Annotated in this window: 55 protein-coding genes, 1 riboswitch and 1 other annotated feature (1 of these 57 running past the window's edge); of the genes, 3 read left to right on the top strand and 52 right to left on the bottom strand. The window is 32.6% G+C overall.

Annotated features, from left to right (window positions below):
- The 5 genes from ABMA45_RS02540 to ABMA45_RS02520 form a co-directional block, all read right to left on the bottom strand.
- Nucleotides 1–623 carry the beginning of a valine--tRNA ligase gene (locus tag ABMA45_RS02540; protein ID WP_022088314.1) on the bottom strand. Its footprint begins 2,017 nt before the window's first position, so only the first 623 of its 2,640 coding nucleotides appear in the window; the start codon lies at nt 621–623; the stop codon falls past the left edge of the window.
- 117 nt (nt 624–740) lie between these two features.
- Nucleotides 741–948: a binding site (T-box leader), on the bottom strand.
- Nucleotides 949–1,018: 70 nt separating this feature from the next.
- Nucleotides 1,019–1,798 (bottom strand): tetratricopeptide repeat protein, encoded by a 780-nt coding sequence (locus tag ABMA45_RS02535; RefSeq protein WP_022088313.1) that lies wholly within the window; start codon nt 1,796–1,798, stop codon nt 1,019–1,021.
- Nucleotides 1,795–3,030, bottom strand: a complete 1,236-nt coding sequence (locus tag ABMA45_RS02530) for a DUF5716 family protein (protein WP_022088312.1) — start codon at nt 3,028–3,030, stop codon at nt 1,795–1,797. Before ABMA45_RS02530 ends, ABMA45_RS02535 begins: the two co-directional genes overlap by 4 nt.
- 15 nt (nt 3,031–3,045) lie before the next feature.
- On the bottom strand, nt 3,046–6,588 hold the full coding sequence (locus ABMA45_RS02525; protein WP_022088311.1) for a DUF5717 family protein: 3,543 nt from the start codon (nt 6,586–6,588) through the stop codon (nt 3,046–3,048).
- A 27-nt stretch (nt 6,589–6,615) separates the two neighbouring features.
- Entirely contained in the window at nt 6,616–7,932 is a 1,317-nt protein-coding gene (locus ABMA45_RS02520) for a replication-associated recombination protein A (RefSeq protein WP_022088310.1), read from the bottom strand.
- A gap of 494 nt (nt 7,933–8,426) precedes the next feature.
- Between ABMA45_RS02520 and ABMA45_RS02515 the strand changes: the two genes are divergently transcribed.
- Nucleotides 8,427–9,815: a citrate/2-methylcitrate synthase gene (locus tag ABMA45_RS02515; protein WP_022088309.1), complete on the top strand. Its 1,389-nt coding sequence runs from the start codon at nt 8,427–8,429 to the stop codon at nt 9,813–9,815.
- 55 nt (nt 9,816–9,870) lie between these two features.
- Here the strand turns inward: ABMA45_RS02515 and ABMA45_RS02510 are convergent, their stop codons facing one another.
- From ABMA45_RS02510 to ABMA45_RS02420, 19 genes are all read right to left on the bottom strand, one after another.
- Entirely contained in the window at nt 9,871–9,993 is a 123-nt protein-coding gene (locus ABMA45_RS02510; RefSeq protein WP_022088308.1) for a hypothetical protein, read from the bottom strand.
- A gap of 173 nt (nt 9,994–10,166) precedes the next feature.
- Nucleotides 10,167–10,565 carry an arsenate reductase/protein-tyrosine-phosphatase family protein gene (locus ABMA45_RS02505; RefSeq protein ID WP_022088307.1) on the bottom strand — a complete coding sequence of 133 codons (399 nt, stop codon included), beginning with the start codon at nt 10,563–10,565 and terminating at the stop codon, nt 10,167–10,169.
- 129 nt (nt 10,566–10,694) lie between these two features.
- Nucleotides 10,695–11,789, bottom strand: coding sequence for an endonuclease/exonuclease/phosphatase family protein (locus tag ABMA45_RS02500; protein ID WP_022088306.1), 1,095 nt, complete (start codon nt 11,787–11,789; stop codon nt 10,695–10,697).
- Nucleotides 11,790–11,857: 68 nt separating this feature from the next.
- On the bottom strand, nt 11,858–12,037 hold the full coding sequence (locus tag ABMA45_RS02495) for a DUF4250 domain-containing protein (RefSeq protein WP_022088305.1): 180 nt from the start codon (nt 12,035–12,037) through the stop codon (nt 11,858–11,860).
- Nucleotides 12,038–12,051: 14 nt separating this feature from the next.
- Entirely contained in the window at nt 12,052–12,411 is a 360-nt protein-coding gene (locus tag ABMA45_RS02490; protein ID WP_022088304.1) for a hypothetical protein, read from the bottom strand.
- Between the two features lie 17 nt (nt 12,412–12,428).
- A complete protein-coding gene (locus tag ABMA45_RS02485) occupies nt 12,429–12,902 on the bottom strand; it encodes a COG2426 family protein (RefSeq protein ID WP_022088303.1) in 474 nt (157 codons plus the stop codon).
- Between the two features lie 151 nt (nt 12,903–13,053).
- Entirely contained in the window at nt 13,054–13,764 is a 711-nt protein-coding gene (locus tag ABMA45_RS02480; protein WP_022088302.1) for a polysaccharide deacetylase family protein, read from the bottom strand.
- Between the two features lie 268 nt (nt 13,765–14,032).
- Nucleotides 14,033–16,609 (bottom strand): ATP-dependent chaperone ClpB, encoded by a 2,577-nt coding sequence (clpB, locus tag ABMA45_RS02475; RefSeq protein WP_022088301.1) that lies wholly within the window; start codon nt 16,607–16,609, stop codon nt 14,033–14,035.
- A 307-nt stretch (nt 16,610–16,916) separates the two neighbouring features.
- Entirely contained in the window at nt 16,917–18,227 is a 1,311-nt protein-coding gene (gene thiC, locus ABMA45_RS02470; protein ID WP_022088300.1) for a phosphomethylpyrimidine synthase ThiC, read from the bottom strand.
- A gap of 15 nt (nt 18,228–18,242) precedes the next feature.
- The gene (thiD, locus tag ABMA45_RS02465; RefSeq protein ID WP_022088299.1) at nt 18,243–19,046 is read right to left on the bottom strand and encodes a bifunctional hydroxymethylpyrimidine kinase/phosphomethylpyrimidine kinase; all 804 of its coding nucleotides are present in this window, start codon (nt 19,044–19,046) and stop codon (nt 18,243–18,245) included.
- 94 nt (nt 19,047–19,140) lie between these two features.
- The gene (gene thiE, locus ABMA45_RS02460; protein WP_022088298.1) at nt 19,141–19,779 is read right to left on the bottom strand and encodes a thiamine phosphate synthase; all 639 of its coding nucleotides are present in this window, start codon (nt 19,777–19,779) and stop codon (nt 19,141–19,143) included.
- Nucleotides 19,766–20,587, bottom strand: a complete 822-nt coding sequence (gene thiM / locus ABMA45_RS02455) for a hydroxyethylthiazole kinase (RefSeq protein ID WP_022088297.1) — start codon at nt 20,585–20,587, stop codon at nt 19,766–19,768. Before thiM ends, thiE begins: the two co-directional genes overlap by 14 nt.
- A 77-nt stretch (nt 20,588–20,664) precedes the next feature.
- Nucleotides 20,665–20,771, bottom strand: a riboswitch (TPP riboswitch).
- A 187-nt stretch (nt 20,772–20,958) separates the two neighbouring features.
- Complete coding sequence (locus ABMA45_RS02450) at nt 20,959–21,534, bottom strand: cytidylate kinase-like family protein (RefSeq protein ID WP_022088296.1); 576 nt, start codon at nt 21,532–21,534, stop codon at nt 20,959–20,961.
- Nucleotides 21,535–21,636: 102 nt separating this feature from the next.
- A complete protein-coding gene (locus ABMA45_RS02445; RefSeq protein ID WP_022088295.1) occupies nt 21,637–22,329 on the bottom strand; it encodes an LrgB family protein in 693 nt (230 codons plus the stop codon).
- Nucleotides 22,322–22,699, bottom strand: a complete 378-nt coding sequence (locus ABMA45_RS02440) for a CidA/LrgA family protein (RefSeq protein WP_022088294.1) — start codon at nt 22,697–22,699, stop codon at nt 22,322–22,324. Before ABMA45_RS02440 ends, ABMA45_RS02445 begins: the two co-directional genes overlap by 8 nt.
- A gap of 83 nt (nt 22,700–22,782) precedes the next feature.
- On the bottom strand, nt 22,783–23,205 hold the full coding sequence (locus ABMA45_RS02435; protein WP_022088293.1) for a hypothetical protein: 423 nt from the start codon (nt 23,203–23,205) through the stop codon (nt 22,783–22,785).
- 110 nt (nt 23,206–23,315) lie between these two features.
- Nucleotides 23,316–24,845 (bottom strand): Y-family DNA polymerase, encoded by a 1,530-nt coding sequence (locus ABMA45_RS02430; protein ID WP_022088292.1) that lies wholly within the window; start codon nt 24,843–24,845, stop codon nt 23,316–23,318.
- Between the two features lie 15 nt (nt 24,846–24,860).
- Nucleotides 24,861–25,706 carry a formate/nitrite transporter family protein gene (locus tag ABMA45_RS02425; protein WP_022088291.1) on the bottom strand — a complete coding sequence of 282 codons (846 nt, stop codon included), beginning with the start codon at nt 25,704–25,706 and terminating at the stop codon, nt 24,861–24,863.
- A gap of 64 nt (nt 25,707–25,770) precedes the next feature.
- Entirely contained in the window at nt 25,771–26,433 is a 663-nt protein-coding gene (locus tag ABMA45_RS02420; protein WP_022088290.1) for a Crp/Fnr family transcriptional regulator, read from the bottom strand.
- Nucleotides 26,434–26,586: 153 nt separating this feature from the next.
- Between ABMA45_RS02420 and ABMA45_RS02415 the strand changes: the two genes are divergently transcribed.
- Nucleotides 26,587–27,282: an ATP-binding protein gene (locus ABMA45_RS02415; protein ID WP_022088289.1), complete on the top strand. Its 696-nt coding sequence runs from the start codon at nt 26,587–26,589 to the stop codon at nt 27,280–27,282.
- A gap of 278 nt (nt 27,283–27,560) precedes the next feature.
- On the opposite strand, the gene hisC is transcribed toward ABMA45_RS02415, so the two are convergent.
- The 3 genes from hisC to glmM all read right to left on the bottom strand — a co-directional run bounded on the left by hisC (nt 27,561) and on the right by glmM (nt 30,542).
- Nucleotides 27,561–28,616 (bottom strand): histidinol-phosphate transaminase, encoded by a 1,056-nt coding sequence (gene hisC, locus ABMA45_RS02410; protein ID WP_022088288.1) that lies wholly within the window; start codon nt 28,614–28,616, stop codon nt 27,561–27,563.
- Nucleotides 28,591–29,115 carry a VanZ family protein gene (locus ABMA45_RS02405; protein WP_022088287.1) on the bottom strand — a complete coding sequence of 175 codons (525 nt, stop codon included), beginning with the start codon at nt 29,113–29,115 and terminating at the stop codon, nt 28,591–28,593. Before ABMA45_RS02405 ends, hisC begins: the two co-directional genes overlap by 26 nt.
- 83 nt (nt 29,116–29,198) lie before the next feature.
- The gene (gene glmM, locus ABMA45_RS02400) at nt 29,199–30,542 is read right to left on the bottom strand and encodes a phosphoglucosamine mutase (RefSeq protein WP_147586503.1); all 1,344 of its coding nucleotides are present in this window, start codon (nt 30,540–30,542) and stop codon (nt 29,199–29,201) included.
- A 360-nt stretch (nt 30,543–30,902) separates the two neighbouring features.
- Between glmM and ABMA45_RS02395 the strand changes: the two genes are divergently transcribed.
- The gene (locus ABMA45_RS02395; RefSeq protein ID WP_022088285.1) at nt 30,903–31,079 is read left to right on the top strand and encodes a hypothetical protein; all 177 of its coding nucleotides are present in this window, start codon (nt 30,903–30,905) and stop codon (nt 31,077–31,079) included.
- 62 nt (nt 31,080–31,141) lie between these two features.
- On the opposite strand, the gene ABMA45_RS02390 is transcribed toward ABMA45_RS02395, so the two are convergent.
- The 25 genes from ABMA45_RS02390 to ABMA45_RS02270 form a co-directional block, all read right to left on the bottom strand.
- On the bottom strand, nt 31,142–32,833 hold the full coding sequence (locus ABMA45_RS02390) for an ABC transporter ATP-binding protein (RefSeq protein ID WP_022088284.1): 1,692 nt from the start codon (nt 32,831–32,833) through the stop codon (nt 31,142–31,144).
- Nucleotides 32,834–32,909: 76 nt separating this feature from the next.
- Entirely contained in the window at nt 32,910–33,173 is a 264-nt protein-coding gene (locus ABMA45_RS02385) for a PqqD family protein (protein ID WP_022088283.1), read from the bottom strand.
- 63 nt (nt 33,174–33,236) lie between these two features.
- Complete coding sequence (locus ABMA45_RS02380; RefSeq protein WP_022088282.1) at nt 33,237–33,788, bottom strand: leucine-rich repeat protein; 552 nt, start codon at nt 33,786–33,788, stop codon at nt 33,237–33,239.
- Nucleotides 33,789–34,034: 246 nt separating this feature from the next.
- Nucleotides 34,035–34,721, bottom strand: a complete 687-nt coding sequence (locus tag ABMA45_RS02375; RefSeq protein WP_022088281.1) for a CpsD/CapB family tyrosine-protein kinase — start codon at nt 34,719–34,721, stop codon at nt 34,035–34,037.
- An 18-nt stretch (nt 34,722–34,739) separates the two neighbouring features.
- Nucleotides 34,740–35,507, bottom strand: coding sequence for a YveK family protein (locus ABMA45_RS02370; RefSeq protein ID WP_022088280.1), 768 nt, complete (start codon nt 35,505–35,507; stop codon nt 34,740–34,742).
- A 12-nt stretch (nt 35,508–35,519) separates the two neighbouring features.
- Nucleotides 35,520–36,560, bottom strand: a complete 1,041-nt coding sequence (locus tag ABMA45_RS02365; RefSeq protein ID WP_022088279.1) for an LCP family protein — start codon at nt 36,558–36,560, stop codon at nt 35,520–35,522.
- Nucleotides 36,561–36,581: 21 nt separating this feature from the next.
- Complete coding sequence (locus ABMA45_RS02360) at nt 36,582–37,298, bottom strand: CpsB/CapC family capsule biosynthesis tyrosine phosphatase (RefSeq protein ID WP_022088278.1); 717 nt, start codon at nt 37,296–37,298, stop codon at nt 36,582–36,584.
- Nucleotides 37,299–37,623: 325 nt separating this feature from the next.
- Nucleotides 37,624–38,280, bottom strand: a complete 657-nt coding sequence (locus ABMA45_RS02355; protein WP_022088277.1) for a V-type ATP synthase subunit D — start codon at nt 38,278–38,280, stop codon at nt 37,624–37,626.
- 36 nt (nt 38,281–38,316) lie between these two features.
- Complete coding sequence (locus tag ABMA45_RS02350) at nt 38,317–39,690, bottom strand: V-type ATP synthase subunit B (RefSeq protein WP_022088276.1); 1,374 nt, start codon at nt 39,688–39,690, stop codon at nt 38,317–38,319.
- A 1-nt stretch (nt 39,691) separates the two neighbouring features.
- Nucleotides 39,692–41,458 (bottom strand): V-type ATP synthase subunit A, encoded by a 1,767-nt coding sequence (locus tag ABMA45_RS02345; RefSeq protein ID WP_022088275.1) that lies wholly within the window; start codon nt 41,456–41,458, stop codon nt 39,692–39,694.
- Nucleotides 41,459–41,499: 41 nt separating this feature from the next.
- On the bottom strand, nt 41,500–41,814 hold the full coding sequence (locus ABMA45_RS02340) for a V-type ATP synthase subunit F (RefSeq protein WP_022088274.1): 315 nt from the start codon (nt 41,812–41,814) through the stop codon (nt 41,500–41,502).
- Nucleotides 41,807–42,778 (bottom strand): V-type ATPase subunit, encoded by a 972-nt coding sequence (locus ABMA45_RS02335; protein WP_022088273.1) that lies wholly within the window; start codon nt 42,776–42,778, stop codon nt 41,807–41,809. The genes ABMA45_RS02340 and ABMA45_RS02335 overlap by 8 nt, the downstream gene beginning before the upstream one ends.
- 16 nt (nt 42,779–42,794) lie before the next feature.
- Entirely contained in the window at nt 42,795–43,388 is a 594-nt protein-coding gene (locus tag ABMA45_RS02330; protein WP_022088272.1) for a V-type ATP synthase subunit E, read from the bottom strand.
- A gap of 30 nt (nt 43,389–43,418) precedes the next feature.
- Complete coding sequence (locus ABMA45_RS02325) at nt 43,419–43,895, bottom strand: V-type ATP synthase subunit K (protein ID WP_336306542.1); 477 nt, start codon at nt 43,893–43,895, stop codon at nt 43,419–43,421.
- Entirely contained in the window at nt 43,895–45,913 is a 2,019-nt protein-coding gene (locus tag ABMA45_RS02320) for a V-type ATP synthase subunit I (protein ID WP_022088270.1), read from the bottom strand. The genes ABMA45_RS02325 and ABMA45_RS02320 overlap by 1 nt, the downstream gene beginning before the upstream one ends.
- 63 nt (nt 45,914–45,976) lie before the next feature.
- Nucleotides 45,977–46,291, bottom strand: coding sequence for a hypothetical protein (locus ABMA45_RS02315; RefSeq protein WP_022088269.1), 315 nt, complete (start codon nt 46,289–46,291; stop codon nt 45,977–45,979).
- A 349-nt stretch (nt 46,292–46,640) separates the two neighbouring features.
- Nucleotides 46,641–48,035, bottom strand: a complete 1,395-nt coding sequence (locus ABMA45_RS02310) for an NAD(P)/FAD-dependent oxidoreductase (protein WP_022088268.1) — start codon at nt 48,033–48,035, stop codon at nt 46,641–46,643.
- 150 nt (nt 48,036–48,185) lie between these two features.
- Nucleotides 48,186–49,007, bottom strand: a complete 822-nt coding sequence (locus tag ABMA45_RS02305) for a Cof-type HAD-IIB family hydrolase (RefSeq protein ID WP_022088267.1) — start codon at nt 49,005–49,007, stop codon at nt 48,186–48,188.
- 122 nt (nt 49,008–49,129) lie between these two features.
- A complete protein-coding gene (gene ybaK, locus ABMA45_RS02300) occupies nt 49,130–49,609 on the bottom strand; it encodes a Cys-tRNA(Pro) deacylase (protein WP_022088266.1) in 480 nt (159 codons plus the stop codon).
- Nucleotides 49,560–50,432 (bottom strand): NAD(+) diphosphatase, encoded by an 873-nt coding sequence (gene nudC / locus ABMA45_RS02295; RefSeq protein ID WP_022088265.1) that lies wholly within the window; start codon nt 50,430–50,432, stop codon nt 49,560–49,562. The genes ybaK and nudC overlap by 50 nt, the downstream gene beginning before the upstream one ends.
- A 96-nt stretch (nt 50,433–50,528) precedes the next feature.
- Nucleotides 50,529–52,016 (bottom strand): DUF1846 domain-containing protein, encoded by a 1,488-nt coding sequence (locus ABMA45_RS02290; RefSeq protein ID WP_022088264.1) that lies wholly within the window; start codon nt 52,014–52,016, stop codon nt 50,529–50,531.
- 250 nt (nt 52,017–52,266) lie between these two features.
- Nucleotides 52,267–53,862 (bottom strand): hydroxylamine reductase, encoded by a 1,596-nt coding sequence (hcp, locus tag ABMA45_RS02285; protein ID WP_022088263.1) that lies wholly within the window; start codon nt 53,860–53,862, stop codon nt 52,267–52,269.
- Nucleotides 53,863–53,957: 95 nt separating this feature from the next.
- Nucleotides 53,958–55,256, bottom strand: coding sequence for a putative ABC transporter permease (locus ABMA45_RS02280; RefSeq protein WP_022088262.1), 1,299 nt, complete (start codon nt 55,254–55,256; stop codon nt 53,958–53,960).
- A gap of 101 nt (nt 55,257–55,357) precedes the next feature.
- Nucleotides 55,358–55,834 (bottom strand): GNAT family N-acetyltransferase, encoded by a 477-nt coding sequence (locus ABMA45_RS02275; RefSeq protein WP_022088261.1) that lies wholly within the window; start codon nt 55,832–55,834, stop codon nt 55,358–55,360.
- 90 nt (nt 55,835–55,924) lie between these two features.
- Nucleotides 55,925–57,286 carry an MATE family efflux transporter gene (locus tag ABMA45_RS02270; RefSeq protein ID WP_348029902.1) on the bottom strand — a complete coding sequence of 454 codons (1,362 nt, stop codon included), beginning with the start codon at nt 57,284–57,286 and terminating at the stop codon, nt 55,925–55,927.
- Nucleotides 57,287–57,671: the final 385 nt, after the last annotated feature.

Raw genomic sequence — 57,671 nt, 5'->3', positions numbered from 1 at the left:
TCTGTTAAAGGATATCTTAAATGCCAGAATTTTCCTGCCTGATCTTCATATTCTACTTCTGCATCTGAAATAGAAGTAAGACAATGTGGACACCAGTTAATGATTCTTTCACCACGGTAAATCTGTCCCTTATTATATAAATTTACAAATACTTCTTTTACAGCCTTTGAACAGCCTTCATCCATTGTAAATCTTTCTCTGTCCCAGTCACATGATGAACCAATTTTCTTAAGCTGTGAAACAATACGTCCACCATACTGTGCTTTCCATTGCCATGCTCTGTCTAAGAATTTTTCTCTTCCTAAATCTTCCTTTGTAATTCCTTCTTCACGCATCTTTTCAACAATCTTAGCTTCTGTTGCAATTGATGCATGGTCAGTTCCAGGAAGCCATAATGCTTCATATCCCTGCATTCTCTTAAAACGTGTAAGTATATCCTGCATTGTGTTATCAAGGGCATGTCCCATATGAAGCTGCCCTGTAATATTTGGTGGTGGCATAACGATTGTAAATGGTTTCTTACTTCTGTCTACTTCTGCATGAAAGTATTTCTTTTCCTGCCATTTTTCATATAATCTGTCTTCAATATCGGCAGGATTATAGTTCTTTTCTAATTCCTTCATTGTGTACTCCTTTAAAATAATTTGTAATCCAGTCTGCAAATTATCATCCTTATGAACGGAAAAAGACAGCTTTAAAATGCTGTCTCTTTTGTATGTTTAAATCCACAGACATTTTCCTAAAAGGGCGAATATCCGCGGTACCACCTTTTGTTTTACTTATCATATCCTTAACGGGGACGAATCGTCATCAGCTACTGATAGTTTTTAAATGTTCACTGATGCTGCTCCAAAGCTACCTTCCCTCGCACTTACTTATAGGTCTTCCACCAACAACCTACTCTCTGTTAAGCAGTTACAAGATACTCCTCTTCATCATAGCATTTATTTTTTCTGTTTTTTATCATAATAATTAAAAAGTTATTTGTCAACTGCCTAAGCTAAACCTTCACAATTTCTTAACTATTTATTTCTACAATATATTCTCTCTTACGTCGGCTAATATAATCTTTCTCAATTGTGTCGTTCCAATTTACATGAATATGAGCCTTAAGCTGTATGATTTCTGTTCTAAGTCTGTTAACTACCTGATCACTTACTTTGTATTTTTCAACATCGTTTTTCAAATTAGTAGCATTACCTGACATAAGGTCACACAATATTATTGACTCTAATGATTCTGCAGCACTATTTAATCTATATGCATTTCTAAATGCCACTAAAGCCTCATCGTACTCAAACAGTCTTGTATAGGCAACTCCTAAATTATTATAAACACTTCCATAAAAAGTTTCTGATAATTCACTATTTGTTCCCTTATTTATAATGCTCTGATAAAAAGAAATTGCCATATTATATTTATGATTATCAAGTAATATGTCTGCCTTAGCCTTTATTCTTTCGGCAGATGTTTTTGAATTAAGCATTACTAAATGTCTTTCTAAATCATCTGCTTCCTTTTGTGTGTAATATCCTGAATTTTTTATTACAAATGCAATCATTTCGCCTAGATTACCATTTTTATTTAATGCCTGTCTTAGCCCTGTTGCTATTGTTGTCTGCTTTAATTCATTTTCAATATAATCAATCAGACTTTCACTAAAAAATTCTTCATCCACTAAATAAAGATAATTATAAAGATAATAATTTAATTCTTCTATCGAATATATATTTTTATTAATTTCAGTTATATAATAAGGTTTTTCTGAGTGCAATGTGCACATTGTGATGTCACTCATACTGTCACTTCCTCTCTAACTACTTTTCCTGAGCTCTCATAGAATTCTCCAAATCCGATATCTTTTATCTCTATTGCAAACTTATTTTCATTTACATATGCAAATTTTATCCGGATTCTTACTGTCTTATTTTTTCTTGCCGGGAAATCCTGTAAATCAATATAAAAGTTTTCTGATTCTTTTGTAATAGGTGACTGTATTGTGAATTTTGCTATTGTCGGTTTATCCAAAATACATTCTGCAACAGCACCTGCTTCGTACCAGTTAGTTCCTATTTTTGAAAGCACAAGCTGTTTCTCGCTTCCCTGATGGTTTACTTCCATAGAAACATTTACCTTAGTTCTTCCCTTACAGGATATGATATAATCACTAAAATTTGAAATATAAAACAATTCTTTAGCACCATAAACTGCACCTTTTACTATCAGGTTATTTCCTTTAAATACACGTCGGTTGTTACATGTTTTTTTAAGTGTATTTTTCCAGTCTCCACTATAAAAACCTTCACCTGAAAAATATACTGCTGAAATAACGTGTTCATTCAATTCTTCGTCCATAAAATCTTCAAGAATTTTGTCAGCCTCATCAATATCTGTTTTAATATTATCAAATGTTAAAACATCATCTAATTTTTTCGTTTCTACATCTGCTATATGTGCTTCTCTTGTATGTCTTATGCTAAGTCTTCTATAAACAAGCCCCTGCTGTGAAAAATCCAACATTAAAACATTATTTACCCACACATCTTTATGCTGGTTTAACACATAGTAGATAAAACTTTCTGAATGGCTTAATATTTTTGTATTTTCTTTCTTATATCCTAAAGCTTCTATAGTTTCATAAAAGCATTCCATTATTTCCACTGTCAAATTATCTACTGTCATTACAATGCTTTTAATTATCTGCCCGTTTGTGTAATTTGCCGCTAATTTTACAAAATAAGCTATATATGCTTTCATCATTGCTCTATTCTGGTCTTTTAACTCATCATAAAACAATGCTTCCGGTAGGTTTGTAACAACTTTTCCACTTTCTCTCTGGCTTCTGTTAATTGCCTCTTCGCCTACTGACCATTCTTTTAATTCATCATTAAAAAACATAACTGTAGGTACAAGAAAATGCTTATCCTGTCCAACGCTAATTGATTCAGGCTCCCCTGCATCATTCAAAAATGCCAACTGAGAAAAATCACTTGAAAAATCTATTCCAAGAATAAGTGCTTTATTATTCATTGTTATTCCTCCTGCCTATAGTAACTTAAATAACTGTTCTGATGCATCCGTATGAAGTTCATATGTTTCCATAAGTTCTCTTACATCCTTGTCTCTGTGAAGTTCTTTGCAAATCATCATGCCGTTAAGCATTCCAAATCTTCCTTCATCATTAAAAATATCTTTCTGATTTATTTTCATTGTATATTTCTTTGTCTCAATACTGTCAGTTTCAGATATTTCTTCAAAATAATATTCTATTTCTTCTCCAAAGAACATAATTACATCTTTTGTAAATATTCCTGAATAAACACTACGCATTTCTTCAGTTTTTTCCTTTGTTTCGCCTGTTATGGATTTTATCTTATAAGTAATGTATACTTTATTCTTTGGATTTGTACGATAGTCAATTATGGTTTTATCCACTATATTGTATGGGACTGCAAACCATTTATTAAACTTCTTATAAAATTCAAATACAATATTCTTTTTAGCTAACTGACTCATCAGTTTCTTTGATGTTTCAATCTGTTCCTGTGTTACATGCTCACTTTCAATCACATGTGACAAATATCCGATTTTTGAAATAACTGTCACTTCCGTTCCATCCTTAATATCCTGCTGCATTATATCCCATGTTGAATCCGGACAAGGAATATTTTTAACAAAATAATTATATGAAACATATGTGTAAAACGCTTTTCTAATTGTTGCATATGAAGGATTCTGTACATATTTATTAAATATTCCATGAATTCTTTCACTTACATCCCCTTCAAAAATGCACTGAACAAGTAGTCTTTCCGTCAATGTGTTTTCAATTATGTTCTTTTTATTAATTTCCTCATATAACATGAACATTTCTTCGTTTGTTCCAAGGAAAAATCTTCCAAGATAAGCAAGAATTACTCTTGTAACCTTATTCATCCTAAATAATTTCACACACATTTCAAGTATAAAAGCATCTTCTTCAAACTCTGTTTCTTTAATTATTCCTGTACAAAATTCTTCAACACTTTCATCGCTTAATCTTTCCGGACCATATTCTAATATATACGGATATACACTCTTATATTTCTTATTTGCAATAAGTATTGACATTATTTTATTTCTGGAGTCTTTATCTAACTCGTTCATATTCATTTCCATTACATAATCATCATACTCATCTAAATAAGAATTCTTATAATAGTAAGAAACAATTTCATTTAAAAGATATTTTCTATATGTTCCTCTTATATTTTCAACATTAAGCATATCCTTTAACATCTGTAAAATATCAACATTTGCTGATTTTTTTATGTTTTTTTCTATCTTTGCTAACTTTAAGTAGATGCTTCCATTATCTACCTCAGAAATCTTAACATTTCTTAAAATTTTCCTGCATGTATATTCTATATTTACGTATTTGTTTCTATCTTTGTCCACAAATATTATTACAGGGTTGTCTGTATATATTTCAACAAAAGCCTCTCCTCCATTAAGGTGAACCTGCTGAGGTTCGTCTAATTCTTTATGGTATATTATAACTTCTGTAATATTTGGATTATCAACAGTTATTCTCCATGCATTTAATATACTAGGTAATGATTTTGTCATTCTGTTGTTAACAAAATGTGGTGTGAGCATTTTTTTGTACAATTCAATAAGATTATTATCAATATGCTTATTAATAATCTCTTCTTCTACATATTTTTCTAATCCGGCTTTGTATTTTTTATACATCTCACTTGCCTGGTCAAAATATTTAATTATATTCTGATATAAATATGCTTTATTATAGGCTAATGTTTCCATTGTAAACGCAAAGTATTTGTATATCTGTGGATATAATTTAAACATTTTTGTTGTATCAATTGTGTACATATAATACTCGTAAAGTTTTGTTACTTTGACATCATGTTTAACTCCGGCATCATACCATTTAAAATAGAACTGTTTCTTTTTGTCTCCGCTTACAAGCATCTGGCAAATTCCTTCCAGTACTTTCACATCTTCTGTCTTTTCATATAAATCAGCCAATATTTCAAATTTTATTTTGTCAAATTGTTTTTCTTTTTCAAACAAAGTAACTATCTGCTTATTTAAATTGTCATTGTACATATCATATTTATTTATGAATCTCAAAAGTAATAATTCAAATTTATTTATAACCCTTAATAGTTCCGGTTGCTTTGAAATTATTTTTGCCGCTTCATACAACATCACAGGACTTGTACATCCTTTATTAAACTGATCTTTTACCAAAGTATATTTAAGACTTGGATTTTGGTCATATCTGTCATCCATGTACATTAACATCCACAATAATTTCCATGAATCATAACCATTTTCATAATAGTTCTTTATTTCTTTTCGAACTTCTTCTGTGTAAGTAGCATTTTGCTTATATATCGTTTTCAAATATAAATAATAGCAATATGCTTCAACACTCTTAAGTTTGTTATTTGTCTTACTTACTGATACTAATTTTGACAATTGCATAAGATATGAAGTAATCTGTTCTTCTTCACCATCTAATATTGTAAGTTGAGTTTTTATCAACAATGCCATTATATCTTCATTGTTATAATGTAATCTTTTCTCTGCAATGTCCTCTGTTGACTTTTTCCAATCTAATGAGTTTATCTTTCCGGTACGGAAATTCATATATAATCTCATCACATCAATAATATCCTTTTTATTTTCGATATATTTAGATATATCTTCTGTAGGATTGTTAACATGAATTTTATATGTTAAGGTCTGATTAACTGTCTTTAACACAATTTCTGCATAATTACTGCCCCTGTGTAATTTGAATGGATTTATCAAATATTCATATTCGCAGGTGTTTCCAATAAAATTGTCCAGATTTATTTCATTTTTGCAGTTATGAAGTATTTCACCATTAATTTCAACTTTTATGTCTACATATCCCCAACCACTCTTTGTAATTTTAAGAGAGTCTGCATAAGATTCCTTTATATCTTCGTATGTCTTTTCATTATCTACAATACTGATTGTAACAGGTTCTTTAAGGCCTTTTTTAACAAGGAATTCTTCCATTGCTATCTCTTTGTTATAATTTTTCATCAATTCATTGTACAAGGCTCTTGTATAAACATCCTGTCCGATAATGTTGTGTTTAAATTCTCTTGACATAAACAATTTAATAGCTTCCTCATGAGAATACTGAACTAATTTTGTAAAATCCTCAAGATTATTTATTGGGCCCATTGAAGATTCTATATTTTCTTCCTTCACATGAATATTAAAATTAACAGAAAACTCTCCGGCATTTGATACTATGTCTATTTTACCTGACACATCGTCTCCCGGATAAAGATGTTCAGTATTCGCCTCAAATCTGATTGTATTGTCTTTTCCTAAAAACTGATCATTTTTTAGTTTCAAATGATAATCTGAAGAATATACCACTCCTTTTATATTCATATTTGATTCAGAGCGGATGTTAAATGAGCCGTAGGCTATCTCCCCTTTTGCTAACACCATATCAAAGCTATTATGGGAAATCTGTGCCTTAGGCACTTCATAATCTACATTTCCAATTGCTAATTTTTCTATTAATGCTTTCAATTTATCACCTTTCTAATCACTCTAGTGCTATCCCTTTATCTTTTTAAAATGTTCTTTTACTTTAACTTCGTATCCTAAATCTCCCGGATTGTAAAATACTTCATTTACAAGCTCATCCGGCAAATATTGCTGATTAACATAATGATTTTCATAATCGTGTGCATATTTGTAGCCATCACCATGTCCAAGCTTTGCTGCGCCTTTATAATGTGCATCCATTAAGTGAACCGGTATTCGTGATATCTTTGTATTCTGTACTGCACTCATCGCCTTCTCTAATCCCATATAAGAAGCGTTGCTTTTCGGTGCAGTAGCCATATATACCACTGCCTCTGCCAATATTATCTTTGCTTCAGGCATTCCAATCTGGTGGACGGCATTTGCAGCAGACACGGCAACTGTTAATGCATTAGGATCTGCCATTCCCACATCTTCCGCCGCTGATATCATAATTCGTCTTGCTATAAATTCAACACTTTCACCTGCATAAAGCATTTTTGCCAAATAGTAAAGTGCCGCATCAGGATCTGAGCCTCTCATACTTTTTATAAATGCAGATACTGTATCATAATGGTTGTCTCCTGATTTATCATATCGGATGGCTCTTTTCTGAATACATTGTTCTGCAACTTCCATTGTTATGTGGATTGTTCCATCTTCACTTTTATCAGTAGTTAAAATTCCTAATTCAATAGCATTTAATGCTGTTCTTGCATCACCATTTGAAATTTCGGCTAAAAAGTCAGCCGCATCATCATCTATTCTCGCATTAAACGCTCCCATTCCTTTTTCTTTATCATTAACTGCTCTTAAAATTAGCTGTTTTATATTCTCTGTCGAAAGCGGCTTTAATTCAAACACAATAGAACGTGAAATTAAAGCCCCATTAACTTCAAAGTATGGATTTTCAGTGGTTGCCCCTATAAGAATTAACGTTCCATCTTCTACAAATGGTAAAAGGTAATCCTGCTGTCCCTTATTAAAGCGATGAATTTCATCTACAAACAATATAGTCTTTCTTCCATACATTCCCATTGTCTGTTTAGCCTTTTCCACTACTTCTTCCATATCTTTCTTGCCTGCAACAGTAGCATTTATCTGAGTAAATTCTGCACTTGTTGTATTCGCAATTACTTTTGCCAATGTTGTTTTCCCAGTCCCAGGCGGTCCATAAAAAATAATTGAACTTAACTTATCTGCTTTAATTGCTCTATATAAAAGTTTATCTTTACCTATAATATGCTCCTGTCCAACTACTTCGTCTAATGTTGTTGGTCTTAGCCTGCTTGCTAATGGAGAATCCTTCTCCATATTTTCATTTCTCATAAAATCAAATAAATCCATTGATTTCACTTCCTTATTTTACTTTTAATTACTCACTTGTGAATTATCTGACCCAATAATCAAAATTATTTTAACACAATATACCTTTAGAATAGTACTTTAAGGCATATCCGTTTTTTATTTTATCACATTTTACCTTCTTTTTGTACATTATCTACGAATTAGAACAGTATTACCAATTACTGCTTAAATATGGCATCAAAGTTGGGGCGTTTGCCCTAACATCATAATAAATGTTTATTCACATTCCACAATTTTACTTTAAGGCTTAGATTATTATGCCCTGATAGTAAGCTTATCAAATATATTTGTGCTTTTTTCGCGCATTTTGCTTAATTTAATTAAGTTTTTACTTTTCTTTTTTTGTTTTTCTTAAGTTTTATTGTTGTCTTTTCTTAATTATGTTAAAGTTCTACTTAATGGCGTCTATGCTAATGTAGCTATAGACTCTAATTACTAAACATAGATTTTTCTATGTACAATAGGAGGTCACTATGAACAACATAAATGAAAACATACCTGATCAGATTACACCACAGATATTAAAATATGCAGACAGATGCATTAATAATTCATGTATTGATGAATCTCTCTATAATTTATACGATGTTAAGAGAGGTCTTCGTGATAAAAACGGTAAAGGTGTTCTTACAGGCCTTACCGAAATCGGTGATGTTCATTCCTACGATATGATTGACGGAAAAGCTGTTCCTTGTGAAGGAAAACTTTTTTACCGTGGAATAGATATTGAAGATATTGTTAAAGGTTTTTTAGATGAAAACCGCTTTGGTTTTGAAGAAGTTACATATCTTTTATTATTTGGTGAACTTCCAACAGCAAAAAGATTAGAAAATTTCACAAATTTATTATCTGAATACAGAACTCTTCCACCTAGCTTTGTAAGAGATATTATTATGAAAGCACCAAGTAGAGATATGATGAACATGCTTGCACGTAGTGTACTTACACTTTACTCTTATGACGATAATCCTGATGATACATCAATTCCAAATGTTTTACGTCAAAGTTTAAGTCTTATTGCAAGAGTTCCACTTATCAGTGTTTATGGATACCATGCCCATAACCACTATCATCATGGACAAAGCCTTCATATAAACACACCGGACCCTAACATGTCCACGGCTGAGAATATATTAAGATTACTTAGACCTGATGGAAGTTTTACTCCGCTTGAAGCAAAAATCCTTGACTTAGCTCTTGTTCTTCATGCTGAACATGGTGGTGGTAATAACTCTACATTTACAACTCATGTTGTTTCTTCTTCAGGAACGGACACTTATTCTGCAATCGCAGCTTCTCTTGGTTCACTTAAAGGTCCAAGACATGGTGGCGCTAACATTAAAGTTAAACAGATGTTTGACCATATGAAAGAAACAGTTTCTAATTGGAACGACGATGAAGAAATTTCAAATTATTTGCATGCAATACTTGATAAGAGAATCTTTGATAAATCAGGTTTGATTTATGGAATCGGTCATGCTGTTTACTCTATTTCTGACCCTAGAGCAAAAATTCTTGAAGGCTTTGCTAAAAAGCTTGCACAGGAAAAAGGTCTTATGGATGAGTATCAGCTTTACAATAATGTTGCCCGACTTGCTCCTGAGGTTATTGCAAGTTGCAAGCCAATGCAGAAAAATGTAAGTGCAAATGTTGATTTCTACAGTGGATTTATATATTCTTCACTTGGACTTCCTGACGGATTGTTTACTCCTATGTTTGCATCTGCCAGAATTTCAGGCTGGTGTGCACATCGTATTGAAGAAATCATTAATGCCGGAAAGATTATCAGACCTGCATATATGAATGTTGCGAAAAAGACAAAGTACGTTGCACTTAACGACAGACATACAACTATTGTATAATATATATTTGATTTAGATATTAGTTTAAAATTAGATATTAATGCATAAAAAGATACTACGGATTTTCTAATATATCCGCAGTATCTTTTTTATATTTTACAGAAGCCTTATTCCCTACAATTTTAACTTTAACATTTTTAACCATTGCAGGTTTGTCTGCTTTAGCCTCTGCTTGCATTGATGGTTCCACCTGAACAGTTTTATTTAGTGCTAAAATTGTACCGTGAATTTAGGAATATAATTTTCTCCCTCTCAATCAATTAGTTTAATTATATAAAAATGTAGCTTGTAATTCAACGTAAAAAATATTTCATTATCAAATATCTCTCAAATCTAAAATATTAATTATCTTTATTTGCTCATCTTTTCTTTTAAATTTAAAATATTTTTTTCAATCTCAGATATTACCTCCATAAACGCATCGTCACTACCGCCGGTTGGATCCTGCAATCCCCAATTATAATCGAAGTTCCTGCCAATATATGGGCAGCCAACATCGCACCCCATGGAAATGGCTATGTCCGGTGTTGGAACTTTATCATAGGTCTTACTATACTGATTTTTTTCCATATCTATATTATATAACTTCTTCATAATTCTTACTGCATCCTGATTAATCTGCGGCTTTGTCTCTGTTCCTGCTGAATAACACTCTAACACATCTCCTGCAAGATGATTTCCCAATGCTTCCGCAATCTGGCTTCTACACGAATTATGTACGCATACAAATACGACTTTTTTCTTATTCATGAAATCCTCCTCTCATATGGTTAGATATTTTTACAAGTGTAAGCAACAATATGTTTATACATATATATATCAAATTTTTTCAAATTTTCTTGTTTTCTGCTTACGAATTTTACTGTAAAAAATTTGCAATTACTTAAGCATAAATTTCATTATAACCGGCTGATGATCAGAATATGCAAATCCTGTGTCAGCCACCTCATATGATGTCATTTCTACATTATCAGATATTATAAACCCATCTAATGTAACTACATATGTTTTTCCCGGAATGTATTCCATATCTGCATTTCTTGCCGATTCAGGCATTTGTTCTAACTCATCCTGTGACAGTTTATCCATTGCAAACGTCACCCCTTGTGGCATTTCGCTTCTTGGGAACGGATATGCCCAACTTTCAGTTTCGTCACTTTTTGCTTCATCTGCTTTCAAATCATGATTAAAATCTCCGCCGCAAATAACATAATTTCCGTCTTCTACTTCCTTTTCCATATCTTTAAAAAGCATATTTAATTGAGCTTCTCTTATTTCATCGCTATTTCCATATGCTGATAAATGAACCGTAAATAAAACTAATTCTTTCCCATTTTCAACATTTATTCTGCTTATTGAATAGCATCTGTCTAAATCAAGGAATTTAGAAAATCCTGTTGAAATTGGAAGACTTCTTCGCAATGAATCTGTTATTTTGAATTTAGAATATAAGACAATTCCCGAATATGATTTTCCTATAGGTTTATAAAATGGATAAAATAAATATGCTGAATTATAATTTACCGCAAAACTACTATAATAATCATCAAAAATGTCAGTTATAATATTTTCCTGATTTACTCCATAACTTCTTGTTGATTTTCTATCTACTTCTTCAAACATCATAAAATCAGGATTGTAACCATTGCTTAATGAAGCTGCTCCCTTTATTGCATCGGTACTGCTTTCCTTACTGTAACATCTGGAATATTTCCCTCCGTCCATGAAGAAACTGTAATCAGGAAGATACGCTCCAAATCCTACATTGTATGTTCCTATTGTATATTCTACATTTGTATTAACCTTATCACTTATATTTTCACTTTTAACTTTAGGTTCATTTATTTTTAATTTCTTATTATCATCTATCCTGTTATATGAAATGAAAACGTAAGCTGCATACACTAAAACTACAATTATTATAATTATAAGCACTGCTAAAATAGCTTTAATAACCTTTTTTAATATATTCATTTTATATCCTTTGTTTAACTGTGATTTATATAAATTTGTTTTCACATCTATGTGTAATTCATCTATCTCTATACAAATTTATTTAATTCTACATTATACTCATAGTTAATTGTCTTTAATTTATTTACGATATCTTCTTTCTCAACATCTCTTGTTTTGCAAAATCCATCCAAATCCTGATGCGTATCTCTAAGTGCTGTATTTACTACACTAAGTAACATAACCGGATCATTTGGTAAACCTGTCATAATAATTCTCCTTTTTATCTTACACCCCAAATTAAATATCCTATAATGATTCCTACAATTATACCTATAATCATATGCACAATTCTCATTATATCCATTTCTTTTGGTTCATTTTCTTTATTCTTTGACCTGCTTTGTATCTTTTCCTGTTTTTTCTTTTGTGAAATATTAAATCTTACAATGTCTATTGTAAGAACAATTCCACCTATAACAGCTATCGCTTCTGCTATCAAAGTTATAATAAACGCCTCCGGAAATTTAAAAGCGAAAAATACTGCAATAATTCCAATAATGGCTGATGGTGTTGCAATACCTATAGCAATTTTTCCCGGCAATGTTGGTGTATATTTTAAATAATCATATTTTTTATCCATTTAGTGCCTCTATTCTCTTAAAATAATGCAGTTAACGCTCCAAATACGCCTGCACTTCCAAGTCCCATTATAATTCCTGCCAAAAGAACTCCACCCATTACAGCGATTACACTTGATTTAAAATCCATATCAAGAAAACTTGCTGCTAAAGTTCCTGTCCATGCACCTGTTCCCGGAAGTGGAATTCCCACAAATAAAAACAATGCTACAAATAGTCCTTTTCCTGCTGTTTCCTGTAGTTTCTTTCCGCCTTTTTCACCCTTTTCTATACAAAAAGTAAAGAATTTTCCAATATGTTTTTTATCTTTTCCCCAAATCAATACTTTTCTTGCAAAAAGATAAATGATTGGAACCGGAAGCATATTTCCTATAACACAGATAATATAAGAAGCTAATAAAGGCATTCCAATTGCTTGTGAATAAATTAACGCTCCTCTAAGTTCAACAAGAGGAACCATTGAAATCAAAAATATTATGATGTAATTTAACATAAAACTCTCCTTAAATAATTTTTCTAATACTATACCAGCATTTTGAAGTATAACATTCCCTATTGTTTTTCACAAGTCCTTTTGGGGATTGCTTTGTTGCTTCTCTACGTTAATAATGCCCCAAAATCAAGCAATCTTATTTTTTTATTTACTATTTATCTCTTCTTATAATTTGCTTATTTGAATTCATTTTATCAACTGTAACAAATACATAATCCTGTTTCTTTAATTCTTTTATAACAGTTTGTGCTGCATCAACAGAGCTTTCAAATATGTCATGCATTAAAATAATATCTCCATTTTTTACGTTTTTTAAAATTTTATCAGTTACAATGTCCTTATTTTTATATTTCCAATCTAACGGGTCAACATTCCACATAACTACAGACATTGATGTTTCGCTTAAAAGTTCATCAGTAAAACTGCCAAACGGTGGACGTATGTATTCCGGGGTATATCCTGAAATATTTGTAATCCATGCATTTGTAGTATTAATCTCCTCTACCGCCTCATCAAATCCTAATTTCGTTAACTGACTATGATTAAATGTATGATTTCCAATCAGATGGCCTTCATTTTTCATTCTTATAACAATATCTTCATTTTCTTTTATATTTTTCCCAACTAAAAAAAACGTCGCCTTTACATTTTCTTCTTTCAAAATATCTAACAGTCTTGGTGTACATTCACTGCTTGGTCCGTCATCAAAAGTTAAAGCAACTCTCTTTATGTTTTTATATTTATTTATGGTTTTCAAATTATTTTCTGCTGTTTCTATAGTTTTTTTCTTCAAATTTCCCATTATAAATAAAAGCGGCAATATCATAATTAATGCAATAATCCACCATTTTTTTAACTTCATTTAAATCCTCTAAATCTTACTTTATGTTTGTTTTTTCTTCTTTAAATTATATATATTTGTAAAGTGGAATATGTTTAATAGGACGTTTTAAACAAAATAAAAAGCTGAATTACCAACATGTTAATATGATTCCTGTTATTACACAAGTCCATATTTTATGCTAATAATTCAGCTTTTATATAATACCAGAGTCAAAAAGACCTAAGCCCACATAAGTTTGCTTATAAGTGGTCGAAAGACCTTTGTCTGATATCTTTGTCTGATATCTTTATCTTATAATCAGTTTTCCATCTTTTGCATCAACCGTAATAGTATCTCCCATATTTACATCTCCTTGTAAAATAATCTTTGCTACTAAGGTTTCTACATTCTTCTGTAAATATCTCTTAAGCGGTCTTGCACCATAAACCGGATCATATCCATTATCTGCGACAAATTTCTTTGCCTCGTCTGTAAGCACTAAATGTAAATCTTTGTCTGCAAGTCTTTCATTCAAATTTGCAACTATTAAATCTACAATGCCGCCAATATTATCACGGGTAAGTGGTTTAAACATAATAATTTCGTCTAATCTGTTTAAGAATTCAGGTCTGAAATGATTTCTCAAATCATTCATAACCATCTCTTCTGCCTCAGGCTTTATATCACCATTGTCATTGATTCCTTCAAGCAAATATGAAGAACCAATATTTGACGTCATAATTAATATTGTGTTTTTAAAGTCCACTGTTCTGCCCTGAGAATCTGTAATTCTACCATCGTCTAATACCTGTAATAATACATTAAATACATCCGGATGAGCCTTTTCAATTTCATCAAAAAGTACTACCGAATATGGTTTTCTACGAACTGCTTCAGTAAGCTGACCGCCTTCATCATATCCAACATATCCCGGAGGCGCTCCGATTAATCTTGACACTGAATATTTTTCCATATATTCACTCATATCAATACGAACCATATTTGTCTCATCGTCAAATAAATTCTGTGCAAGTGCTTTAGCAAGTTCTGTTTTACCTACACCTGTAGGTCCTAAAAACAGGAACGAACCTATTGGTTTACCAGGGTCTTTTATTCCCGCCTTTGATCTGATTATTGATTCAGTAATCTTTGTAACTGCTTCATCCTGTCCAATTACACGTTTGTGTAACTGTTCATCCAAATGAAGAGTTTTATTTCTTTCTGTTTCTGTCAGTTTAGCAACAGGTATTCCTGTCCAACGTGAAATGATTTTTGCAATTTCTTCATCTGTAACACTTTCACGTACCAAAGACAAATCTTTATTTTTTACATTTGCCTCTTCACTTTCTAACTGTTTCTGTAACTGAGGTAATCTACCATATTGTAACTCAGCCATCTTTTCAAGATCATACTTGCTCTGGGCAATCTGTATTTCTTTCTTGACCTGTTCAACCTGTTCACGAAGTTCCTGTAATTTGTTTACAGAATTCTTTTCGTTTTCCCACTGAGCTTTCTTATTGTTAAATGCATCTCTAAGTTCAGCTAATTCTTTTTGAAGTTCCTCTAATCTTTCTTTGCTCAAATTATCGGTTTCCTTCTTTAAGGCTGCCTCTTCAATTTCCATCTGCATAACTTTTCTTCTAAGTTCATCAAGTTCTGTAGGCATTGAATCAAGTTCTGTTTTTATCATCGCGCAAGCTTCATCAACAAGGTCAATTGCCTTATCAGGCAAAAATCTGTCAGTTATATAACGGTCAGATAATGTTGCTGCTGAAACTAATGCACTATCTGTAATTTTAACTCCGTGGAAGACTTCATATCTTTCTTTCAATCCTCTTAAAATTGAAATTGTATCCTCCACTGTTGGTTCATTGACCATAACAGGTTGGAAACGTCTTTCCAAAGCCTTATCCTTTTCAATATATTGTCTATATTCATCAAGCGTCGTTGCACCTATACAATGAAGTTCACCTCTTGCAAGCATAGGTTTTAACATATTACCTGCATCCATTGCACCATCTGTTTTTCCTGCGCCGACAATTGTGTGTAACTCATCAATAAATAAAATTATCTCTCCGTTACTGTTCTTTACATCTTCAAGTACAGCTTTTAAACGCTCTTCAAATTCACCTCTGTATTTAGCACCTGCTACCAATGCTCCTAAATCAAGTGAAAATATCTTTTTATCCTTCAATCCATCCGGAACATCTCCACTTACAATTCTTTGAGCCAGACCTTCTACTGCTGCTGTTTTACCTACACCGGGTTCACCGATTAAAACAGGATTATTTTTTGTCTTTCTTGACAATATACGAATTACATTTCTAATTTCACTGTCTCGTCCAATAACAGGGTCTAACTTTTGATTTCTTGCTCTCTCAACCAAATCCTGTCCATATTTTCCAAGTGCATCATAAGTAGCCTCAGGATTATCATTTGTTACTCTCTGATTTCCTCTTATCTCAGCTAATACCTTTAAGAATCTTTCCCTTGTAATACCATATTCTTTGAAAAATTCTTTAACTTCTTTATTTGGCTTAGCAATCATAGCAAGGAATAAATGTTCAACTGAAACATATTCATCTCCCATTCTCTTTGCTTCATCTTCTGCTGCTAATAATGCTGAATTAAGACTCTGACTAATATACCTCTGTCCGCCTTGTACTTTAGGTTTCTTACTAACATAATCTTCAATTCTGTTTTTAAAATGTGTTGTCTGGATTTCCATCTTTTCAACTAATTTTAAAATCAGACTGTCTTCTAAATTAACAAGGCTGTATATTAAATGTTCCTGATCAATTTCCTGATTACCAAATTCCTCAGCAACCTTTTCACAGTTCTGAACTGCTTCAATTGACTTCTGTGTAAATTTACTAATGTTCATCTTCTATACCTCCTTAACTTCTGTTTTAAATATTAGTTCTTCACTCTCTTTCTTAGGATTTTCCTTTCCTACAAATACGTTATAGCACTTTTGTTAGCACTCGTCAAGAGTGAGTGCTAATTATTTTTTAAAAATTTTTTAGCTTTTCTTTTGTTTTCATAAAAAGAACTGTTACATATCAATAACGCAACAGTTCCTTTTATGTAGCACAGAGCAAGCCGTAGTCATTAAATCATAGGTTTGCTTACCCTGACATCTTATATACTATGTATTTACATACTATTATCCGCCTTAATTTCATTAAAGTTTAGAGTATATCTATATGTTCTCCATTTAAAGCTTTGTTCATACTACGGACTGCACAGAATTTACCACACATTGAACATGTATCTTCATGTTCAGGTGCTCTGTCTGCTCTAATTGCTTTTGCAGTTTCAGGATCAAGTGCGCATTCCCACTGAGCATCCCAATCTAAAACTCGTCTTGCATCTCCCATTTTATCATCTATATCTCTTGCGCCTCTTACGCCTTTTGCGATATCAGCTGCATGAGCTGCGATTTTACTTGCAATTATTCCCTGTTTTACATCATCTAAATTTGGAAGTGCCAAATGTTCTGCAGGTGTAACATAGCAAAGGAAAGCTGCTCCATTCATTGCTGCAATTGCACCACCAATAGCTGCTGTTATATGATCATATCCGGGGGCTATATCTGTAACTAAAGGTCCTAAAACATAAAATGGTGCTCCCATACAAATTGTCTGCTGAACTTTCATGTTAGCTGCTATCTGATCCATTGGTACATGTCCCGGTCCTTCAACCATAACCTGAACATCTTTTTCCCATGCTCTCTTAGTTAATTCTCCAAGACGAACAAGTTCTTCAATCTGACATACATCTGTCGCATCTGCAAGACAACCCGGTCTGCAGGCATCTCCTAATGAAACAGTAACATCATATTCTCTACATATATCAAGAATTTCATCATAGTATTCGTAGAACGGATTTTCTTCTCCTGTCATGCACATCCATGCAAAAACAAGTGAACCTCCTCTTGATACAATATTCATTTTTCTTTTATGTTTGCGAATCTGCTCTATTGTTTTTCTTGTAATTCCACAATGAAGTGTAACAAAATCAACACCATCCTGTGCATGTAAACGTACTACATCTATAAAATCTTTTGCTGTTAAAGTATCCAAGTCTCTCTGATAATGAATTACACTATCATATACAGGTACTGTTCCTATCATTGCAGGACATTCACTTGTAAGTTTTTTACGAAATGGCTGTGTGTTTCCATGACTTGATAAATCCATGATTGCTTCGCCACCCATCTTTACGGCTGACATAACTTTTTCCATTTCAACATCATAATCTTTGCAATCCTTAGAAATTCCAAGATTTACGTTAATCTTTGTTTTTAACATAGAACCTATTCCTTCAGGATCGAGACACTTATGATTCTTATTAGCAGGAATTACAACTTTACCACTTGCTACAAGAGGTAAAAGCTCCTTTACTTCCATTTTTTCTTTTTTTGCTACAATTTCTAATTCCTTTGTTACAATTCCTTTTCTTGCAGCTTCCATCTGTGTTGCATATAATCTTTCTTCCATCGTAATTCTCCTTTATTATTTTACTTTAGTATATTCATTTGTAATAGCAAATCCATGATTCATAGGTCCACTTCCCTTTCCTAAATCAAGCATAGCTGCTAATGCTCCTGAAATATACTCTTTGGCTCTAAAAACTGATTCTTCCAAATCATATCCTTTTGCCAGATTTGATGCTATTGCTGATGATAATGTACACCCTGTTCCATGGGTATTTGGATTATCTATTCTTTTTCCATGAAACCATTTGAATTCATTATCTTTATATAATAAATCGCTGGCATCATTTTGGTTATGTCCTCCTTTGCAAAGGACTGCACAGTTATATGTTTTTGCAATTTTTTCTGCTGCCTTTATCATATCTTTTGAGTTGTTTATTTTTATTTGGGCCAGTTCTTCTGCCTCCGGAATATTTGGAGTAAGAATCGTTGCCAAATGAAACAATTCTTTTTTTAATGTGTCTACAGCATCTTCATTAATAAGCCTTGCGCCACTTGTTGCCACCATTACCGGATCAATAACAATATTTTTCGCTTTATATTGTTTTAATTTATCAGAAATAACTTTTATAAGTTTTTTCTCTGAAACCATTCCTACTTTAACTGCATCCGGTTCAATATCCGTAAATATGCTGTCAATTTCCTGTGCCAGAAATTCAGGTGTTGCATTCTGTATTGCCGCCACGCCTGTAGTATTTTGAGCAGTTAGGGCTGTAATGGCACTCATAGCATACACTCCGTTTGCCATCATCGTCTTTATGTCTGCCTGAATACCTGCTCCACCACTTGAATCACTTCCTGCAATTGTAAGGGCTGTCTTCATATAATTTCTCCTACTATTTATTATTTAATTTTCTTATTTGTCACATATATAGTAATTATATATATGTTCTCTTGTCTTACTTTACCTGATAATATTATTCTACAATTTTGCTTATTTCTTCTTTTAAGCCACTAGCTGCATTTTTTATATTATTTGCACCATAAATTGCACTAATTACTGCAATTCCGTCTATTTTACTTCCTGCCAATTCTTTAATGTTGTCATGAGTTATTCCACCTATTGCTACAACAGGAATTGACACTGCTTCACATATTTCTTTCAAAGTTTCATACGTTACTTCTTTTGCATCATCTTTTGAATTTGTTGGAAATACTGCTCCTACTCCAAGATAATCTGCACCTCTTTTTTCTGCCAAAAGTGCCTGTTCTACTGTCTGTGCAGATACACCTATGATTTTATCAGGTCCTAATTTTTCTCTTACCATACCTGCTTCCATATCACTTTGTCCTACATGGACACCGTCTGCTCCTATTTCTACAGCAATATCCACATTATCATTTATAATGAAAGGTACTTTATATTCTTTGCATAACTTCTTTAGTTCTTTTGCCTCTTCAAGGAAATGCTCCTCATCTAATTTTTTCTCTCTTAACTGAAGAAAAGTAACTCCTCCGTCAAGACTTTCTTTTACTACTTCGTATAAAGTTCTTCCGTTTAACCAATATCTGTCTGTTACTGCATACAATAACAAATCTTTTTTATCTAATTTCATATTTTGCTCCTTTATCGAGAGTTTCCTTATCCATATTATAGATTGCATCAATAATTCTATTTCTATATGTAGAATTACCGTCTCCCTCTTTCATATAACTCCATCCGATTTCACCTGCAAGACCCATTGTACAAACTGCTGCTGCAGCTGCCTCTAACTGTTCGTTAGGATTTGCTACTAAAAATGCTGTCATCATTCCTGAAAGCTGACATCCTGTTCCTGTTATTTTACCCATTTCAGGACGACCATTTCTTATAACAAAACATCTTTTTCCATCGCTTACTAAATCAATTGCTCCTGTAATAGCTATTATTGTTTCACTCTTTTTTGCAAATTCTTTTATAAATTTAATTGAATTTTCCAAATTTTTTTCGGTCACTGCATCTGCTACATCAGCATCTACACCTTTTGTTGTTCCGCTGCCATAAGCTAAGGTCTTAATCTCTGATATATTTCCACGAATTACATTAAATTCAATTTTATTCATTAATTCTACTGCAATATTTGTTCTAAGTACTGAAGCTCCTGCTCCAACAGGATCAAGTAATACCGTATGTCCCAATTTATTTGCTCTCTTTCCCGCAATAAACATACTTTCTATAGTTCTCTTATTCAATGTACCAATATTAATATTTAAGCCCTGGCAAATACTTGTAATATCCTCAACATCTTCCGGTTCATCAGACATAATCGGGCTTCCTCCACATGCCAATAAAACATTTGCCACATCATTAACTGTTACATAATTTGTAATATTATGAACCAAAGGTGTATTATTTCTGACTTCTTCTATGTATTTTCCTAACATGCACAATTCCCTCCTTTTACAAAAATAATGCGGATGTGCCTATAAAACACATCCGCACAAATATTGTTATCTCACAAAATCTGCTATAATTATGTTCCTACGTTGGCATTATCCAAATCAGGTTATGGGTCAAGGTATACAACCTACTCTCAGCAAGCTTATGCAAGCTCCCCTTTTATTTTCACAAATAACAATCTTTTTAATTGTTATTACTTTAATCAGTAACTAAACTAATTATCAATTTCATTCTTTTCTTCAACTATAGACGGCTTTCGTTTCTGTGTCAATACTAGTTTTTTAGCTATATCACTATAATCTTTTTAAACTGGCGCCGTTATATTTCTTTATTTTTCATAAACCACTTATATTATTTATTTTTCACCTATGGTTCTATTAATATAACTATCTATGACTTCAACTAATTCATTTACTTCTAAATTATCAACATTTATGCACAAATCATAATTTCCGGCCATTCCCCATTCTTCACCGGTATAATATCCATGATATTTGCTTCTTCTTTCATCTGTCTGCAGCACGGTATTATGAGCTTTTCTTACTGAAATGTTATGTTTCTTAGCAATGTTTTCTTCTCTTACTTTTTTGCTACCTGACAGGAAAATTGAAATACATTTAACATCATCTCTATATACATAATTGCCACATCTTCCAATTATAATAAAATTGTCTTCATCAATTACATTTTTCAACGCTTTACCTGCTGTACTGTATAACAACGAATCTTCTTCAGAAACCGTAATCGAATGCATAAGCATATCCATAGGTGTTTCTCCGTAAAAGTCAGGGTATCTTTCAAAATACCCTTTTTCCTTTGCCATTTTAGAAATTGCTTTTTTGTCAAATAATTTTAAATTATATTTTTGTGCCAATGCTTTTCCTAATTCATCTCCATTACATCCGCACTGTCTGGCTATTGTAATAATCATAATTGTACTCCTTCTTTAAGTAATCTGCAAAATTTATAGTTATCCACTTATGAGCAAATTTACGAGAGCTTAAACGTTTTGACCATGCATCTTAATATATTTCTATAAAAAATTTGCAAATACAGATGCTAAAACTACCGTCAAAATGCCTGTAACAGCTATTGCAAGACTGCTCATTGCACCTTCGATTTCTCCCATTTCAATTGCCTTTGCAGTTCCAATTGCATGAGAAGATGCTCCTAATGCCAATCCCTTTGAAATAGGTTCCGTAATCTTAAATATCTTGCAAATAAGTTCTCCAAATATATTTCCTAAAACTCCTGTAACTACGATTACTGCTACCGTAATTGTAACATATCCGCCTAATTCCTCTGAAACGCCCATACCGATTGCTGTAGTTATTGACTTTGGAAGTAAAGTAACATACTCCCTGTGTGTCATTTTCATTAATTTTGCCAAAATCAACACTGTACACAAACTGGTAAGCACTCCGGCTGATATTCCTAAAATTACTGCTTTAAAATTTCTTTTTAACAATTGCCACTGTTCATATAATGGAATTGCAAGGCACACTGTTGCCGGAGTTAAAAACCAGCTTAAATAAACTGCACCCTTGTTATATGTTTCATAATCTACATTTGCGCAAACCAAAATAACAATTGTAAATATAATTGAAATCAATAACGGATTAAATATCCCCAGTTTAAATTTTTTCTTTAATGCAAGACCAATCATATATGATACTAGACTTATGCTTACGCCCGCAAATAAAGATGTTTCAAGCAAATTATTCATATTTTTCATTCTCCTCTTTATCAGATTTTCCTTTTCGTATAACCCATTGTGAAACCTTTCCTGTTGCAGCCATAACTGTAACTATTGTTACTACTGTTATTATACTAACAGGCAATAGCAATGGTTTTAGTGTTCCCCATGACGACATAAGTCCTACTCCTGCCGGTATAAACATAACAGGCATTATTTCTATCAAAAATTTGCCAACATCTTTAACTGCATCAAGTGCAATCAATCCTGTAAGCAATCCTACAAGTAAAATAACCATTCCGTATATACTAGCCGGAATCGGTAATGGTAACACGTATTTTAACAACTCTCCTGCATATGAAATTACAAGTATTATTAAAAATTGTTTTAAATATTTCATCTTAAAGCTCCTTTAAAAATATGTACTGCCCCGTACTTTTGTCGGCGGCTAATCGTAGAAAACATTCTAAAAACAAACTTATTTCATTTTGTTTCTTCCTCTATAGATATAATATCATCTATAAAAATTTCTTTTCCATCGGTAAATTCAACTGTTTTTTTATACTCATCTATCTTTTTTATTTTGGAGCATATATTTAAATATGCCCCGCCCTCTTTATTTTCATCTTTTTTAAAATAAGTAATCTGCACATTTGGAATAGAGTCATTTTTATTTAATATCTGTTGTAATTTATAATCAAGTTCTCTTTTAACATTTTCATCTAATTCAATTTTATTATCAGTAATCCTTGCAGTTTCTTTCAACGCCTCCTCATGACCTGTCAGTGCAGCAAATGGTGAAAATTGTGCAGCCCTGTTATAAACCGTCATCCTTGGATGCCTTTTTGATGTTGGATGCTCCATATTTATAATATCTTCATAAGTATTCTTTGCCTCTTTACTCATTTTGCCATCTGCCTTTCCATACCTTATTAACATCTCTAACTTTTACATAATGTTAAATTAATAAAATTTCATTTATAATTTATATAAATATCTTTTTAACAAACTTAATTTTATGCTTTATGCCCACCAATCATTTCATTCCTCTCTATTGTTGTAGCACCTTCTGTCAAATTAGTTCCCTTTAAAATTGCGTTTTTCCCATATTTCTTTTTTATCTCTAACATAGCCTTTTGCATTTGTTTTTCTCTTTGTAACTGCTTTTCTTCTGTTTCTTTTTTCTTAGCCTGTTCTTCATAATCAGTAAATAGATCTAACTGTTCATAATCATCTTTTTTCACAACATCTTTTTCATTTATAACATGATTTGCTGCTATATTTATTCTTCGTATTAACAAATTCTTATTTACAATTTCATCATATAATTTTAAAACTGCCTCAGTTATAAGCTTTGTAGATGAACAATGTTCTTTTAAATTTGTTGTCCCATGAGCGTGTTTTGGTATCTTTCTTCCATAATAATCCGTTGTTACACTTCCATCGTACTTTTTTCTTATTTCAGGATTTTTAATACACTCTATGTCATATCCTACTGTAAGCACAATTTGATTAGTAACCAGTTCTTTTTCAACTAAATCAAGAACAAGAAGTTCAATCATTTCTCCAACAACAACTCTTGCCTTTTCCCACATGTATGGGCATTGCAATACCTGCCCTGAACCTAAGCTGTTAGTTTCAGGTTTATAGGATTTAACATCTTCAATTGTACATGGCTCCCATCCCCACGCATGGTCTATCAGTAATTCTGCATTTACACCAAATAACTTGTACAAAAGTTCTTCATTATGGAATTCATTTTCCTTTCCAACTGAACATCTGGCAATATCTCCCATCGTATACAAACCATATTTCTCAAGTTGCTTTGCATATCCTCTTCCGACTCTCCAAAAATCTGTAATTGGTCTATGATTCCATAATTGTTTTCTGTAAAGCATTTCATCCAAATAAGCAATTCTTACGCCATCTTCATCTGCCGGAATGTGCTTTGCCATAATATCCATTGCAATCTTACACAAATATAAATTTGTACCAATACCTGCCGTTGCTGTAATTCCCGTTGTCTGTTGAATATCTTTTATTATTTTCTTTGCCAACTGCTTAGGAGTTAATTCATATGTTTTTAAATAATGCGTCACATCCATAAATACTTCATCAATAGAATAAACATGTATATCCTCAGATGCAATGTATTTAAGATATATTTCATAAATTCTGGCACTGTATTGCATATACAGTGCCATTCTTGGTTTCGCTACAATATAATCAACCCCTACGTATGGAGATTTTTTTATAACATTATCATTATACGATAATTCATGGAAAACTCCTTCCGGCAATTTTGCCTTTCTTTCCTCATTAACTTCTTTTATTTTTTGAATCACTTCAAATAATCTGGCTCTGCCCGGAATCCCATAAGCTTTAAGTGACGGCGAAACAGCCAGACATATTGTTTTTTCAGTTCGGCTTTTGTCAGCCACCACCAAATTTGTAGTCATACAATCTAACTTTCTTTCCCTGCATTCAACTGATGCATAAAAAGACTTTAAATCTATGGCTATATATGTTTTTTCATTTTCTGCCACTTTGCTCCTCCACTATTAATATTCTTCCGCAATGTCTATATCTTTTGCCTCTTCTTCTGCTGTTTCTCCTGAAAGTGGAGACTTATGAAGAAATGCCACATAATATCCACATCCTACAATTCCTGCTCCTCCGACAATATTGCCAAGTGTTACAGGTATCAAATTATTTACAAGAAAATTAAACCATGTAAGTCCATCTGCTGTTATACCATACTCTGATGCTGTTAACAATCCTGCAACTCCAAAATACATATCCGCTATGCAATGCTCAAATCCGCATAATACAAATATCATTACCGGCCAGAAACTTGTCATTAATTTTCCTGACACTCTTTTTGCTGCAAATGACATCCAAATTGCAATACATACCAATATATTGCATAATATTCCTCTCACAAAACTATCTGAAACCGCTAAATCTGTTCTCGCTTTTGCAGCATTTACTATTGCACCTGCCAAATCTCCCTGAAATAAATTAGGAGTATGTCCATATACAACTAAAACTGCAACAAAAGTTGTTCCAATGAAATTTCCTATATATACAAATAACCAGTTTTTTAACATCTTCCATATGCTGTTTTTCCCTGCCAAAACAGATAAAATTATCAAATTATTCCCTGTAAACAATTCACTTCCTGCAACAAGAACCATTGCCATTCCTGCCGGAAATACCATTGCCCCTACAAGCTTAGCTACTGAAGCGACTGATATACTGCTTGCTGCTACTGTTGAACCTATACCTGCAAATCCTATAAACATTCCTGCGAAAAATCCAAGTAATATCATCTTGAAAATTGGCAGATTGCTTTTGTGTATTCCTATTTCTATATAACTTTTTGCTATCTCTAATGGTGAATGCATTTTACCGCTCCTTTTTCTGTGTATTTTTGCTTATTTGCATTTTATTTTTATTGTTATTTTATATTTATAATTGTTCTTTTAACGTAAATGTATTTTTATCTATTTCTATTATTCCGTCATTTTTCATTTTAGACAACTCATTACTCATTGCACTTCTGTCTACATTTAAATAATCAGCCAGCTGTTGTCTATTAAATGGGATTGTAAACTTATAACTTCCACTTAATTTCGCCTGATCCGAAAAATATGCTAACAGTCTTCCTCGAATGGATTTAGATGATGTGTGTAATATTCTTCTTGAAAGCATTAAATTTTTCTGTGCTGATATCCGTAGCAAATTTTTTATCAGTTTTTCATGATGACCACATGTATTTGGGCATGTTTCAAGAACTCTGTAAGCATTTAAAAACAAAATTTCTGTATTTTCCGTTGCTACTGCATTTACAAGAAGTGCCTCTCCCGGTATACTTGCATATGTTTCTCCAAATATAAATCCCGGCTCTATATGACTTAATATGCTTTTATTCCCCCACAAATCATCGCTTTCAATATTTACTCCGCCTTCAACAACCATTCCAAACAATTGTATTGATTCCCCTACTCTATAAATATCTTCACCTTTTTTATATTTTTTTGTAACTGCCCCAAGGCAACTTAACATTGTCTTTATTTCTTCTTCACTCATCCCTTTAAATAATTTTGAATTGGACAAGAGTTGATAATTCATCGTTGCACCTCATAAAATAATTTTACATATAACATATAATTAACTATCTTTATTGTTGTTTTAACAACAGATTTGTCATACTGATTGTACTATACTAGCATTATCAAATCAATATACAAATAATTGTAATAAATTTCAAATTGGAGGTCTAATATGATTCGTCGTATTATAGAAATTAATGAAGAAAAGTGTAATGGATGTGGTATTTGTGCAAATGCCTGCCATGAAGGTGCAATTGAGATTGTTAATGGTAAAGCTAAGCTTCTTCGTGAAGATTATTGTGATGGTTTAGGAGACTGCCTTCCTACATGTCCTATGAATGCAATTTCTTTTGTTGAACGTGAAGCTCCTGAATATAATGAAGCTGCTGTAAAGGCTGCTCAGGCAAAAAAATCTGCTGCTCCCACTCCTTTTGTATGTCCGGGTATGAGAGCTAAAGCATTAAAGCCTGCAAATACTGAAAATGTGCAGACTTCTGTACCTTCAAGTCAATTAATGCAGTGGCCTGTTCAGATTAAATTAGTTTCACCTAATGCTTCATTTTTTGATGGTGCTAAATTACTCATTGCCGCTGACTGTACTGCTTATGCATATGCTAACCTCCATCAGGATTTTATTAAAAATCATGTAACTATTGTAGGTTGTCCAAAATTAGATGATACTGACTATTCAATCAAATTAACTGAAATAATTAAAAATAACGACATTAAAGAAGTAACTATTGTAAGAATGGAAGTTCCATGTTGTGGTGGTTTAGAAAATGCAGCCAAAACAGCAATTAAAAACAGTACAAAGTTTATTCCTTGGAACGTAGTTACAATTTCTACAGATGGAAGAATCTTAGATTAACTTAATCTATAAATTGCTATTTTAGCACTTATTATTTGTTAAAATAATTATTTTAAAGTCGGGGATTTTTTTGACTCCGACTTTCTTTATATTCCACCTCACAATGTATACCATTGTCTTTGTCTGTATCATCCCACTACTAAAGCAGATTAAGAACTTTCGCAATTAAAAACGTGCACCGCAAAGTACACTTAAAAAATTCCCGGAATTTTTTCTTCCGGGAATTTTATTAACACTTTTTCTGTCTCAACATATATTTATTAACATATCAGACAGTATTATATTAAGTATTCTTCTAATGCCAAATATAATTTTTCCATTTCCTCATCCGTGCCAATTGTGATTCTTAAATAATTATCTATTCTTGGTTTCTTAAAATATCTTACATAAATATTTTTTGTTTTAAGATAATTAAATATATCTTCTGCTTTTGCACTTTTATGTGTTGCAAATAAAAAGTTTGTCTTTGAATCAGTGCATGTAAATCCTAATTCTTTTAGTTTAACTTTTGCCTTCTCTCTTGTAGCAATTATTTTTTCCACAAGATTTTTGAAATAAGCATCGTCTTTTATAGCTTCTACACCTGCATAGATTGTTGGAAAATTCATTGTATATGAATTATATGAGAACTTAACTGCAAGCATTGCACTGATTAACTTTTCATTTCCCATTGCATAACCGATTCTAAGACCTGCTGCTGAACGGGATTTTGAAAATGTTCTTACAACAAGCACATTATCATATTTTTCAATGAATTTTAATGCTGAAGTTGCTCCAAAATCTACATATGCTTCATCAACAATTACTACCGAATCCTGATTATTTTTTATAATTTCCTCAACCTTGTCTATTGACATTTCTACTGCTGTTGGAGCATTTGGATTAGGAAATACGATTCCACCATTTTCCCTAAAATAATCCTCAGGTATTATTTCAAAATTATCGTCTAATTTTATTGTTTCATAAGGAATCTCAAATAAATCTGCCCATACATCGTAAAAAGAATATGTAATATCAGGGAATAATATCGGTTTATCTGAATTAAAGAATGTTAAAAATGCCATTCCTAAAACGTCATCTGAACCTACTCCTACAAATACCTGGTTTGATTTAACTCCATAATATTTAGCAATTGCATCAACTAATTCTGTTGCATCCGGGTCCGGATATTTTCGAAGAATTGCCGAATCCATATCACAAAGTGCTTTGCTTACTCCCGGTGCCGGTGGGTAAGGATTTTCATTAGTATTTAATTTTACTACATTCTCTGTCTTTGGCTGTTCGCCGGGTGTGTATGGAGTTACTTTTCTAATATACTGTTCCCAAGTCTTCATTTCTATCCCTTTCTGTCATTATCTTCTTTATCAATATATTAATTCCAATCATTATAACTATTGCCGTACATGCTCCGCATGTATCTATGCATACATCAAAAAATTTAGGACTTCTTCCATCTACAAATCCCTGGTGGAATTCATCTGTGCACGCATAAATAAACGGAACGACAATTGTCATTAACTGGTATCTTATCCTTTTACTTCTGTATGCTCTAAATGTCATTGCAAACATAGTTATCAATATCCCCAATATTGCATATTCTCCAAAATGTCCTGTCTTTCTTACAAAAAAACTGGTTTTATTAAATATGTCCTGTTGCTTTAATAAATCCTTGCTGTCATATTCAGGCTCTATATATTTAACTACTTTAACAGTAATCTTATCACTAAGAGACTGAGATGATTCACCATTCTCAGCTGAAAATCCAAATATGGTTCCCATCCAGAATCCTATTAAAATAAGCAGCACTATTCTAACTATGTAAATTTTTTTCATTTTAAGAGCATTTCCTTTGTTGTCTATTAATCTGTTTCGCTGATTGCATTTATTTTATTTAAACAAACAAAATAAATACCGCTTTATAATGCATGACCTTTTTTGTTAATTACATCTACTACATAGTCAACGCATTTTTCTGCTTCTTCATCAGTTCTTGCTTCAACCATTACTCGAATTACAGGCTCTGTTCCACTTTCTCTTACAAGAATTCTTCCGTCTTCTCCAAGCTTATCTGCAATTTCTTTTACTGCTGCCTGAACATCTGCATCCTGCTGTGCTTCCGGTTTACTCTTAACCTTTACATTTTTAAGGCACTGTGGATAGATTGTAACAGGTGATGTAAGTTCTGACATTTTTTTCTTGCTTGCAAGCATTACTTCCATTAATTTGATTGATGTTAAAATACCATCTCCCGTTGTTGCATACTTACCAAAAATAATATGACCTGATTCTTCTCCACCAAGTTTATATTCATTTTCTCTCATGCATTCATAAACATATTTGTCACCTACTGCTGTCTTTTCATAATCAATGCCTACTGCATCAAATGCTTTATAAAGACCGATATTTGACATAATTGTTGTTACAACTGTATTATTTACAAGAGTTCCTTTCTGTTTCATATAAACTCCGGCAACATATAAAATTAAATCACCATTAACAACATTTCCTTTTTCATCTACACATAAACATCTGTCAGCGTCTCCATCATATGCAAATCCGATATCTAACTTATTTCCAATAACGTATTTCTGTAATTCTTCAATATGTGTTGAACCACATTCTTTATTAATATTAGTTCCATCCGGTGTATCATTAATTACATGTGTTTCTGCACCAAGTGCATCAAATACTCCTTTTGCAATTGAAGATGCACTACCATTAGAACAGTCAAGACCAACTTTGATATTTCTATATGAATGTGTTGCAAGTGACATCAAATAACCCATATATCTGTTTCTTCCTGCAAAATAGTCAACTGTTCTTCCGATTTTTTCCATTCTTGCATATGGAATACTTTCTAAATCACTGTCTAAGTATTTTTCTACTTCATCAATGACCTCCTGTTCCATCTTTTCACCATTGCCATTAATTAACTTAATTCCGTTATCATAGAATGGATTATGGCTTGCTGATACCATAATTCCGCAATCAAAATCTCCTGTTCTTACAACATATGAAACACTTGGTGTTGTAGTAACGTGTAATAAGTATACATCTGCACCTGTAGATGTAAGCCCTGCTGACAAAGCGTCTTCGAACATGTAACTGCTTCTTCTTGTATCTTTTCCAATAACAACTGAGCATTTATGATATCTTCCATAATACCATCCTATGAATCGTCCTATCTTGAATGCATGCATTGCTGTTAAATTAACATTTGCTTCTCCTCTAAAACCATCTGTTCCAAAATATTTTCCCATTTCCACTAATTCATTGTCTACTATATATTTGAATATAAGCACCGACAATTTCCTTTCATCATTTTTATGACCTTACGTCATATATCCAAATTCATTTCATTTGGCACTTTTTTTATTATATAATATTCCATCTTCATTTACAACCTGAACCCTATATTCCGACCCTTTATCCGACCCTCAAGTATGATAAATTGTATAATCCGACATTTATCTACAAGATATATATTTAATTCCGACTTTTTTTCCTTTATTACTGTCATAATTGTCTATTTTGTGTCGATATATTCTTTCCATATTTCTTCATATTTCTGATATAATTTAATAGGCTTTACAGCAATAATTTAGAAGAGGACATTTAAAATGATTAATGAAAATGAACTTCTACTAAAGGAAACGGAAGATTTACTTCTTGAAATACAGCAGTTGAAAAAGCAGTTAGAATACGAATCACAAAAGCATAAACAATGGAAAGCACTTGCAATGGTATTTCATGACTCATTGTGGGATATGGTGAATAAATATGTACTTATAAAATGATGCCGGATTTCACAAAAGGCACAAAAATAAAGTGACATCAGGAAATAATCCCTGATGCCACTTTATTTTTGATATAAGCACTTATCTTTAATTATAAATTCCTTATCGCATACATCTAACGCAGCCTGTTTATGAGTAATTATGATACATGTTCTTTCTTTTAATTTCTTTATATTTTCCAACACTCTCTTTTCTGTCATTTCATCAAGCGCTGATGTTGCTTCATCTAACAATAAGATTGGTGCTCCACTTATAACTGCTCTCGCAATTGCAATTCTTTGTGCCTGACCTTCTGATAATCCCATGGCGTTTTCACCAATCTTAGTATCCATTCCATTTGGTAATTTGCTTACGAAATCATATATATCACTTGCTATTAATGCCTGCTTTATTGTTTCATCATCTGCATCTTTGATTAAAGTTAGGTTCTCTCTTATTGTACCGCTAAACAAAAAATTTCCCTGAGGTACATACGCAAACATTCTTCTTGTATCAGGTGAAACAGTAACTTCTTCTCCATCTTTAAAGCATAACTTTATCTCACCTTCATCCGGTCTAAAAACTCCTAGCAAAAGTTTAAACAAAGTACTTTTTCCAATTCCGGAAATTCCCCTTATCGCCACAAATTCACCTTTACTAAAATCTGCATTTCCTTCTTTAAGTACAATATCTCTTCCATAGCTAAATCTTATATTTTTAAATATACCTTTATCGAATTTATCATAGAGTTCTTTTACCGTTTCCTTTGGTTCGTTTCTTTGTTCATCCTGTATATTCTCAATCTCGATTATTCTTTCTGCCGAAGCCAAAATACTGTAATATTGCGGAATAACCTTAGTTATATTGAAAAATGGAGTTTGTATCTGGGATATTAACTGAAGCATTGCAGTCAAAGTACCAAAACTCATTGTCTTTGCGCATACTTTTAATGCACACCAGATTAATGCAAACAAATACCCTGCATTAAAAATGAAACTAAATCCTGTGTTTGCACATATACTTATGACCCTTCGTTTCATTTTCATATCATAATTTTTCTTTTGAAGTATGTCGCCTTTTTCAGCAAACTTATCCTCTACGCCAAATGTTTTTACAGCTAGAATGCTTTCTATTGATTCCTGATAAAATGATCTTACTTTTCCATCTGTCTCCTGAACAGCCTTATGTAGACTTTTTAATTTTTTTCTAAAAAATAATGTTGTTACTGACAATACAATTCCTGCTGCTAAAAATAAAATAGTAAATCTCCAGTCAAATGAAACAAGCACTATAAAAGCACCTAAGAATTGGAAAACGCAAAACAAAATAGTTGGAATAATTGATGTAACTCCTTCTGTAACTATTTTCATATCGCTTGTCAGACGGTTAATTAACTCTCCACTATGATATTTCATTATATCACTATAATTTTTTCTTATAACGCTCTGATACAATTGCGATCTCATGCTCATTTCAAGACCTGCCTGTGCCTTAACAGTCATGCTCTGCGTTGCAATTCTAAGAATCATTCTAAACAAAATTGTGCATAAAATAATAATGCCCACAACTATAATCTGGTTTCTAAATTTAATAAATTCATCGTGTCCCTGCGCATCTGCTGCATTCGCTGCCGCATCTATCGCAAACTTACTTAAAACCGATAAGCCTGTTCCAATTAGTGCAAGAATTATATTTGCTATACTTAAAATAATTATTCTAAAGCTTTGCTTCTTAGCTTTAGCTTTTATCCATACAAGACTTTCTCTATCTTTCATTATCTAAATCAAATTCTTTCTCTATTATTATAAATAATATATTTGTAATCAGTTATCCTTTTTTTTGCCAGAATAACTATTCAAATATATTTGCGTCTTTCATTTTCTCAATGAATTTTTCTACGTCCTTCGTTGCAGTTTCACTGTCTATTTCAAACTCTTCAGTTATCGTTTTGACTATTTCATCACTATTCATTCCACTTTGTAATTTTTCAAATATAAATGCACCTGTATCATTTGTTGTTATCATTCCATTAAATTCGTTTGTCTCATTTCCTGTAGGAACAATTACGTTACTTCCTCCTACTTTTCTTAAAATAAACCCTTCTTTTATCTTCATTTCATTCTCCTTCTATAAAAAGAAAAGGAGCTTTCAAAGCTCCTTTTCTTTATGTAATTATTATTATTTTGTAACTTTTCCCTTGAATCCGGCTTTCTTTAAATTCTTCTTTAATTTCTTGAATTCTTTAGCTTTCATCTTCTTATTAACTTTAACTGTAATCTTAGCTGAATTTAATCCCTTGAAAGCACCTTTCTTTACTGTGAAGCTCTTTGTTCCTTTAACAATAATCTTCTTTACTTTCTTAGCTCCTGTGAATCCCATCTTGTTAACTCTCTTAATTGTAGCTGGAATTACAATCTTTTTAGCTTTCTTAGCTGTCTTAGCAAATGCTTTAGCCTTAATTACTGTTACTGTGTAAGTTACCCTATCAACTGTTACTGTGCCAGGTACTGTAGCAATATTCTTATTAACTGTAACATCGTTAATTTCAGCTGTTCCATCAGCCTTAGTATCTACATTGTTGCCTTCTGTAGTTGTAACATTCTTCTTATCAACTGGTACAACACTTACTGTCGGACTTGCAACTGCTGCCTGTACTCCTGAAACTGAACTAACTGCTACTACTGCTGCCATTGCTAATACAGCAACTTCTTTCAATAACTTCTTCATCATTATTAAGTTCCTCCTGTCCTCTATTGAGCTTTATTTATTAATTCACAACATCGACCAAAGCCAAGTCGATTGCCCTATAGCAAACTTTTTACAATCATAAAAGCTCACCATAGGCACATTATACTACTAAAGAGTGTCTTTTTAAATACTTTTTTATATAAAACTATATATTTTTGACATTTTCGGTAAAATTTATACATAAATATTGTGTATTATTAATACATTTTTTCTTAGTATTATAACTTATTAATATTTACCACTATAATATTTCTGTTTACTGTATTTATTTTTCAAATCTGTTGCACGGTTTAAAACCACTCCTAATATTTTACATCCTGATCTTTCAAGCTGTTTTATTGAATTCTTAACTTCTGCTCTTGTGGTTTCTCCACTTCTTATAACAAGAATCGCTCCATCACACATGCTTCCAATTTTTTCAGCATCCGAAACAAGTCCTAGTGGTGGTGCATCTACAAATACATATCTGTAATCTTTTGAAAGTTCATTTAACATATTTCCAAATTTGTCACCTTCAAGTAACATTGATGGATTAATTATATTTTCTACATTCGGAATAATGTCTCCATTTTCAAACGGACTTTCATATGTAACTTCATCCAATGAAAAATCTCCTGCAAGATAATTTGTAAGACCTTTCATTTCTTTCCCATCCTGACGCTCCATATCATTTTTCTTCACTAATACTGAATTTCTCATATCAGCATCAACTAACACTGACTTAATTCCGGCATTAGCCATCTGTTTCCATATCTGCATTGTAACAAAACTTTTACCTTCATTTGGCAATGTACTTACAACCATAATTTTCTTTATTTCATTTCCTAAAAAGCTGACATTTATACGAAGACGGTTTATTGATTCTTCTACAGCATAAGGAATTTCCTGTATTGAATCCATTTTAATTTTATTCATTTTACTTTCTCCTCAAGCTTATTTTTTCGGTGTATAATATTTTTTTCCTTTTGCATAATTGCTATATGCACCATATTTCACATTTCCATCAGGAATAACAGTAAGTGGAATAATTTCTAAATATTTTTCAATATCTTCTTCTGTCTTAATTGTATCATCGGTAATAAATAAGAATGTCAATACTGCTAATACTAAAACCATTCCTCCAAGTGCACCCATCATTGTATTCTTCTTAAGGCTTGGTGAACTTTTAAATTTAGGTGTAATTGCTCTTTCTGCAATATTTGGTGCTGTAGTTCCCATTAATTTAGGAATTTCAGTAACTGCCTTTTCAGCCAATGCATTAGCTATAATCTTAGCTTCCTTTGGTTTAGTGCTAACAGCTGATATTTTCAAAATACGTGTATCTTCTACTGTAGAAATACTAATCATTCCGTTAAGCTGTTCATATGAATATCCTAAATCATTTTCCTTGCTTACTGCTTCTACTATAGGACGTACATGTAACAATTCTGCATAATCTTCTGACAATGAAGTTCCTATACTCAAATCTGCAAGGTTAACTACTGAATTGTTTGAAGCAGATACCATGTATACTTTAGCTGTAGCAGTGTACTTTGGTGTTATTAAAAATTTTGTTCCAAGACCTGCAATTATAGCTCCAACTACAAAACCAATTATGATAAAAATAATCTTTTTGCGGTAATAGTTAAATAAGTCTAAAAGATTAATTTCCACTTCATCTTCTTTTTCATTCATATTAATCTTATTTACCTGTTGTTTCATTTTTTCTTTCCTTTACTCTTTATTATTATGTTCCTTTATTCCAAATAAATCCTCCATAGTTGTAACCATAGAATCTTTATCTACGTAAAATTCCATATGATCAAGATCATCACCTAATGACTGACCAACTTTTGATTCTCCCTGCAATTCATATATTCCCTTGTTTGTTCCACTTGCAAATATGTTGCTTATGTTTGATATTGTTCCAACCGTTATATCTGTAGTTGCTTTATCCTGTAATTGTTCAAATATTTCAGTTGTATAATTACTGTTTGACTTAATTTTATCCTGTAATTTTTTGAAGAAGCCTGTCATATACTGTTGTTGTCGCTTCATTCTTGATGCATTTTCTTCATCGCCAACACCATATCTGTCATGTACATAAGCATATGCTTCATCATCAGTAAGTTGTAATGTTGCTCCTTTTTTCATTTCAGGATATTTGTCTGTAAAATCTTCTTCTAATGTTACTGTAACTCCACCGACAATTTGATTAAGTGTAGGAATTTCACTCATGTTAAGTTCATAATAGCCATTAATTTCCATACCGCCTAACAGTTTCTTTACAGCTTTTACTGTATTCTTACAGCTCTGTTCTTTAGTTCCTCCATACCAATGTGCTGTACACAACTGAATAGTAGCTGTTGCAGCCCCCTTACCATCATGATTAATTAACGATATCTCTGTCATGGTATCTCTGTTAAATTGCAGAAAACTATAAGTTCCATCTGTTTTATCAACAATAACAAGCATTAAAAAATCTGCCATACTGCCCTGATATTCATCGCCTTCTCCATCATTTCCTGAAGCATCTGTTCCAATAAGAAGGTAATTTTCAAAATCATGATAATAATCATATTTTTTCTTATTAAGCTTTATTTTTCCTCTTGCGACCTGAACATTCCAGTCATTAATAGAATCCTCATCCGAAACATTCGTCTTTTCCGTCTTATTATCAATATACTGGAGTCCATATCCAAAAGCTATAATAAATAATATGAATATCAATATACCTGCAGCAATTTTTATGTATTTTTTTCTTTTCTTTTTCATTTGATTAACACCCTATCAATTTTATTTAGTATCAAATCCAAGCACTTCTCTTCCCAGATTATCTATTTGTTCAACCATCTTTTTACCATATTTATCTGATATATAATCATATCCGCTTATAAGATTTGGTTTTCGGTTCTCAACATTATGACAATCACTTCCTAAAATAAGAGGTTTATCACTTTCTATTAACTTTTTTACGACTTTTCTTTTCTTTCTATTGTCATGAAAATCTGCATTTACCTGAAAAATAACAGGTAATTCAAGCATTTCCTTCCAAATTTTTTTCCTTGTCTGAAAAGCATAAAATCTTTCTATATGTGCCAAAATAACCGTAATATGTCTCTCTTCCATCAGCATTATGACATCCTGCAAAACAAATTTGTTCCATTGTGTGAAAGGAAGCTCGAGTAGAATCGCATCTGTATCTTCTATACACAGTTTTTCCAATTCTCTTGCCTGTCCTATTCCATTAAAATAACACACCTCAGCTCCAAGCTTTATAGCAGGATACGCATCATCTTTCATGTATTCGGTACATGCTTTTAATTTATTAAATGACTTTTCTCTGTCTTTTAGGAAATGTCCGACTGAATTATTTTGAGCATAAAAATGAGGAGTTGCTAACATTGTAATAACTCCTTGACTCTTTGCTATACGAAGCATGTCAAGTGATTCCTCCTCGCAACTGCTTCCATCATCTATACCAGGCAATACATGAGAATGAAAATCAATCATTTCTGCCTCCTTTTATTTCGAAAATCAAGTAATTCATACACTATTGTTAGGCTTAATATCCCCAATAATCTTTTACTTTATATATGATATTTTAAAAAATCATAACTGTCAAGTAAAAGCCTTTCTATCCCTACCTTTGCTTTCTGTTTTTATACCTTATTAAAACTATGGTCAACACACTCATAACCAATGTTTTATAGTCCATAAATAAAAAAGTAGCAAACAAATTTATCTTACATCACTAAAAGTAACCTTACATAATTTTAGTATTTACTTTTTGATGTAAAACAAAATTCCATTTGTCCGCTACATAAAATAACTATATTTATTTTTCTTTATAATGATGTGCTTCCTCTAACATCATATCTTTTACTTTCATTAATCGAATCTGTGTGCTTCGTTCATTTTCATCTAATTTCATAGTAATATACTTTATATTTTTCTGTGCCTCAGGAATTATAACATGTTCTAAGGCATTAACTCTTCTTCTTGTTTTCTCGATTTCACTTGAAAGCAACTGACATGATTTTTCAATCTGTGCTAATCGTACCATATCTTCTCTGATATCTGCGAGAGATGTGACTGCATCATCTAAGTCTCCTGTTGTAAATGCAAATCCGTAAGAATATATGTCATTTAGATTAGCCGTCTTAGATTTAACGGAATATACCGGAATATCTACACTCATTATATTTTTCTTATCTACATTTAGTTCAAGTTTTTGCTTTGTTGCCATTAAAGCCGTTGTTAATGTTTCAGTATTCATTCCCGCCTTAGCAACAACAAAAATTGTATTTGCCTTTTTTATGGATTCCTCAACCTTTAGTCTAAGTTCCATATTTTCCCTTGCCAAATCCAAAAACTGTCTCATAAGCTCATCTCTTTTATCTTTTAAAAGTTTATGTCCCTTTACTGCAGATACAAGTTTCTTCTTCTGTTTCGTCAATTCCATTCTTGTAGGATTAACCTGAGTGTTTGCCATTCTCTCACCTCGCTTTCTAAACGCTTTTTGTATCACTTATTTTTCTTTGTAATACATATCAAGATATTTATCATCAATACGTTTAAGTTCTGCACGAGGCAAAATATTAAGCAATTTCCATCCTATATCCATTGTTTCTTCAATGCTTCTGTCTGACTGGTATCCCTGTGATACATACTTCTTTTCAAATTCATCAGCAAATTTTGCATAAATTCTGTCTGTTTCTGAAAGTGCTGCCTCACCTAAAATAACCATCAGTTCTTTAGCATCCTTACCTCTTGCATATGCTGAGAACAACTGGTTCATTACATTTGAATGATCTGCTCTTGTTTTTCCTTCCCCAATGCCTTTATCTTTAAGTCTTGAAAGCGATGGAAGAACATCTATTGGTGGCTGAATGCCTTTTCTGTAAAGCTCACGGCTTAAAATAATCTGTCCTTCAGTTATATATCCTGTAAGGTCAGGAATTGGATGTGTCTTATCATCTTCAGGCATTGTAAGAATAGGAATCATTGTTACGCTACCGTCTTTACCTCTCTGACGTCCTGCTCTTTCATACATCGTTGCCAAATCAGTATACATATATCCCGGATATCCTCTACGTCCCGGAACTTCTTTTCTTGCTGCAGAAATTTCTCTTAAAGCATCTGCATAGTTAGTAATATCCGTAAGAATTACAAGAACATGCATTCCTTTTTCAAATGCAAGATATTCTGCTGCAGTCAATGCCATTTTCGGTGTGGCAATACGTTCAACAGCCGGGTCATTTGCTAAATTTATAAACAATACTGTTCTATCAATCGCTCCTGTTTCTTTGAAACTATCTATAAAATAATTTGCCTCTTCAAATGTTATACCCATAGCTGCAAATACTACGGCGAACTGTTCATCTTTTCCTTTTACCTTTGCCTGTCTTGCAATCTGCGCTGCTAACTGTGCATGTGGAAGACCTGAAGCTGAGAAAATTGGCAATTTCTGTCCTCTTACTAATGTGTTTAATCCATCAATTGCTGAAATTCCTGTTTCAATAAATTCTGAAGGGTAATTTCTTGCTGCCGGATTCATAGGTACACCATTAATATCTCTTCTCTCTTCCGGAAGAATTGCGGGTCCGTCATCTATTGGGTTACCTAATCCGTCAAATACTCTTCCAAGCATATCTTCCGAAACGCCAAGTTCCATGCTTCGACCTAAAAATCTTACTTTACTGTTTGAAAGGTTAATTCCTGTAGAACTTTCAAATAACTGTACCAGTGCATTTTTGCCATCTATTTCAAGCACTTTACAACGTCTTGTTTCACCATTTGCAAGTTCTATTTCTCCAAGTTCATCGTAAGTAACATTTTCTACGTCCCTAACAAGCATCAAAGGACCTGCTACTTCCTGAATTGTTCTATATTCCTTTGCCATATTAGAAGTCCTCCTTATCAAATGCTCCTGCAACCTGAATTTCAAGTTCCTTTAAGATTTCATCATATCTACTCTGAATATCTTCTTCCTTAGTATATTTAAATCTTCCGATTTGTTCTCTTATTGGAAGTGCTATTAATTTGTCAATTGAAGCACCATTTGAAAGAGCTTCATTTGCCTCATAATAATATCCAAGTACTAATTTCATCATTAAATATTGCTTATTAAGAGAAGTGTATGTGTCAATCTCATGGAATGAGTTCTGATGTAAGAAATCTTCTCTTATTGATCTTGTTGCTTCCATTTTTAGTCTGTCAGGTGCTGAAAGTGCATCCATACCTACCATTTTTACAATTTCTTCCAACTGTGCTTCATCCTGCAAGAGACTCATAAGCTCCTGTCTTAATTTAAGCCATTCTTCTGATACATTTTCTTCGAACCATTTTCCTATATTATCTACATATAAGGAATAACTTGTTAACCAGTTAATTGCAGGAAAATGTCTCTTATAAGCTAATGCTGAATCAAGTCCCCAGAATACCTTTACGATACGAAGTGTAGCCTGAGACACAGGTTCTGAAATATCACCACCCGGAGGAGATACAGCTCCAATTACCGAAAGTGCTCCTTCTCTTCCTTCTTTTCCAAGTGAAATAACCTCACCTGCTCTTTCATAAAACTGAGCAAGTCTTGAACCTAAATATGCCGGATAACCTTCTTCTCCAGGCATTTCTTCGAGTCGTCCTGACATTTCACGAAGTGCTTCTGCCCATCTTGAAGTTGAATCTGCCATAAGTGCTACTGAATATCCCATATCTCTAAAATACTCAGCAATTGTAATTCCTGTATAAATAGAAGCTTCTCTGGCTGCAACAGGCATATCTGATGTATTTGCTATTAATACTGTTCTCTCCATCAGGGAACGTCCTGTCTTTGGGTCCTTTAATTCCGGAAATTCATTAAGTACATCTGTCATCTCATTTCCACGTTCTCCACAACCAATGTATACAACAATATCTGCCTCTGCCCATTTTGCCAACTGATGCTGAATTACTGTTTTTCCTGAACCAAATGGTCCCGGAACTGCTGCTACACCACCTCTTGCAATTGGGAATAATGTATCTACTACTCTCTGACCTGTTACCAATGGTTTTGTTGGTGGAAGTTTCTTTGCATATGGTCTTCCTTTTCTAACCGGCCATTTCTGCATTAATGTAATTTCTTTATCGCCGTCTTTTGTCTCTACAACTGCAACTGTCTCTGTAACTGTATAATTTCCGGCTGTTATTGATTTTATTTTTCCTTTAATTCCATATGGAATCATTATCTTCTGAGTTACAACTTCTGTTTCTTTTACAGTACCAATAACATCTCCTGTTTCAACTTCATCTCCAACATTCATGCAAGGTACAAAATCCCATTTCAAATCACGCTTTAGGGATGGTACTTCAACACCTCTTTTTAAATTGTTTCCTGCAACTTTCATAATATCATCAAGTGGTCTTTGAATTCCATCATATATACTTGCTATAAGTCCGGGTCCTAATTCTACAGATAATGGTGCCTCTGTTGACTCAACTTCTTCTCCCGGTCCTAATCCTGCTGTTTCTTCATATACCTGAATCGAAGCCTGGTCACCATGCATTTCAATGATTTCACCAATAAGACGTTCTTTACTTACTCTTACAACGTCAAACATATTGGCATCTCTCATCCCTTCTGCTATAACTAAAGGTCCCGCAACCTTCTTAATTACTCCTTTGCTCATACTAGTCTCCTTACTGTGAAATAAAATCACTTCACTTTAATTTATGAAAACAAAATATCGCTGCCTACAGCCTGTTCTACACTTGCCTTAACTCCTGCAACTCCTTCCCCGGTATTTCCAAATACGCCGGGAATTAATATTATTGCCGGTGACAGCATTTCTTTATATTTATTTATCTCATGATCAATCTGAACTGCCAGACCTTCCGTCACATAAATAATTTCATATTCGCTTTTAGCCAACACTCTAAGGGTTTTAATTCCCTCTTCCGGGTCGGTTACCGGGAATGTATCCATTCCGATTGCGCCAAACCCATATATACTGTCATAATCACCTAACACTGCAATCTTATACATACATTTTCCTTAACCTTTCCCGAATAAAATCATCACTTAAGTTATTTAACTTTCCGGTCAATATAATTCTAACTGTTTTTATTTCATTTTCTCTTGCAAGAAAATATGCAAGTATCGGGCCTGCCGAAAAAGAATTATATTTTTCCTCTTTGATTTTATCGATTATTCTATTATCACACCATCTCTCAAAAGCTGACGGTGATTCTTTTATATGTTCAGCTGCCTCGCTGTATCCTGCCGATTGTATATAACTGCATATTCCATCAATTCCTGATTCTGCACCTTTAATTAAAGAAGCTTTGCTTAAAGAATCACAGGCAACAATTGCTCTTTCCATGAAATCTTTTGATTTCTTTGTTTTAGCGCATCTTACTGCAACTCTTATATTTGCAACAGCAACCATTTCTTCAGCATATTGTTTTATTAATTTTGAATCTGATTTTGCCCCTTCTTCTTTAACAGCTTCTAATGTTGCTGTATCAATTATTATGTCGCATAACTGACCATCCTGAGTTTGTAGTAACGCCTCTGTCGCTTCATTCGCTACATAAGCCATTCTTTCAGGCAAACTGTCAAAATCTTTTCTTTCAACCATATCCTTCAACTGCTCAGGTGACCATCTGCAATTATCATAATATGCATGCTCTGCTTTATCTCCACTACATACCTGTTTAATTGCTGCTTTTAAATTATGATACTCTCTTGGTACTGTAATTACAGCAAATGCATCTTTCTCATTTACTAACTCATGTATGTCATCCCAGGTTTTCTTTCTCTCAAATGCAAGCATTTCATCTTCTGTTTCCGCCGGTTCTCCATTTCCCCAGCCATGATCATGAAGAAATGCCATACAGCTTTTATAATCTTTACAAGCCATCAACTGTTCAATTACTGAATCAGAAAATAGTGAGACCTCTTTTGCACGAACACGGGCAACCGCATAAGTATAATTGGTTTCTGACATATATTTTCCTCCTCAACTATTTAAACAGGAATCCGTTAATTTCGTCCTGTAAATCATCCTTTTTATTGTGAAATACAGCATCAAAAGTACAATTTTCCACTATATCTCCGTAATCAAGAATCATTCCGTTTTCAATATTTATAGGTTCATTGCTTACTGATAATTTTCCATTATTTTTGTTTGCTGCTTCACTTATCTTTTCCTGAAAATCCTTAGGAAGTCTCTCTAAGTCTTTTTTATTAAGGCACATTTTTCCTTCTGCCGGCTGAGCATATTCCTCTGTCATTTTTATTAAATAACCAAAATATTCCTCATCCGAAGCATTTACCATTTTGTTATATGCCTTATTCATAATATCTGAAATAATTTTTTGTTTTGCTTCAAGATATTTCTGCTTTGCTTCCATTCCGGCTGCTGACTTAATTTTACTAAATAGTAATTTTTCTTCACTCTCAGCCTTTTTTGTCCCTGCAGTCTCTATTTTATCAATTTCAATTTGAGCGTTTTCTTTTATAGAGTCGCAGGTGTCTTGTGCCTTTGCCAAAATATCTGCCGCTTCTTTGTTTGCGTCAGCTTTAATTTGGTTTAATATTTCTTCTAATCCACCCATGGGCAACTCCTTTCTGCTTATATACTTCTATTAAACCGGAATATTACTTACAGAAAGAATTGATATAAGAAGTGCTAAAATAGCGTATGTTTCAACCATTGCAGGGAATAACATTGATTTACCAAACTGTTCAGGTTTCTTAGCTACGATTCCAATACTTGCAACTGCTGTTTTTCCCTGATGTAATCCTGAGATTAAACCAACAACACCGATTGGAAGACATGCTGCTAAAATCATAAGTCCTGTTCCTGTTGAAATTGATGCAAGGTTACCATTTAACAATCCGATTTTACTTAATGTAATAAATGCAACTAATAACCCGTAAATACCCTGTGTGCCGGGAAGAAGCTGTAAAATTAAAACCTTTGAAAACTTACCCGGATCTTCTGTTACTACACCTGCTGCTGCCTGACCTGCAATACCTACACCCATTGCTGATCCTGCACCTGCCAATAAAGTTGCTAATGCTGCGCCAAGAATGGCATAAAAAATTCCTAATTCCATTATTATTTCTCTCCTTTATCTAACTCAACATATTTTGTTTTTAATGTGAATGGATTGAAGGCTCTGCCTCCTCCTTCATAGAATTTTCCGAAAAATTCTACATACTGTAATCTATTTGTATGAACATAGGCTCCTAACAGATTGATTGCAAGGTTTAGTGTATGACCTACAATAAATACTATTATGAAAACTATGATTCCTACCGGGCCGTCACCCACCATACTACCCATGGAGTTTACAACCGATGCAATAACTCCCGTTGCCAGACCTAATGCTAAAAGTCTTGAGTATGACAGTAAATCGCTAAGCCATCCTGTTACATTGTAAATATCATAAGCTCCAAGAGCAATTCTTATAGCCCATTTATTTCCTTTTCTTCTGCCTGACATAAGAAGCAATCCGACAAGTCCTATTATTGTTAATGCTTTTGATAGAATTGAAAGCCATGCCGGGAATACAAATGTCATCTGTGAAATAGATGCAAATAATTCAGTTGGCAATAATAACAATATTAATCCGATTAAAAGTGAATACCACAATAATACATCACATACAAAATCCACTATCTTTTTATCTTTCAAAAGCATATACCCTTTTATTCCAAGTCCCAAAAACATGTGAATAATTCCTATTACCATTGAATACATTAACAGTCTCATCGGATCCTGAAGTGGAACAAACCATAATGCTTTAAGTTCTATATTTTTATGGAAAAATACATTCGATACAACTGTAATTGCATCTCCAAAAAATCCTCCAAATAGCAATCCCCATACTGTAGTTGAAATTCCACAATACATAAACATGTGTAATGATTTGTTTAAAGAATCACTCATTCTCGGGAATTTTTTTATTGCAATAAAGCATGCTAAGAATATTATAAGTCCATAAGCTGCATCACTTAACATCATTCCAAATAAGATATAATAAAATACCGCCATTATTGCGCTTGGGTCAAACTCACCTTTCTTTGGTAAACCAAATGATTCAACAACTCCTTCTACAGGTCTTGTAAAAGCATTATTTTCAAGTAAAACCGGTGGTTGTTCTTTCGCAGATATTTCTTCTGTTTCAACCATAATCGTGAATTTGTCAGTAAGTTTTTCTTTTAACTTCTCAAATTCTTTTTTCGGAATATAACCTGTAATTATAAATACATGTTTTGTTTGAAGAATCCTTCCAAGTACATCGTATTTTTCTGCTCTGCTATTAAAGTAATCAGCCGCTAACTGAATATCCTCTCTATCCTCAGCTAACTGTTTTATTTCTTCAATACGATTATCAATACTGCTTTCAAATTCAGTAATTCTTTTTGTCCATTTTTCTTTAGATACCTGCGGAACACTTCTCATTATCAGCGAAGGTCTTGAAAAATCCATCTGCCTTAACGCTTCCTCAAATTGTTCTGCATCTTTTTTCATACAAAAACCTGCCACACAGGTTTGATTTTTGTCTGAATAAAATACTCTTACATCGTTTGCTTTAGGAAACTTTTCGTTTGACTGGATTTGCTGATATAGCTGTTCCTGAGTAATATTTCCGGGGAACGAACCATAAATAAATGCTGTCTTTTCAGTTCCCGTTGTCGCACCCGGAACATCCATATTTAACCATGGTTTTACAGCTTCTATATTTGCTCTTAATTTCAAAATATCATTTTGTTTTGCTGATATTTCTTTTTGCAAATTAATAATAGCTGATATTTTATCCATTATTTCATCTCTATTATCTGAAATTCTTTTAAATTCATTTGAAGCAACCTGCCTCTTTCCTTCTAGAGATGAAAACATTGATTTCTTTTCCGGTGCATATTGCTCTAATACTTCCAAAGCATTTTCTGCTAAAGCTGCATTTCTTTCAAAACTTGATTTAGCAACACTTGTATCCATCTTGGAAAAACCTTTTTTTACTTTTCTTTCCTTGATTTCAACAGCACCACTTCTTTGAATATATTCTATGATAGGCTTTCGTTCTTTTTTCAGGGCACAAATGCATATTTTTTGCATTTCTAATACTGCCATTTTATCATGCCTCCCTTCTTCTATGCTAATGATGTCAATAGTTAAAAGTTCAAAGCAACAATTCTAAAATTTCATTACTTCTTCCACAGCCTTATTTACAGCTTCATTTTCAAGCACTAAAGCCTTGTCATATAATTCTTTAATACTTTTTTTGCTGTCCTTTTTAATTATTTCTGCTTCCTTTTCTCCTCTTTCTCTGGCTTTCTGACAATATTCTTCAATTTTGTCCTTCTGCCTTTTTGTTGCATCATCAATACTTTTTTGAGCATCTTCGTTTGCCTTTTTTATATTATTTTCAGCATCTTCGTTTGCTTTGTTAACAATTTCTTCACCTTGTTTTTCAGCTTTTTTAATGGAAGCCATTGTTTCTTTAATCATTAATACACCACCTTTCTATTGCTTGATTTCATAAGCTATAATAATTTTAATTCATAAACATTTATAGCCTATATTCTCTGTAAATTTCTACATCTTAAATTGAATTATACTATACAAATTTTTTCTTAAAAATATACAAATTTCGTCAAATGTATAACAAATAAATGCAATTTTCTTTCACTGTAATGTATTACAATCTTCACTTAAAATGTAAATTCATACTGTTGCTATATATTTTATCTTTTCTCTAATATATTCTTTTCATTTATCTTGTGTTTATTCTATTTTGATAAATATAAACACCAAAAAAAGCAACAACCTATCAATTAAGACAGATTGTCGCTTCCGTTTATTTATCTAATAATTTTCTTCCCATAAGAACACCCATAACAGATGCCATCATAAGACCTCTTGTCCATCCTGAAGAATCTCCAAGACAATGTAAACCTTTAATGTTTGTATTAAGGTTTTCGTCCATTTTTACTTTATTTGAATAAAATTTTAACTCAGGGCTATATAACAATGTTTCTGTTGAAGCGAATCCCGGAACAACTTTATCAAGCATTTTTATAAATTCAATGATATTTGTCATTGCTCTGTATGGCATTGCCGCTGTTATATCACCTGCTACTGCATCTTTAAGTGTAGGTTTAACATTACTCTGTGCTAATTCTTTAGGCCATGTTCGCTTGCCGTCAAGAATATCTCCGTATCTTTGCACCATAATATGTCCTGCACCTAACATATTTGTCAATTCTCCAACCTTCTGGGCATATTCAATCGGCTTGTTGAATGGCTCAGTAAAGTTATGGCTTACAAGTATTGCAAGGTTTGTATTATTACTCTTCTTTTCCTTAAAGCTATGACCATTTACTACAGCCAAATCATTGTCATAATTTTCCTGCGCAACAAATCCTCCCGGATTTTGGCAGAATGTACGTACCTTATTTTTCCATGGTCTTGGATATCCGATAAGCTTTGACTCATAAAGTACTTCGTTAACCTTTTCCATTACTTCATTTCTGCATTCTACACGCACACCGATATCAACTGTTCCCGGTTTATGTGCAATATTATGTTCTGCACATAGTTTTTCTAACCAATCAGCTCCTCTTCTTCCTGTTGCAATAACAACTTCATCTGCATAATAATGAACACTTTCATTACCTTCTCTTAAGATAACACCTTTACAGCCTTCTTCATCGAGAATGATATTTTCACATTCTATTTCAAATTTCATTTCAACACCATGCTGTAACAACCATTCCTGAATATTGTAATAAAGCTGCTGTGCCTTTTCCGTTCCCAAATGTCTGATTGGGCAGTCTACTAACTTAAGACCTGCCTTAATTGCATTCTTTCTTATTTCCTTGATGTCTTCTCCCTCGTAAATTCCTTCTACATGTGGGTCTGCACCAAATTCCAAATAGATTGTATCTGTATAGTCAATTAATTCCTGTGCAAATTCTTCTCCAATAAGCATCGGCAAATCTCCACCTACTTCATATGACAAGCTTAACTTACCATCTGAAAAAGCTCCTGCTCCGGAGAACCCTGTAGTTATTGCACAATTTGGCTTACAATTAACACAATGCCCTACCTCTGCTTTTGGGCAATGTCTTTTTTCTACAGCTTTTCCTTTTTCTACCAAAAGAATCTTTTTGTCACTATTATTCTTTAATAATTCTAATGCTGTAAAGATTCCTGCCGGTCCTGCACCTACAATAATCAAGTCATAATGCATACACAATCAACTCCTGTTCTTTAAATTTGTTATGCGTCACTTTTCCCCGGACGCTACAAAACCGGATTCGTAAAGAATCCGGTTTGTTGTTTTATATCGTGATTTCTTACGTCTTATTATATCACAAATACATATGTTTATTCAAGAATTTTATTTCTCAATCAAATATTTATATATCGCTTCTGCAACCCCGTCATGGTCATTATCAGCAACTTTAATATCTGCTATCTTTTGTACATTTTCATTTGCATTACCCATAGCTATGGCAAGTCCTGCAGTTTTTAATATATCTAAATCATTATCTGCATCTCCAACAGCAATTGATTGTTCAATTCCCATATTTAAATACTCACATAATTTCTTTAATCCAAAGCCCTTTGTAACACCAAGAGGTGATATTTCAAGCGATGTTTCTTCCGCATCCAACATTTCTATTGGCAAGCCCTGTAATTTTTTTCTTGTATTTTCCCTATCCTGTGGAGTTGTATGGAACAAATTTATTTTTTCAATTCCCTGCTTATCTTCATAATGAAATTTTATTGTATCTTCTACTTTTGTGCATACTTTTTCATACATAGGTATATAAACACCCATATGATATTTATCCATTTTTGGTATTAACTTCTCAGGTGAAACTGAACGTCCTTGCGAAATCAAATGCACAAAAACATCTTTATCCTTAACTGCATCAAACACTTTATCTACTATGCTTTCATCTAAATTTACAACTGAAATCATTTCATCTTTTTTCAAATTATAAACTAATGCTCCACTTTCGAGTATTGCATATTCCATATCTTTTAACTGTTCTCTATATTCAGCTATTTCAGCTACACCACGTCCTGTAGACAATGCAACATGTTTTCCATTCGCTATTGCCTCTTTTATAGCCAATACAACACCGGGAGTAATTTTCTTTTCTGAATTAAGCAAAGTTCCATCCATATCCAACCCAATTAATTCGTATTTCATTTTCTTCCTCCTATTTTCAAATTTTCTATCAAAGACATACTATATTCTAAGAATTTAGAGTGCTACGTATGTTAGTTTGTGTAAGAATTCTTTCGTTAGTCTTTCTTAAATACGCAGTATCTCTATACAGTAATTTCAGCGGTCTGAACAGGAATTACCTTTCTTAAATCTTCAAGTGTAATTTCTACCTGATAGCCGATTTTTCCACCACTTACGCAAAATTTTTCTACATTTTCTACACTCGAATCAATTGTTGTTTTAAATAATTTTTTCATTCCAATCGGTGAGCATCCACCATGAATATATCCTGTAAGCGGTAAAAGTTCCTTTGATTTTATCATTTGTATTGATTTTTCTCCTACAGCTTTTGCTGCCTTTTTTAAATCAAGTTCTTTTTCTACAGGTACAATAAATACATAGTGATTTTTTGTCTTTCCTTCTGTAACCAATGTTTTAAAAACACAATCCGGATTTTGTCCTAATGCTTTTGCGACCTCAGTTCCGCTTATTGCATCTGTGTCTCCATAATAATAATGCTGATATTTAATCTTCTTACTGTCTAATACTCTCATTACATTTGTTTTCTCGTCTTTTGCTTTCATTTTCTCTCTCCTTACGAAAATATGTCATCATTTCTCTTGTAAGACTTATCTTTTCTTCATCGTCCGGAACGTCTTTATAATTAACCCATTCTGCTACGGACAATTCATCTTCATCAATTGTAATTTTCCTATCGCCATCTAGTTTTGCAAAGAATCCCATAAGGACATTACCATCATACCCCCATGGTTGGCTTTTATAATATGTTATATCTTTAATATGCACTCCTGTTTCTTCAAACACTTCCCTTGCAACCGTTTCTTCGATAGTCTCTCCTATCTCTGTAAACCCTGCAATTAGAGCATATCTTTTATACTCTCTGTCTGCATATTTTGTTAATAATATTTTATCATTGTCCGTCACTCCTACTATAACTGCCGGAGCGATTTTTGGGAATACCTGATTTCCACATTTAGGACATTTTAGCATTCTTATTTTTTCATCATGTTCCATATTACAACCACATGCCCCACAAAATTTATTAGACTTATACCACATATTTAAATGCCATCCTGTTGCTGCTGCCATTACTTTAGCCATTGGTTTCATTGTTCTTGTCTTAAACATTGGTACATACTCAAATCCATCAGCTTCTATTTCGTTTTTTTCATAGAAATATGAATCATTTCCTATACTAAAAAAATAAACCAAGGTATCATCCCCCTGATTTATCTGTTTATACTTCTCATATGTTAAATATTCTAGTGTTTCTGCCTTTTTAGATAACAATACCCTTCTCCCACTGTAACTTAATACATAATCATTATCTTTAGGCTTAATATTTTTATATTGATTGTTTAGTTTTGGTTCTATGTCCTGTATCATATTTACCTCAACTTTCCCTGCTTATTTTAACCGGTTATCAATCTAAGAAAAATTAATAACCGGTTATTTTAATGTTTATATTTATTATTTTGCAAATTAGTGTTTATGATATTTTCTTCCATCTTCTTCGTATTTAGGTTCACATGTAAGCTGTATTCCTAATCTCTTAAATGTCTGTTCATCTACTGATGTAAGCAATACTGTAGAATGTGCCTGACATCCTTTTAACTTATGAAGCTGCTTCATTGCTACCTTTGCAACTTCACTATTTGCTGCTGTTGATGATAAAGCAATTAAAATTTCATCTGTATGAAGTCGTGGATTCTGGCTTCCTAAATACTGTGTCTTTAATGTCTGAATTGGTTCAATAGCCTGTGGTGATACTAATTTAACATCATCCTCGATTTTACCTAATTTCTTAACTGCATTTAATAATGCTGCTGCAGATGAGCCAAGCAAATCACTTGTTTTTCCTGTAATCATTGTTCCATCTTCAAGCTCAATAGCTACTGCAGGACTACCTGTTTTTTCTTCAATTTCTTTAGCTACTTTTGCTACTTTTCTGTCATCAATAGTCACTCCTGCCTGCTGCATCAAAAGTTCTAATTTATATATATCATCTTTTGTTTCACCATTACGTTTTTTATCGCATAAACATTTATAATATCTTCGTAAAATTTCCTGCTGTGATGCTTCACAACATACTTCATCATCCACAATACAGTTACCAGCCATGTTAACACCCATGTCTGTAGGTGATTTATATGGACTTTCACCTGCAATAAGTTCAAACATTGCATTAACAACAGGGAATATTTCTATATCTCTATTATAGTTAACTGTAGTCTTTCCATACGCTTCTAAATGAAATGGATCAATCATGTTTACATCATTAAGATCTGCTGTTGCTGCTTCATATGCAAGGTTAACAGGGTGCTTAAGTGGAATATTCCATATAGGAAATGTTTCAAATTTAGCGTATCCTGCTTCAATTCCTTTTTTATGCTCATGATATAACTGTGAAAGACATGTTGCCATCTTTCCACTTCCGGGACCCGGTGCAGTAATAACTACTAAAGGTCTCTCTGTTTCTATATAATCATTCTTTCCATATCCTTCATCACTTACAATATGGTTTACATCGCTTGGATATCCCGGGATCTTATAATGTCTGTATGACTTAATTCCAAGTTCTTTTAATCTCTGTTGGAATAATTCTGCTGATGGCTGTCCTGCAAATTTTGTAAGGCATACACTTCCTACAAAAAGACCAACTGACTGAAATTCGTCAATAAGTCTTAATACATCTAAATCATATGTTATTCCATAATCGCCTCTTACTTTATTTTCTTCAATGTCTTCCGCACTAATTACTATAACAACTTCTGCCTGGTCTTTTAACTGTAATAACATCTGTAATTTTGAATCAGGCTGAAATCCCGGAAGAACTCTTGATGCATGATAATCATCAAATAATTTTCCACCAAATTCTAAATATAACTTATTTCCAAATTTTTCAATTCTCTCTCTGATATGCTCTGACTGCATTTTTAAATACTTGTCATTATCAAATCCAATTTTCATTTACTTAACCTCTACCTTTTCTAATTGACTTTAGAATAATTCCGAATTAAATTCTTATTTCTATTCAATAATTACATAAGCATCATCTTCGGCTAATATATCTTTTGTTTTAATCTCATTTTCCTATTCTATCAGAAAAACATTAATAAATGAAGAGTCTATATATTAATTTATCTAAAAATAATAACAGTCCGGCCATATAGCATAAACTGTTATAATCCATGCTATTATATGGTCGAACTGTTTTATTTTACTTATTTGTCATAATTTTTTCTAAATCTTTTTCTGGTGTACTAATAGGTGAAATGTTATAATTTTCCACTAAATAATTCAATATATTTGGTGATATAAAAGCAGGAAGCGTTGGTCCTAAATATATGTTTTTGATTCCAAGATGTAATAATGTTAATAAAATACATACTGCCTTCTGTTCATACCATGATAAAATCATTGATAATGGCAAATCATTAACTTCACATTCAAATGCCTGTGCTAACGCAATTGCAACTTTTATAGCTCCATATGCGTCATTACACTGACCCATATCCATAATCCTTGGTAATCCATTAATATCTCCCAAATCTAAATCATTAAATCTGTATTTGCCACATGCAAGTGTTAAAATAATAGAATCTTTTGGTGACTGTTTAACAAATTCTGTATAATAATTTCTTCCAACTCTTGCTCCGTCACATCCTCCAACTAAAAAGAAATGACTTATATCTTTATTCTTAACTCCTTCAATAACCTTATCTGCAACTCCAAGAACTGTTCCATGTCCAAATCCAGTCATGACATATTTCCCACCATTTATTCCTGTCATCATTTTATCTTCTTCGTATCCACCAAGTTCAAGTGCTTTATTTATTACCGGAGTAAAATCCTTCTCGTCTCCGATATGAACCATTTCAGGATATGAAACAACTTCTGTTGTAAACACTCTGTCAGCATAACTTGGTTTAACCGGCATAAGACAGTTAGTTGTAAATAGTACAGGACCTTTGATATCGTCAAATTCCTTTTGCTGATTCTGCCATGCAGTACCAAAATTTCCTTTCAAATGAGGATATTTCTTTAACTCTGGATAGCCATGTGCAGGAAGCATTTCCCCATGAGTATATATATTTATTCCTTTTCCCTCTGTCTGCTGTAATAACAATTCTAAATCTTTTAAATCATGTCCTGAAATTACAATAAACGGTCCCTTTTCTATAGTTAATGGGACTTTTACCGGAGTAGGATTTCCATAACTTTCTGTATTTGCCCTATCAAGTAATTCCATGCATTTTAAATTCTTTTCTCCCACTTCAAGCGCTACTGACAGAAGTTGTCCAACTTCCATATCATAAGTAATAACTGATAACGCTTTGTAAAAGAAGTCGTTCACCTCTTCATCTTCATACCCTAAAACCATGGCATGATATGCATACGCTGCCATCCCTCTTATTCCAAATAAAATAAGTGATTTTAATGAGCGGATATCCTCATCTTCATTCCACAATAAATTCATATCATAATCTTCGGTACTTCCACAAGGCATCGCACACGCATTGCAGTTTGGTGCAATTGCATTTTTTTCTAAATGAACTTTATCTATCATTTCTTTTAATGTTTCATCATTAAAATTAACATTCGTTATAGTTGTAAAAAGACCTTCTATTATAATTTTGTCTGTTTCTTTTCTTTTAGGATTATGGCTTGTACTTTTTGCCAGTCCTATTATTGCACCTGTAAGTTTGTCCTGCAACTTAGATGTATCGGCTGACTTTCCGCACACTCCCATCGCTCCTGTACAGCCTGTACATCCGGCTGTCTGTTCACATTGAAAACAAAACATTTTATCCATCTGATTAAATTCCTTTCTGATGTAAAATTGATACATGCAGATAGTATTATAATTCGAATAACATTTCCGTTGTTTTAACAACATTTTTCAAATTATTAATTGGCATTTTTTGCATTTGGATATATTTTTTCCATTCTGGCATCATTGTAATTCTCATCAATCCACATCTGCCACTGCTTTGTTGCCACTATTCCATTTTCTCTCTGTTCATATCTATGAAGCACCATACATGTTGCAACGACATCCACACTCATAAATAAAATCAATATCCATGTACATATTTTTCCCGGCTTTACAGGAATTTTTTCAATTAAATCTGATAATTTAGGGTAACATGTTTTAAACCATATAACTGCTGCCATTCCCCAGAAAAAACAATATAAAAGATTTATTCTTCCCCCTAAGTTAAACGGTATTTTGCTGTAATCCCAAAATATCTTTCCAAATACAATTTCGGTAAATACACTACACAAATATTCATATGCTCCCCCTAAACACGTTCCCATTATAAATAAGAAACTATCACTTTTTTCTCTATATTTATAGAGCATTGCCGTTACGATTGCAATTGCCAATCCCCAGACTATACTGAACTGTCCCCATATTACACTGCTTCTTCTCATCCATACTCCTGCTGTAACCCTGCAAAATATTGTTTCAGTTACATCTCCAAGAAATGAGCCGATAAAAAACAGTAATGCAATTTTATAAAAATCACATCCCCTTGCAAATACACTCTTATCCTTTTCCTTTTTCTCTACTTTAGAAGATTTTGGATAAGCTTTATCTATACGCAGATTTATTCTTTTGGCAATCCATTTTTCAAGTTTTAAACTAATTTCCGTAAATTTATTATTTGCTTCAATTATTTTATCTACGCCTTTACCTTCAAATTTAATGATAATTGAAGAAAATACTATATCTGCAATAAGGCATCCTGTTATAATCCATAAAATTATATGCATTAAAAGTTCCGGAAATAATTTGTACAAATCAAGTAACAGACTATCTCCAAACTTAACAACTATGTATCCTAGCACGCCCCATACTGCTGCCATTGGAACGCATACATATCCTTCAAAATTCCATTTAATATCTGAATAATCCCACCATTTTTCGTGGTATATTTTTTCAACTAAATGTCCACCAAACCATTCAACAACAGATGCATATATAGCAGCAAATAAAATCAACCAAATTCCTGTAAGTTCGTGTAATGTTGTTGATATTAAAACTGCACTTATACCATATATAATACAAAATGGTCCGTTTATAAGACCTCTGTTTACTACTTTTCTTTCCTTAATTGTTGCAAATACCGTTTCTAAAATCCATCCTAAAAAAGAATAACTTAAAAACAGCCACATAAATTCATAACCTGTAAGGTTGTCCATATTACTTTTCTCCTTCGTGCTTCCTCAATTTATCTTTATAATACAGGATTGCATTCATCTGTAACGTCTAACAATCCTTAAGACTTTTTATAAAGTTATCCTTATTTAAGAATTACTTCCATCTGTGTTTCTTTTACAAACATTCCCATTTTTTCATAAAATACACGGGCATTATCATTTCCTTCCCATACATTCAAAGTAACATCGTAACATCCTATTTCTTTTGCATAATTAAGAACATACTTATAAAGAATAGTACCTACATGCTTGCCTCTGCACTCTTCATCCACGCACAAGTCATCTATATATAAAGTCTTAAAATCAATCATATTTGTACTAAATGGTTGTCTTTTTATAATGCAAAATGCATATCCTACAACTTCACTATTATTTATAGCAACAAATACAGGTGTATCATCATTTTTAAAAATATTAGTCAATTCTTCTTTTGTATATTTCGTTGTACCTGATATAAAGATATCCGGTCTTAATTTAGCATGTAGTTCAAGTACTTCGCTTAATAACTTACTTACTTTTTCTATATCTTTTATTTCTGCTTTTCTAACGGTAACTTCCATTGCATTTCTCCTCAAACTATAAAAAATTTAAATAATTATTTTTAACCTATGTACTTTATATAATACAACAATTTATACACATATCGCTACTTATTTATTTTTAAGACTTTGTATTTTTTTCTTATCTATTTTTTTCATAAAAACGCAGGCTATAATACATGACAATGCCTCTGCTATTGGAAATGTCATCCATACTAACCATATATAGCTTATGTCTTTCGTTGCAATTAGTGAAAATCCCCATGCAACCGGCAATACAAATAAAAACTGTCGACATATTGAAATTAACAATGATTCCATTCCTCCTTCAAGTGCCTGGAATATACCCTGAAATGCAATATTTGCACCCGCAAATACAAAACTTATAGAAATAACTCTTATTGCACTGACACATAATTGCTGTGTTTCTCCTGATAATCCAAATACTTTTGAGAAAGGATTTGCAAATATTTCAAGTACAACTGTTCCTGCAATCATTATTATTAACGTGTAAATTAATCCATATTTAATTCCTTTTTTAACTCTTTCTTTACTTCTCATTCCATGGTTGAAGGATACTATTGGTGTAATTGCATCTCTTAATCCGAACGCTGCAAATAAAATAAATTGCTGTATTTTGTAATACAAACCATACGCAGTTACTGCTGTCTCACTTATTCTAACAAGTATTATATTTAATCCATATGTCATAAATGACATTAGAGCCTGTGCTATAATTGCAGGCAAACCAATCATATATATTTCCTTTATTATTTTTGAAGAAGGTTTGATATTTTTCATCATTCCCTTTATTTCTTTGTTAAATTTAACGTGGAAAATAATTGCTACCAAAAATGACACTACTTGCCCTATTACTGTCGCATATGCTGCTCCGGCAACTCCCATTTCAGGTACACCTAATAATCCATATATTAAAATAGGATCTAAAATCATATTTGTTACTGCCCCTGATATCTGTGCAATAGTTGAATATACGGAACGTCCTGTTGCCTGTAACATTTTTTCAAATATTGAAAAGAATACTATCCCAACAGATAAAATACAACAAATTTTTAAATACTCAACCGCCATATTTTTTATTAGTAAATTATTCGTCTGTGTTGATACATAAAAATTTGCACCAAATATTCCAAAAACAAGAAATACTATATATATTATTACACCTAAAAATATTGTGTTTCCTGCAACTTTAGATGCTTTTTTTAAATTTCCACTTCCTAAATTCTTAGAAAGCAATGCATTCATTCCAACACCTGTACCAATTGCTATTGCAACCATCATCATTTGAACTGGAAATGCTAATGTCAGTGCATTTAATGCTGCTTCGCCATTATCATGCATATTTGAAACAAATGCACTATCCACAATATTATATACTGCCTGTAATACCATTGATAAAATCATTGGTGCTCCCATCGTTAGCATCAATTTATTTATCTTCATCGTCCCCATCTTGTTTTTTTCTTTGTTTTCTTCCACTTTTTCTTTTCCTCCTTTTAAATCAGTGAATGGCAAAATTTACTTTTGACACTCATATCATATTATGTTATACACAATGAGCCGAATAGCTTAATTTTTTTGCAAAACAAAAAGCGCAAATCCATATCTGGATTTACGCTTTACGCTACTCGATTCGTTTGATATTTTAGCAAAATTTTTTATAAATTTCAAAGACTTTTTAAATAATTAATATTAATAAAATATTGAATCATTATATTTAATTTTTTCTTCTAATTTATCTTTATAAGTTTTACTCTTTATATAGTTTACCATTCCCGCTATTATTTCAATTAATCCTACTATTTCAAAAGGCTATGTCACAACAAACAGTTGATAA

Origin of the sequence: Eubacterium sp. CAG:156 (assembly GCF_000434315.1) — a bacterium.
GTDB lineage: Bacteria > Bacillota > Clostridia > Lachnospirales > Lachnospiraceae > Eubacterium_U > Eubacterium_U album.
The sequence above is the reverse complement of the archived record's forward strand: the minus strand, read 5'-3'. Positions and strand labels throughout refer to the sequence as shown.

Bases quoted from the DNA above. Each gene is read 5' to 3' on its own strand.
- ABMA45_RS02535 (WP_022088313.1), bottom strand. From the start codon at position 1,798: ATGAGTGACATCACAATGTGCACATTGCACTCAGAAAAACCTTATTAT.
- ABMA45_RS02530 (WP_022088312.1), bottom strand. From the start codon at position 3,030: ATGAATAATAAAGCACTTATTCTTGGAATAGATTTTTCAAGTGATTTT.
- ABMA45_RS02520 (WP_022088310.1), bottom strand. From the start codon at position 7,932: ATGGATTTATTTGATTTTATGAGAAATGAAAATATGGAGAAGGATTCT.
- ABMA45_RS02515 (WP_022088309.1), top strand. From the start codon at position 8,427: ATGAACAACATAAATGAAAACATACCTGATCAGATTACACCACAGATA.
- ABMA45_RS02510 (WP_022088308.1), bottom strand. From the start codon at position 9,993: ATGCAAGCAGAGGCTAAAGCAGACAAACCTGCAATGGTTAAAAATGTT.
- ABMA45_RS02505 (WP_022088307.1), bottom strand. From the start codon at position 10,565: ATGAATAAGAAAAAAGTCGTATTTGTATGCGTACATAATTCGTGTAGA.
- ABMA45_RS02500 (WP_022088306.1), bottom strand. From the start codon at position 11,789: ATGAATATATTAAAAAAGGTTATTAAAGCTATTTTAGCAGTGCTTATA.
- ABMA45_RS02495 (WP_022088305.1), bottom strand. From the start codon at position 12,037: ATGACAGGTTTACCAAATGATCCGGTTATGTTACTTAGTGTAGTAAAT.
- ABMA45_RS02490 (WP_022088304.1), bottom strand. From the start codon at position 12,411: ATGGATAAAAAATATGATTATTTAAAATATACACCAACATTGCCGGGA.
- ABMA45_RS02485 (WP_022088303.1), bottom strand. From the start codon at position 12,902: ATGTTAAATTACATCATAATATTTTTGATTTCAATGGTTCCTCTTGTT.
- ABMA45_RS02480 (WP_022088302.1), bottom strand. From the start codon at position 13,764: ATGAAGTTAAAAAAATGGTGGATTATTGCATTAATTATGATATTGCCG.
- clpB (WP_022088301.1), bottom strand. From the start codon at position 16,609: ATGAACATTAGTAAATTTACACAGAAGTCAATTGAAGCAGTTCAGAAC.
- thiC (WP_022088300.1), bottom strand. From the start codon at position 18,227: ATGGAAGAAAGATTATATGCAACACAGATGGAAGCTGCAAGAAAAGGA.
- thiD (WP_022088299.1), bottom strand. From the start codon at position 19,046: ATGAAGACAGCCCTTACAATTGCAGGAAGTGATTCAAGTGGTGGAGCA.
- thiE (WP_022088298.1), bottom strand. From the start codon at position 19,779: ATGAAATTAGATAAAAAAGATTTGTTATTGTATGCAGTAACAGACAGA.
- thiM (WP_022088297.1), bottom strand. From the start codon at position 20,587: ATGTTAGGAAAATACATAGAAGAAGTCAGAAATAATACACCTTTGGTT.
- ABMA45_RS02450 (WP_022088296.1), bottom strand. From the start codon at position 21,534: ATGATTATTACAATAGCCAGACAGTGCGGATGTAATGGAGATGAATTA.
- ABMA45_RS02445 (WP_022088295.1), bottom strand. From the start codon at position 22,329: ATGAATAATTTGCTTGAAACATCTTTATTTGCGGGCGTAAGCATAAGT.
- ABMA45_RS02440 (WP_022088294.1), bottom strand. From the start codon at position 22,699: ATGAAATATTTAAAACAATTTTTAATAATACTTGTAATTTCATATGCA.
- ABMA45_RS02435 (WP_022088293.1), bottom strand. From the start codon at position 23,205: ATGAGTAAAGAGGCAAAGAATACTTATGAAGATATTATAAATATGGAG.
- ABMA45_RS02425 (WP_022088291.1), bottom strand. From the start codon at position 25,706: ATGCATTCACCATTAGAGATAGCAAAAAGTTATATAGAAATAGGAATA.
- ABMA45_RS02420 (WP_022088290.1), bottom strand. From the start codon at position 26,433: ATGAATTATCAACTCTTGTCCAATTCAAAATTATTTAAAGGGATGAGT.
- ABMA45_RS02415 (WP_022088289.1), top strand. From the start codon at position 26,587: ATGATTCGTCGTATTATAGAAATTAATGAAGAAAAGTGTAATGGATGT.
- hisC (WP_022088288.1), bottom strand. From the start codon at position 28,616: ATGAAGACTTGGGAACAGTATATTAGAAAAGTAACTCCATACACACCC.
- ABMA45_RS02405 (WP_022088287.1), bottom strand. From the start codon at position 29,115: ATGAAAAAAATTTACATAGTTAGAATAGTGCTGCTTATTTTAATAGGA.
- glmM (WP_147586503.1), bottom strand. From the start codon at position 30,542: ATGGGAAAATATTTTGGAACAGATGGTTTTAGAGGAGAAGCAAATGTT.
- ABMA45_RS02395 (WP_022088285.1), top strand. From the start codon at position 30,903: ATGATTAATGAAAATGAACTTCTACTAAAGGAAACGGAAGATTTACTT.
- ABMA45_RS02390 (WP_022088284.1), bottom strand. From the start codon at position 32,833: ATGAAAGATAGAGAAAGTCTTGTATGGATAAAAGCTAAAGCTAAGAAG.
- ABMA45_RS02385 (WP_022088283.1), bottom strand. From the start codon at position 33,173: ATGAAGATAAAAGAAGGGTTTATTTTAAGAAAAGTAGGAGGAAGTAAC.
- ABMA45_RS02380 (WP_022088282.1), bottom strand. From the start codon at position 33,788: ATGATGAAGAAGTTATTGAAAGAAGTTGCTGTATTAGCAATGGCAGCA.
- ABMA45_RS02375 (WP_022088281.1), bottom strand. From the start codon at position 34,721: ATGAATAAAATTAAAATGGATTCAATACAGGAAATTCCTTATGCTGTA.
- ABMA45_RS02370 (WP_022088280.1), bottom strand. From the start codon at position 35,507: ATGAAACAACAGGTAAATAAGATTAATATGAATGAAAAAGAAGATGAA.
- ABMA45_RS02365 (WP_022088279.1), bottom strand. From the start codon at position 36,560: ATGAAAAAGAAAAGAAAAAAATACATAAAAATTGCTGCAGGTATATTG.
- ABMA45_RS02360 (WP_022088278.1), bottom strand. From the start codon at position 37,298: ATGATTGATTTTCATTCTCATGTATTGCCTGGTATAGATGATGGAAGC.
- ABMA45_RS02355 (WP_022088277.1), bottom strand. From the start codon at position 38,280: ATGGCAAACACTCAGGTTAATCCTACAAGAATGGAATTGACGAAACAG.
- ABMA45_RS02350 (WP_022088276.1), bottom strand. From the start codon at position 39,690: ATGGCAAAGGAATATAGAACAATTCAGGAAGTAGCAGGTCCTTTGATG.
- ABMA45_RS02345 (WP_022088275.1), bottom strand. From the start codon at position 41,458: ATGAGCAAAGGAGTAATTAAGAAGGTTGCGGGACCTTTAGTTATAGCA.
- ABMA45_RS02340 (WP_022088274.1), bottom strand. From the start codon at position 41,814: ATGTATAAGATTGCAGTGTTAGGTGATTATGACAGTATATATGGGTTT.
- ABMA45_RS02335 (WP_022088273.1), bottom strand. From the start codon at position 42,778: ATGTCAGAAACCAATTATACTTATGCGGTTGCCCGTGTTCGTGCAAAA.
- ABMA45_RS02330 (WP_022088272.1), bottom strand. From the start codon at position 43,388: ATGGGTGGATTAGAAGAAATATTAAACCAAATTAAAGCTGACGCAAAC.
- ABMA45_RS02320 (WP_022088270.1), bottom strand. From the start codon at position 45,913: ATGGCAGTATTAGAAATGCAAAAAATATGCATTTGTGCCCTGAAAAAA.
- ABMA45_RS02315 (WP_022088269.1), bottom strand. From the start codon at position 46,291: ATGATTAAAGAAACAATGGCTTCCATTAAAAAAGCTGAAAAACAAGGT.
- ABMA45_RS02310 (WP_022088268.1), bottom strand. From the start codon at position 48,035: ATGCATTATGACTTGATTATTGTAGGTGCAGGACCGGCAGGAATCTTT.
- ABMA45_RS02305 (WP_022088267.1), bottom strand. From the start codon at position 49,007: ATGAAATACGAATTAATTGGGTTGGATATGGATGGAACTTTGCTTAAT.
- ybaK (WP_022088266.1), bottom strand. From the start codon at position 49,609: ATGAAAGCAAAAGACGAGAAAACAAATGTAATGAGAGTATTAGACAGT.
- nudC (WP_022088265.1), bottom strand. From the start codon at position 50,432: ATGATACAGGACATAGAACCAAAACTAAACAATCAATATAAAAATATT.
- ABMA45_RS02290 (WP_022088264.1), bottom strand. From the start codon at position 52,016: ATGAAAATTGGATTTGATAATGACAAGTATTTAAAAATGCAGTCAGAG.
- hcp (WP_022088263.1), bottom strand. From the start codon at position 53,862: ATGGATAAAATGTTTTGTTTTCAATGTGAACAGACAGCCGGATGTACA.
- ABMA45_RS02280 (WP_022088262.1), bottom strand. From the start codon at position 55,256: ATGGACAACCTTACAGGTTATGAATTTATGTGGCTGTTTTTAAGTTAT.
- ABMA45_RS02275 (WP_022088261.1), bottom strand. From the start codon at position 55,834: ATGGAAGTTACCGTTAGAAAAGCAGAAATAAAAGATATAGAAAAAGTA.
- ABMA45_RS02270 (WP_348029902.1), bottom strand. From the start codon at position 57,286: ATGGGGACGATGAAGATAAATAAATTGATGCTAACGATGGGAGCACCA.